At 67.9% G+C, this 57,671-nt stretch carries 30 protein-coding genes and 2 pseudogenes (1 of these 32 cut by a window edge); 11 read left to right on the top strand and 21 right to left on the bottom strand.

Annotated features, from left to right (window positions below; all coding sequences use genetic code 11):
- The 4 genes from DTA22_RS15505 to DTA22_RS15490 all read right to left on the bottom strand — a co-directional run.
- On the bottom strand, positions 1-468 hold the 5' portion of the coding sequence (locus tag DTA22_RS15505) for a flavin monoamine oxidase family protein (protein ID WP_112300005.1). It extends 1,221 nt beyond the left edge of the window; 468 of the gene's 1,689 nt are visible here — the first part of the coding sequence; its start codon is at positions 466-468; its stop codon lies off the left edge, out of view.
- Complete coding sequence (locus DTA22_RS15500; RefSeq protein ID WP_112300004.1) at positions 465-1,265, bottom strand: carbon-nitrogen hydrolase family protein; 801 nt, start codon at positions 1,263-1,265, stop codon at positions 465-467. The genes DTA22_RS15505 and DTA22_RS15500 overlap by 4 nt, the downstream gene beginning before the upstream one ends.
- Positions 1,262-2,719 carry an amino acid permease gene (locus DTA22_RS15495; RefSeq protein ID WP_037230301.1) on the bottom strand — a complete coding sequence of 486 codons (1,458 nt, stop codon included), beginning with the start codon at positions 2,717-2,719 and terminating at the stop codon, positions 1,262-1,264. Before DTA22_RS15495 ends, DTA22_RS15500 begins: the two co-directional genes overlap by 4 nt.
- A gap of 93 nt (positions 2,720-2,812) precedes the next feature.
- The gene (locus tag DTA22_RS15490; RefSeq protein ID WP_037230300.1) at positions 2,813-3,433 is read right to left on the bottom strand and encodes a helix-turn-helix domain-containing protein; all 621 of its coding nucleotides are present in this window, start codon (positions 3,431-3,433) and stop codon (positions 2,813-2,815) included.
- Positions 3,434-3,541: 108 nt separating this feature from the next.
- On the opposite strand from DTA22_RS15490, the gene speB reads away from it, so the two are divergent.
- Positions 3,542-4,579 carry an agmatinase gene (gene speB / locus DTA22_RS15485; protein ID WP_037230299.1) on the top strand — a complete coding sequence of 346 codons (1,038 nt, stop codon included), beginning with the start codon at positions 3,542-3,544 and terminating at the stop codon, positions 4,577-4,579.
- Between the two features lie 19 nt (positions 4,580-4,598).
- On the opposite strand, the gene DTA22_RS15480 is transcribed toward speB, so the two are convergent.
- Both DTA22_RS15480 and DTA22_RS15475 read right to left on the bottom strand, forming a co-directional pair.
- Positions 4,599-5,612: an alpha/beta hydrolase gene (locus DTA22_RS15480; RefSeq protein WP_174233808.1), complete on the bottom strand. Its 1,014-nt coding sequence runs from the start codon at positions 5,610-5,612 to the stop codon at positions 4,599-4,601.
- On the bottom strand, positions 5,609-31,273 hold the full coding sequence (locus tag DTA22_RS15475) for a non-ribosomal peptide synthetase (RefSeq protein ID WP_112300003.1): 25,665 nt from the start codon (positions 31,271-31,273) through the stop codon (positions 5,609-5,611). Before DTA22_RS15475 ends, DTA22_RS15480 begins: the two co-directional genes overlap by 4 nt.
- 241 nt (positions 31,274-31,514) lie before the next feature.
- Between DTA22_RS15475 and DTA22_RS15470 the strand changes: the two genes are divergently transcribed.
- Positions 31,515-32,261, top strand: coding sequence for a glycoside hydrolase family 25 protein (locus DTA22_RS15470; protein ID WP_037230296.1), 747 nt, complete (start codon positions 31,515-31,517; stop codon positions 32,259-32,261).
- 16 nt (positions 32,262-32,277) lie between these two features.
- Here the strand turns inward: DTA22_RS15470 and DTA22_RS15465 are convergent, their stop codons facing one another.
- From DTA22_RS15465 to DTA22_RS15450, 4 genes and pseudogenes are all read right to left on the bottom strand, one after another.
- On the bottom strand, positions 32,278-33,543 hold the full coding sequence (locus DTA22_RS15465) for a hypothetical protein (RefSeq protein ID WP_037230294.1): 1,266 nt from the start codon (positions 33,541-33,543) through the stop codon (positions 32,278-32,280).
- Between the two features lie 112 nt (positions 33,544-33,655).
- The gene (locus DTA22_RS15460) at positions 33,656-34,180 is read right to left on the bottom strand and encodes a bile acid:sodium symporter (protein ID WP_160118520.1); all 525 of its coding nucleotides are present in this window, start codon (positions 34,178-34,180) and stop codon (positions 33,656-33,658) included.
- The gene (locus tag DTA22_RS15455; RefSeq protein WP_112300001.1) at positions 34,177-34,827 is read right to left on the bottom strand and encodes a DUF1345 domain-containing protein; all 651 of its coding nucleotides are present in this window, start codon (positions 34,825-34,827) and stop codon (positions 34,177-34,179) included. The genes DTA22_RS15460 and DTA22_RS15455 overlap by 4 nt, the downstream gene beginning before the upstream one ends.
- A 51-nt stretch (positions 34,828-34,878) precedes the next feature.
- Positions 34,879-35,130: pseudogene (locus DTA22_RS15450) on the bottom strand (AAA family ATPase); the annotation flags it as partial.
- A 592-nt stretch (positions 35,131-35,722) separates the two neighbouring features.
- Here DTA22_RS15450 and DTA22_RS15440 point away from each other — a divergent pair.
- The 4 genes from DTA22_RS15440 to DTA22_RS15425 all read left to right on the top strand — a co-directional run bounded on the left by DTA22_RS15440 (position 35,723) and on the right by DTA22_RS15425 (position 39,509).
- Complete coding sequence (locus DTA22_RS15440) at positions 35,723-35,893, top strand: hypothetical protein (protein ID WP_281272496.1); 171 nt, start codon at positions 35,723-35,725, stop codon at positions 35,891-35,893.
- Positions 35,894-35,897: 4 nt separating this feature from the next.
- Complete coding sequence (helR, locus tag DTA22_RS15435; protein ID WP_112299999.1) at positions 35,898-38,042, top strand: RNA polymerase recycling motor ATPase HelR; 2,145 nt, start codon at positions 35,898-35,900, stop codon at positions 38,040-38,042.
- A gap of 123 nt (positions 38,043-38,165) precedes the next feature.
- Positions 38,166-38,582, top strand: a complete 417-nt coding sequence (locus tag DTA22_RS15430; RefSeq protein WP_112299998.1) for a hypothetical protein — start codon at positions 38,166-38,168, stop codon at positions 38,580-38,582.
- Positions 38,583-38,729: 147 nt separating this feature from the next.
- Positions 38,730-39,509, top strand: coding sequence for a DUF899 domain-containing protein (locus tag DTA22_RS15425; protein ID WP_112299997.1), 780 nt, complete (start codon positions 38,730-38,732; stop codon positions 39,507-39,509).
- A 23-nt stretch (positions 39,510-39,532) separates the two neighbouring features.
- On the opposite strand, the gene DTA22_RS15420 is transcribed toward DTA22_RS15425, so the two are convergent.
- A complete protein-coding gene (locus DTA22_RS15420; protein WP_112299996.1) occupies positions 39,533-39,955 on the bottom strand; it encodes a hypothetical protein in 423 nt (140 codons plus the stop codon).
- Between the two features lie 117 nt (positions 39,956-40,072).
- Entirely contained in the window at positions 40,073-40,558 is a 486-nt protein-coding gene (locus tag DTA22_RS15415) for a carboxymuconolactone decarboxylase family protein (RefSeq protein ID WP_037230274.1), read from the bottom strand.
- 207 nt (positions 40,559-40,765) lie between these two features.
- Between DTA22_RS15415 and DTA22_RS15410 the strand changes: the two genes are divergently transcribed.
- Positions 40,766-41,701: an RNA polymerase sigma-70 factor gene (locus DTA22_RS15410; RefSeq protein WP_112299995.1), complete on the top strand. Its 936-nt coding sequence runs from the start codon at positions 40,766-40,768 to the stop codon at positions 41,699-41,701.
- Between the two features lie 14 nt (positions 41,702-41,715).
- Here the strand turns inward: DTA22_RS15410 and DTA22_RS15405 are convergent, their stop codons facing one another.
- Complete coding sequence (locus tag DTA22_RS15405) at positions 41,716-42,312, bottom strand: DUF2867 domain-containing protein (RefSeq protein WP_112299994.1); 597 nt, start codon at positions 42,310-42,312, stop codon at positions 41,716-41,718.
- Between the two features lie 31 nt (positions 42,313-42,343).
- Here DTA22_RS15405 and DTA22_RS15400 point away from each other — a divergent pair, with 31 nt between their 5' ends.
- A complete protein-coding gene (locus DTA22_RS15400) occupies positions 42,344-42,946 on the top strand; it encodes a TetR/AcrR family transcriptional regulator (RefSeq protein ID WP_174233807.1) in 603 nt (200 codons plus the stop codon).
- Position 42,947: 1 nt separating this feature from the next.
- On the opposite strand, the gene DTA22_RS15395 is transcribed toward DTA22_RS15400, so the two are convergent.
- Positions 42,948-43,610, bottom strand: coding sequence for a class I SAM-dependent methyltransferase (locus DTA22_RS15395; protein WP_112299993.1), 663 nt, complete (start codon positions 43,608-43,610; stop codon positions 42,948-42,950).
- A 34-nt stretch (positions 43,611-43,644) separates the two neighbouring features.
- Here DTA22_RS15395 and DTA22_RS15390 point away from each other — a divergent pair.
- A pseudogene (locus DTA22_RS15390) lies at positions 43,645-44,111 on the top strand (maleylpyruvate isomerase N-terminal domain-containing protein).
- A 69-nt stretch (positions 44,112-44,180) separates the two neighbouring features.
- On the opposite strand, the gene DTA22_RS15385 reads toward DTA22_RS15390, so the two are convergent.
- From DTA22_RS15385 to DTA22_RS15370, 3 genes are all read right to left on the bottom strand, one after another.
- Complete coding sequence (locus DTA22_RS15385) at positions 44,181-45,563, bottom strand: purine-cytosine permease family protein (protein WP_063748216.1); 1,383 nt, start codon at positions 45,561-45,563, stop codon at positions 44,181-44,183.
- Positions 45,564-45,863: 300 nt separating this feature from the next.
- The gene (locus DTA22_RS15375) at positions 45,864-47,834 is read right to left on the bottom strand and encodes a hydantoinase B/oxoprolinase family protein (RefSeq protein WP_112299990.1); all 1,971 of its coding nucleotides are present in this window, start codon (positions 47,832-47,834) and stop codon (positions 45,864-45,866) included.
- Complete coding sequence (locus DTA22_RS15370; protein ID WP_112299989.1) at positions 47,831-49,897, bottom strand: hydantoinase/oxoprolinase family protein; 2,067 nt, start codon at positions 49,895-49,897, stop codon at positions 47,831-47,833. The genes DTA22_RS15375 and DTA22_RS15370 overlap by 4 nt, the downstream gene beginning before the upstream one ends.
- Positions 49,898-50,018: 121 nt before the next feature.
- Here DTA22_RS15370 and DTA22_RS15365 point away from each other — a divergent pair, with 121 nt between their 5' ends.
- Positions 50,019-51,560, top strand: a complete 1,542-nt coding sequence (locus DTA22_RS15365) for a PucR family transcriptional regulator (protein ID WP_112299988.1) — start codon at positions 50,019-50,021, stop codon at positions 51,558-51,560.
- 173 nt (positions 51,561-51,733) lie between these two features.
- Complete coding sequence (locus DTA22_RS15360; protein ID WP_112299987.1) at positions 51,734-53,290, top strand: PucR family transcriptional regulator; 1,557 nt, start codon at positions 51,734-51,736, stop codon at positions 53,288-53,290.
- A gap of 45 nt (positions 53,291-53,335) precedes the next feature.
- Here the strand turns inward: DTA22_RS15360 and DTA22_RS15355 are convergent, their stop codons facing one another.
- From DTA22_RS15355 to DTA22_RS15340, 4 genes are read right to left on the bottom strand one after another with little or no spacing between them, the layout of a single operon-like run.
- Positions 53,336-54,841 carry an aldehyde dehydrogenase gene (locus DTA22_RS15355; protein ID WP_112299986.1) on the bottom strand — a complete coding sequence of 502 codons (1,506 nt, stop codon included), beginning with the start codon at positions 54,839-54,841 and terminating at the stop codon, positions 53,336-53,338.
- 1 nt (position 54,842) lies between these two features.
- Positions 54,843-55,601, bottom strand: a complete 759-nt coding sequence (locus DTA22_RS15350) for a gamma-glutamyl-gamma-aminobutyrate hydrolase family protein (RefSeq protein WP_112299985.1) — start codon at positions 55,599-55,601, stop codon at positions 54,843-54,845.
- Positions 55,594-56,301, bottom strand: a complete 708-nt coding sequence (locus DTA22_RS15345; RefSeq protein ID WP_037230257.1) for an ABC transporter substrate-binding protein — start codon at positions 56,299-56,301, stop codon at positions 55,594-55,596. Before DTA22_RS15345 ends, DTA22_RS15350 begins: the two co-directional genes overlap by 8 nt.
- Positions 56,298-57,665 (bottom strand): glutamine synthetase family protein, encoded by a 1,368-nt coding sequence (locus DTA22_RS15340; protein WP_037230255.1) that lies wholly within the window; start codon positions 57,663-57,665, stop codon positions 56,298-56,300. The genes DTA22_RS15345 and DTA22_RS15340 overlap by 4 nt, the downstream gene beginning before the upstream one ends.
- Positions 57,666-57,671 lie beyond the last annotated feature (6 nt).

Genomic DNA, 57,671 nt, shown 5'->3' with positions numbered 1-57,671 from the left:
CAGGTCGTCGAGGTGCTGCGCGTAGTAGCTTTCGCCCTTGAGGTCGATGACCGTGCTGGGGGTGCTGTCGGCGAGCGGGTTCGGGAACGCCTCGGTCCGCAGTCCCATGGCGTCGAGGTAGTGGAACAGGGTGGTCGACGACGGTGGGAACCGCATCGCGCCCATCTCGGCGACCACGTCCGGGTGCCCGTCGAACGGCTGCGACCGCATCCGGCCACCGATCTGATCGGCTTCGTAGACAATCGGTTTGAGGCCGAGCTTCATCAGCTCGTACGCCGTGACCATTCCCGACAGTCCGCCGCCGATGACTGCCACCTCGGTGCCGTGGCGGTCGGCGGGCACCGCGCCGAGGCCCGAGTGGTGCGCGATGAAGTCGTCGTAGGCGAACGGGAAGTCGGGGCCGAACATGGTGAGCGGCTTGGGATCGGTGTCCGCGGCGGTGCTGTCCGGAGTGACGGGGATCGTCATGAAGTCTTCTCCTGCATGAAGGGGTAGAGGTCGACGCGTCGGTCGTCGAGATGGGTGTTTTCACGGCGGGATCGGTGGAGGACGTCGAGTTCGAGGTCGACGATCGCGACCTCCTCGTGGCGGCCGGCGCGGGCGAGTTCGGTGCCGTCGGGCGCGATCGCGCAACTGGATCCGCAGTAGTCGAGGTCGGCTTCGGTGCCGCACCGGTTGACGTACGTGACGAACAGCTGACTCTCGTACGCCCGGGTCGGGACTACGCTCTCCGCGATGAATTCGTACGGGCTCATCAGACCGGTGGGGACGACGAGCCACTGGGTTCCCCGGTCGGCGTGCGCGCGAACGGTTTCGGGGAACTCGACGTCGTAGCAGATCAGGAGTCCGCACCGGATTCCGGCGTGGTCGAACTGGACCACCAGTTCGTCGCCGGCGGCGAAGTGCGAGCGGTCGAGCTCACCGAACAGGTGCGTCTTCCGGTAGTTCGCGAGTGACGTCCCGGACGGGTCGAACACCTGCACGCTGTTGTAGACGACCCCGGCGTCCGCCTCGGGGTATCCGTAGACGACGGCGATTCCGGATTCGCGCGCGATCTCCGCGATCCGTGCCGCAATCGGTCCGTCGGCGGGTTCGGCCCGTTCCGCGATGAGGGATCCGATGTTGTAGCCGGTGGCCGCCATCTCCGGGCAGACGAGGATGGACGCCCCGGAAGCCGCCGCCGTCTGCGCGGCGGACGCGATGGCGGAAAGGTTCGCCGCGACGTCGAAGGAGAGTTCGGGGCCTTGGAACAGTGCTGCCCTCATGGTGCCGTCACCCTTTCCGGGCTGTTGCGGAGTTCGGACTTGCGGACGCCGTACGCGAAGTAGATCGCGAGCCCGACTGCCATCCACAGAGCGAACGCCACCCAGGTCGAGACGCCGAGACCGAACAGCAGCAGCGCGCAGAACACGACGCCGAGGACCGGCATCAGCGGGAACAGCGGGGTCCGGAAGCTGCGGTGCAGGTCGGGGTGACGCCGGCGCAGGATGATCACGGCGATGTTGACGAGCATGAACGCGAACAGCGAGCCGATGCTCGTCGCGTCGGCCAGTTCGCCCAGCGGCACGAACCCCGCGAGCGCGGAGACGACACCGCCGACGACCACGATGTTGACGACGGGCACCCGGGTGCGCGGGTTGACGCGGGAGAAGACCCGCGGCACGAGACCGTCGAGCGACATCGCATACAGGATCCGGGTCTGCCCGTACATCACCGCGAGGACGACGCTGGCGATGGCGATCACCGCGCCGGCCGACAGGAGGATGGCGGGCCAGGTGCTGGTGGTGGCGGCATTCAGGATGGTCGCGAGTGCGGCGCCCTCGCCCGCGATGTCCTGCCAGGGCATCGCGCCGACAGCCGCGATCGCGACCAGGCAGTAGAGGATCGTGACGATCAGGAGCGAGAGGATGATGGCGCGGGGAAGGTCGCGCTTCGCGTTCTTCGCTTCGTCGCCCGCGGTCGAGGCGGCGTCGAACCCGATGTAGGCGAAGAACACCTGGGAGGCCGCGGCCGTCACGCCTGCCGCACCGAGGGGGATGAACGGTGTGAAGTTTCCGGCGCGGAACGCGGTGAACGCGACAGCGCAGAAGAACACGAGCACGAGGATCTTCAGTGCGACCATGACCGTGTTCACCAGGGCGCTCTCGGACGCTCCCCGGGTCAGCAGTGCCACCGCGACGAGCACGATGACGATGGCGGGCACGTTGACGATGCCGCCCGCTCCCGGTGATTCGCTGATCGCGGCGGGTAGCGCGATGCCGAACATGCCGTGGAGCAGTTCGTTGATGTACTCGCCCCAGCCGACGGCGACGGCCGCGACCGAGACGCCGTACTCGAGCATCAGGCACCAGCCGCAGATCCATGCGAAGAGTTCGCCCATCGTCGCGTAGGTGTACGAGTACGAGCTACCGGAGACGGGGATGCTGCCTGCGAGTTCCGCGTAGGAGAGGGCGGAGAAGAGGGCGGTGAACGCCGCGAGCACGAAGGCGAGGACGACGGCGGGGCCGGCCTTGGGCGTTGCCTCGCCGAGGATGACGAAGATGCCCGTTCCCAGCGACGCACCGATGCTCAGTGCGGTGAGGTGCACCAGGCCCATCGACCGCTTGAGGCCGTGACCGGGTTCCTGGTCGTTGCGCGCCACGATCGCGTCGACCGATTTGCGGGCGCGGAGTGCGCCTGCCAGTCCCGGCGGGCGCGGAGAAATCTTGGTGATATCCAACGTTGAGCTCCTGAGCGGTGGAGTGATGTGGACAACAATGAACGGGCGAGCCGTGACTGTCAACACATGTTTCCTAAACCGCTTGACGGTTTCCTAGCGGGAGGTGGGCCGGACGTCGTCCGGTAGTGCGGGGGCCAGAATCCACAGAACGGTCGTGGTGTCGTCGCCGAGTGCGCGGAAGCTGTGCGGCAACTGGGGAGAGAAGGTGAACGCGTCCCCGGTCGCGAGCGTCACGTCCTCCCCGGCCCCCGGACCGTTGAAGGAAATGCAGATCCGGCCCGAGACGACGTAGACGAAGGCGACGTCGACCGGTAGTTCGTACGTTTCCGAGCCACTCCCGCCGCCGGGCTCGATCCGGCTCAGGAGCGACTGGATGCGGCGCTCGCCGAACGGTGTCAGCAGGAACTCGGCCATGCGCTCGCCGCCGAAGCTGATCGGCGGGTAGTTGTCGGCGCGTACCACCTCACCTGCGGCGGAGCTCTCGAACAGGGACCCGACGGGAATGTTCAGGGCGGCGCAGATGCGCACCAACGTGGCGACGGATGCGCTCGCGTGGTCCCGTTCGATCTTCGACAGGTAGCCCTTGGTGATGCCGCAGCTCGCGGCCAGTTCGTCGAGGGTCAGGCGCTGGGCCTGCCGGGCGGCCTTGAGCCGGGGTCCGATCCGGGGCGCGTCGACGCCCGACGCACCTTCGGTTGCGAGCTCGTTCGCCATGCATTGATCCTTCGTTGTGTCTCGTATAGGAAACAAGTGTTGACAAGAATGCGTTCCAAGGAAACGATACGACGACGCCACGTCTCCGGCACACACCGAAGGATTCCGATGAGTACAGACGACATCCAGGGCCCAATCGACGCGACCCGCATCCAGGGCCCCGTCGACGCGACCCGCACCCCGCGCTACGCCGAGCCCAGCACGTTCGCCCGCCTCCCCCGGCTCGACGAGGTGTCCCGCGCCGACGTCACGGTGATGGGCGTCCCGTTCGACTCCGGCGTGAGCTACCGTCCCGGCGCACGCTTCGGCCCCGGCCACATCCGCGCCTCGTCGAAGCTCCTGCGTCCGTACAACCCCGCACTCGACGTGCACCCCTTCGCGGCGCAGCAGGTCGCCGACTTCGGCGACATCGGCGTCAACCCGTTCGACATCCAGGAAGCCCTGGCCACGGTCGACGGCGCCGTCACCGACCTGCGCAAGGACGGCTCGACCGTGCTGACGCTCGGCGGCGACCACACCATCGCCCTGCCGATCCTGCGTTCCCTCGCCCGCGACCACGGTCCCATCGCCGTGCTGCACTTCGACGCGCACCTGGACACGTGGGACACCTACTTCGGCGCCCCCTACACGCATGGCACCCCGTTCCGGCGGGCCAGCGAGGAGGGGCTGATCGACCTGGAGCGTTCGCAGCACATCGGCATCCGCGGCCCGCTGTACAGCAAGAAGGACCTCGAGGACGACGCCGTTCTCGGCTTCCAGGTCATCCGCTCCGACGACTACGAGGTGGACGGCGTTGCCAGCATCGTCGAACGGATGCGTCGACGGCTCGACGGCGGTCCGGTCTACGTGTCCGTGGACATCGACGTCCTCGATCCCGCGCACGCGCCGGGCACCGGAACACCCGAGGCCGGCGGCATGACGTCCCGCGAGTTGTTGAACACGCTGCGCGGACTCGTCGGCCTGAACGTGGTCGGCGCCGACATCGTGGAGGTCGCGCCCGCATACGACCACGCCGAGATCACCGGCATCGCGGCAGCGCACGTCGCCTACGAGCTGCTGTCGGTGCTCGCGATCAACGCGTCGACGGCCCCGGGACGGGCTGCGCGCGGCGAGGCCCGTCGGCAGGCGGCGTTCGTCACGAAGTGACGTCCGCCTGCGCCCGAGCTCACATATCGAGGGCTCGGGCGAGCACGGGCCACGATTCATGCAGGGCGTCCTGCCAGTACCCCCACGAATGTGTGCCGGTGTCCCGGAAGTCGACGGTCGCGGGGATGCCGAGCGTGTCGAGCCGGTCCACCAGCCGGTGCGTGCAGTAGTTCGTCGCCGCCTCGATGACGCCGCCGATCACGATCTGGTCCGGGAGCGGCGGCGCCCCGGCGGGACGGACGGCGCCGAGGGATTCGTACGGTCCGGGCAGTCCACTCGCGTTGGAGATGTACAGCTCGAGCCCGCGGAGCTTGTCCGCGTTGACGTAGGGGTCGTGTGCCGCCCAGGCCGGGTCGTCGGTGGGACCCCACATGTTCTCGGTGTCGCCGCCGCCCACCACCTCGACCACCAGCCGGACGAGGTTCTGCCCGATCGGATCACTGGTCATCGCGCAACCGCTGTACGACGCGACACCCCGGTACAGGCCCGGCGCCTGGACCGCGAGGTCGATCACCGAACCGGCCGACATCGACAGCCCGCCGATCGCGTTCACCCCGTTGGCGCCGAGCGCGGTGTCCAGCACCGGCGGCAGTTCCTCGGTGAGGAACGTCTGCCATTTGTTCCGTCCGAGGACGGGATCGTCGCTGCGCCAGTCGGTGTAATAGCTGATGTAGCCGCCGACGGGGATCACGACGTTGGCGTTCTTGTCGGCGAAGAAGTCGACGATGTCGGTCTGCCGAATCCAGTTGGCGCCGTCCTCACCGGCACCCGCTCCGTTCAGCAGATACAGCGTGGGACGCGGGACGCTGGTGTCGGCGGGGCGCAGCACCTGCAGTTCCACGACCTCGTTCATCGACGGCGAGTACACGAAGACGTTCCAGCGGCGGTCGTCGACCTTCTCGATCCGGCCGAGGCTGCCGGACGTGCTCGGCGCCACCACCGCACCGCCGTCGGCGGGCTCGGCCGTCGCCACGGGCCCGGGCAGGCCGAGCAACGCGGCGACGGTGGCCACCCCCGCGGTGAACAGTCTCATCGGTCGATCTCCATTCTCGAAGCGTGATGCACGCCGTGGGTGAGGTATTCGGCGAGCAGTGGGCCGATCACCCGGACCGCGGCGGGTTCGGTGATCTGCCAATGGTTCGATTCCACAGGGTGATTCGTGATCCGTCCGTTCACCCAGGGACGCCAGGTGCCGACCGCGCGCCGCAGCGTCGGATCGTCGTGCGCCGCCGTGAAGAACAGCACGTCGCCGTCGAACAATCCGGGCCGGTAGTCGCGCATGAGGCCGGCGTTGTGGTGCGCGGCCGCGGTCAGGCGGTGCACGTGCTCGGGGCTCAGGGCCGACAACGCGGCCACCGTGTCCGCACCCTCCGCGGGCACCGTCGCCTCACCGGTGTCCTGCGGTTGCTGCCTTTCCGCGAAGCTGTCGAGCATCACCAGTGAACCGACCGAATCCCCCGCCTGCTGCAGTTGCACCGCCATCGCGTGGGCGACGACGCCGCCGATCGACCAGCCGGCCAGGTCGTAGGGACCGTCCGGCTGGATCCTCCGCACCTCGGCGATGTACCGGGCGGCGAGTTCCTCGATCGAGCCGGGCAGCTCTTCCCCGGTGACGGCCGGAGTCTGGATGCCGAAGACGGGCCGGTTTTCGTCGATGTGTTCGGCGAATCCCGTGTAACACCAGGACAGTCCGCTGATCGGGTGGATCCAGAACATCGGCATACCGGCACCGCCCGTGCGGATCGGGAAGACCACGTCGAGGGCGGTGTCCCCGGTGTCGCCGTCGGCCGCGTCCATGCGCGCGGCGATCGCGGCGGGTGTCGGCTCGGTCATCAGCCACTGCAGCGACACGGTCACGTCGCTGCTCGCCCGCAGACGGCTCACCGCCCGCATCGCCGACAGCGACGTGCCACCGAGGTCGAAGAAGTTGTCGTCGGCGCCGACCCGGTCGACGCCGAGGACTTCGGCGAAGACCGACGCGACCGTGTTCTCGTTCCCCTCGGCCGGCCGACGGTATTCGGCGGCAACGAAATCGGGGCGCGGCAGCGCATCGGCGTCGAGCTTCCCGGTGGGGGTGAGCGGGACGGAATCGATGCACACCACCGCCGACGGCACCATGTGCGTCGGCAGGAACTCCGACACGAACGCGCGCACCCGCGCGGGGTCCGGGGCAGATCCCGCGGCGGGCACCACGTACGACACGAGCACGGTGTCGCCGGACGGGCCGCGGCGGCCGAGCGTGATCACGTAGTCGACGTCGGGGTGTTCCAGCACAGCGGCGTCGATCTCACCGAGTTCGATGCGGTAGCCGCGGATCTTGACCTGATGATCCGAGCGGCCGCTGTATTCGAGCTCTCCCGTTCCGGTCCAGCGGACGACATCGCCGGTGCGGTACATGCGGTCGCCGGGTGCGCCGTAGGGGTTGGCGACGAATCGTTCGGCGGTGAGGCCGTGCCGGGAGTGGTAGCCGCGGGCGAGTGCCGGTCCCGCGACGTACAGTTCGCCGGGGACTCCGGCGGGGACGGGGCGCAGGCGGGTGTCGAGGACCATGATCTCGAAGCCGCGGACCGGGTGCCCGATGGTGACGGGCGCTCCGGCGGTGAGATCGCCGACGGTGGAGATGTCGGTGGCCTCGGTGGGGCCGTACCCGTTGAGCATGGTGCGTCCGGGTTGCCAGCGGGCCACCAGTTCGGGGGTGCACGCCTCGCCGCCGACACCGAGGACGCGCAGATCCTCCAGCCCCGCAGGGTCGATCGACGACAGCATCGCCGGGGTGATCAACGCATGCGTCACGCGCTCGCCGCGGACGAAGGCCGCCAGTTCCTCCCCGCCGATCACGCTCGGTGGGGTGATCACCAGAGTCGCTGCGGCGGAAAGGGCGGACATCATCTCGCCCACCGCCATGTCGAAGCTGGGCGACGTGTTGTGCAGGAACCGGGACGACGCGTCGATGCGGTAGTGCTCGCGCCGTTCGGCTGCGAGGTTCGCCAGCCCGCCGTGGGTGACGACAACACCCTTGGGCCGCCCGGTGGAGCCGGACGTGTAGATCATGTACGCCGGGTTCTCGACGCGCACGGGACGCGCGCGTTCCGCATCGGTCACCGGGGTGGCAGGGGCGGCATCGAGTGCGTCCGCGAGTTCGTCGAGAACGAGCCAGGACACGCTGTCCGGCAGGGCATCCCGATCGCCGGCGGCGGTGATGCCGATGTGGGCGCCCGAGTCGAACAGCATGTGGTCGATGCGGTCCGTCGGGTAGGTCGGGTCGACAGGGAGATACGCGGCTCCCGTCTTGGCCACTGCCCACACCGACAGCACCGATTCCACCGACCGCGACAACGCCACGGCGACGAACGCCTCGGGTCCCACGCCCTGCGCGAGCAGCAGCCGGGCCAGACGGTTCGACCAGGCGTCGGCCTCGCGGTACGTCCAGTCGCGACCCTTCCAGGACAGCGCGACCCGGTCCGGGGCGGTACTCGCGGCGGCGTCGATGATCCCGGCGAGCGTGGCCGGCGCCGCGGTCGGCAGACCACGGACGGGAGCGAGTGCCGCGCGTTCGTCGGGATCGAGGATCTCGATGCGACCGATCGGTGCGGCGGGGTCGGCCACCAGCGCAGCGAGAACCTTCAGCAGCCGTGCGCGGAGCGCGGTCACGGAGGTCGCGTCGAACGCGTCGGTTCGATACCTCAGCGTGAACCGCAATCCGTCGTCGGCGAACACCGTGAGGGTGAGCGGGTAATGGGTGGCTTCCTCGCCGGACACACCGAGGACGGTCATGCCGTCGATCGACGTCACCTCGGCCAGCGCGGCGGCATCCACGGGATACGACTCGAACACCGTCAGCGTGTCGAACAGGGCGCCGCTGCCGGCGGTCTGCTGCACGTCGCTCAGGCCGAGGTAATGATGATCGAGCAGAGTCGCCTGTTCGCGCTGCACGCGGATCAGGAGGCCGGCCGCGGACTCGTCCGGGTCGACACGTACCCGCACGGGCAGGGTGTTGATGAACAGGCCGACCATCGACTCGACGCCCTCGAGTTCCGACGGGCGGCCCGATACCGTCGCCCCGAACACGATGTCGTCGCGGCCGAGCATGCGGGACAGCAGGATTCCCCACGCCGTCTGGACGAGCGTGTTGAGCGTGACACCCAGTTCCGCGCCGAGCGCGGTGAGCTGCGCGGACAGGCCGGGTCCGGCATCCGCATCCACCGCCGCCACCGTTGCGGGCCCAGGTAGTCCGGGACCGTCGGAGGCGACGAGGGTCGGCTGCTCGACGCCGGCGAGCGCCTCGGCCCACACTTCCCGGGAGGCTGCCCGGTTGCGCGACGCCAGCCACGACAGGAACGCGCGGTACGACGGCACCCGCGGCAGGACGGACACGTCACCCCGGGTGGCGTACAGGACGAGGAGTTCCTTCAGCAGCAGCGGCATGGACCAGCCGTCGACGAGGATGTGGTGCAGGGTCACGGCGAGGGCGTGGTGGCCGTCGCCGTGGTCGATCAGCGTGAACCGCAGGAGCGGGGGCGACGCGAGGTCGAATCGGCGTTCGCGGTCGGCGGCGAGCGCCTCGTCCCGCGCCGCCACTCGGGCGGACTCGTCCATTGCCCCGAGATCGACGGCGCTCCAGGGAATCTCCACGCTGTCGAGCACCACCTGCACGAGCTCACCCGTGGTCGCGCCGACGAACGCGGTGCGCAGGTTCGCGTGCCGGTCGAGCAACGCGGAGATCGCCGCACGCATCCGATCGGCGTCCACGACGCCGCCGAGTTCGAGCACCGTCTGCGTCGTGTAGACGTCCACCGTGTCCTGAGCGAGCTGCGCGTGGAACGCGAGTCCGTGCTGCAACGGCGACAGCGACCAGACGTCGGACAGTGCCGTGTACTGCTCTTCCCACAGTTCGAGGTCCCGCTGCCCCACCAGGACGAGGGGCACGTCCGACGGGGTGAGCCCGCCCGCTGGCCCGCTGTCCACGTGCGCCGCGACTGCGGTGAGCGCGCTCGTCCACAGGTCCGCCAGTTCCCGGACGTCCGCAGCCGACAGCAGTTCCCGGGGATACGAGAACGTGGCCGCCAGCCGGGATTCGCCGTCGATGCCGGTGACGATCGCGTTGACGTCGAGAACGGCGGCAGCGGGCATGTCGTCGTTGCCGACGCCCCGGAGGTCGTCGATGTCGGTGGCGGGCGTCCAGCCCAGGTGCGCGAACTCCTCCGGAATGTCCGCCTCGGATACCCGGCCCAGGTAGTTGAAGCTGACCTGGGGGGTCGGGAGTTCCTGCAGCGCCGCGGCGGTCTCGGAATTGAGATGGCGCAGCAGTCCGTAGCCCAGCCCGCGGGCGGGCACCGCGAGCAGTTCTTCCTTGACGGCCTTGACGGCGCGGGAGGTGTCGGCCGTCCCCGCGAGGGCAGCGTCGACGTCGATTCCGCCGAGGTCGAGACGAACCGGATACACGCTGGTGAACCATCCGACCGTGCGGGAGAGGTCGGCGCCGGGCGCCGCCTGCTCCTCGCGTCCGTGGCCCTCCAGTTGGAGGAGCAGCGAAGGCTCGTCGATCCCCCGGCGACGCCGCCAGGCGCTCACGGCCAGGGTGAACGCGGCGATCAGCCCGTCGCCAACGCCGCCCCGGAAGGCAGCCGGAACGGACGTCACGAGCGATCGCGTCACTGACGCGTCGAGTTCGACGCGCACGTGGTCGACCGTGGCCAGGACGTCGACGGCGGGGTCGAACGGCCGGGACCCGAGCGTCGGGTCCGGACCGTCGAGAACCCTCTGCCACAGCGGCAGTTCCGCAACCCGTTCCGGGGTGTGCGCGTCCTCGGTGAGGGCGTGCGCCCACCGGCGCATCGACGTGCCGACCGGCGGGAGGGTCGCGGCCCCACCGGACGAGATCTGCGCCCACGCGGCGATCAGATCCGGGATCAGGATGCGCCAGGACACGCCGTCGACCACGAGGTGATGGGCGGCGACGATCAGACGGCCGGTGCGTCCGGGTGCGCCCACCGGATCGAGCCAGACGCATTGCAGCATGACACCGGCCCGCGGGTCGAGGCGGTCGAGTGCCGAATCGAGTTCCCGCCGTGCCGGTTCGGTCGGATCGGTCCGCGGATCCCAGTCGATCCGGTGCACGAGGGAGGCGACGTCGACGGCGCCTGCCGGTGCCACCTCGAGGGTGTCGTCGCCGACGAGGCGGGCACGCAGGATGTCGTGGTGATCGATCACGGCAGACAGGGTCGCGAGCAGACCTGACCGGTCGATGCCCGCCGGCAACTCCAGTGCGACCGACTGCGAGTAGCGGTCGAGAGTGCCGCCGCGTTCGGTGACCAGACGCATCACGGGGGTGAGCGGCAGCGTGCCGACTCCGCCGCCCGGGAGTTCCTCCAGCACGACGGGTTCGGTGTCGGTGGCCCTGGCCGCGACCTGTGCGAGACCGGCAACGGTCTTGTGCTCGAACACGTCCCGCGGCGAGATGATCAGGCCGTGCGCCTTCGCCCTCGACGCCAGCTGGATCGACGCGATGCTGTCGCCACCCAGGCCGAAGAACGAATCGTCCACGCCGACCGTCGGGGCGCCGAGAAGTTCCGCGAACACGGCCGCCAGGACCTTCTCGGTGTCGGTGACCGGTGCCCGGAACCGTGCGGATACGGCGACGAATACAGGTTCGGGCAGTGCTCCTCGGTCGAGCTTCCCGTTCACCGTCACCGGTAGCGACTCGATCACCACGTAGGCGTCCGGGATCATCGGCGGCGGCAGAGTGTCCTCGAGGTGGCGGCGGATCGTGTCCGTGTCGAGTGCGTGACCGGGAGCAGGCACGAGGTAGGCCGCGAGGCGCTGACCCGACGGGGTGTCGTGGACGACGACGGCGGCCTGACCCACCGTGTCGTGCCGGGTCGCCGCCGACTCGATCTCCCCCAGCTCGATCCGGTTGCCCCGGATCTTGACCTGGCTGTCGCCGCGACCGAAGTATTCGAGTCCGTGCGTTCCGGTCCAGCGGACGACGTCGCCGGTGCGGTACATGCGGTCGCCGGGTGCGCCGTAGGGGTTGGCGACGAATCGTTCGGCGGTGAGGCCGTGCCGGGAGTGGTAGCCGCGGGCGAGTGCCGGTCCCGCGACGTACAGTTCGCCGGGGACTCCGGCGGGGACGGGGTGCAGGCGGGTGTCGAGGACCATGATGCCGAAGCCGCGGACCGGGTGTCCGATGGTGACGGGTGCGCCTGCGGTGAGGTCGCCGACGGTGGAGATGTCGGTGGCCTCGGTGGGGCCGTAGCCGTTGAGCATGGTGCGTCCGGGTTGCCAGCGGGCCACCAGTTCGGGGGTGCAGGCCTCGCCGCCGACACCGAGCACCCGCAACTGCGGGTGTCCGCCGGGATCCATCGTGGCCAGCACCGCCGGGGTGATCAGCGCGTGGGTGACCCGCTGACGGTCCAGGAGGTCGGACAGTTCGTCGCCGCCCACGACCTCGGTCGGTGTGATCACTAAGGTGGCGGCGGCGCTCAGCGCCGACACCATCTCGCCGACGGCCATGTCGAAGCTCGGCGACGCCTTGTGCAGGAACCGGGACGACGCGTCGATGCGGTAGTGCTCGCGACGCTCGGCCGCGAGGTTCGCCAGCCCGCCGTGGGTGACCACGACACCCTTGGGCAGACCTGTCGAACCGGACGTGTAGATCATGTACGCCGGATTCTCGACGCGGACGGGACGGATCCGGTCCGCGTCGGTGATCGGGTCGGCGCTCGCGGACGCATGCCGGGCGGTGACGTCGGCGGTGTCGAGGGTCAGCCAGGCGACGGTGTCCGGCAACGCCGCCCGCTCACCGGACAGCGTGACACCGAGAGCGGCGCCCGAGTCGGCGAGGATGTGCGCGATGCGATCTGTCGGGTACGTCGGATCCACCGGCACGTACGCGGCACCGGTCTTGGCGACCGCCCACACCGCCAGCACGGATTCGAGCGAACGCGGCAGAGCCAGGGCCACGAACGTTTCCGGCCCCACACCGTGCTCGAGCAGCACCCGCGCCAGCCGCGTGGACCACTCGTCAGCCTCGCGGTACGTGTACTCCCGGCCGCTCCAGTACAGCGCGGACGCATTCGGATCGGTCCGGACGGCGGCGTCGATCAGGCCCGCGAGGGTGGCCGGGGGCGCCGACGGCACACCCCGCACGCGGGCCGCCGCCCACTCGGCCGGGTCCAGGAGGTCGATGTCGCCGACGATCGCACCCGAGTCGGCCACCGCGGCGTCCAGGACGCGGACGAATCGCCGGGCGAAATCCTCCGCGGTCCCGCGGTCGAAGAGGTCGGTGGCGAAGCGCAGCGCACCCGACAACCCGGCAGGCGAATCGCCTTCGGAGAGGACCAACGCGAGGTCGAACTGAGCGGTGTCCGTCTCGAACGGAACGGGTTCCACGGTCACGCCCGGCAATTCGAAGCGCGTGACGCCCCGATACTCGAATGACAGCGCCACCTGGAACAGGGGTGTGTGGGCCTGCGTGCGGGTGGGGGCGAGGACGTCGACGAGCCGCTCGAACGGAATGTCCGCGTGACCGTACGCGCCGAGGTCGGTGTCCCGGACCCGCGTCAACAGTTCGGTGAAGCTCTCGTGCGCCGCGACGTGGGTACGCAGAACCAGGGTGTTGACGAACATCCCGACCAGGTCGTCCAGGTGTTGCTCACCGCGTCCACCGACCGGTGTGCCGACGGCGATGTCGGACGTCGACGACAACCGCGACAGCACGACGGCGAGCGCCGAGTGCAGCACCATGAACACGGAGGCGCCGTGATCGCGGGCAGTCTGCTCGAGTGCCACGGCGGTCGCCGCAGGAATATCGAAGCGCACGGTGTCGCCGCGCTGCGACGACACGGCCGGGCGCGGCCGATCGGTGGGCAGCTCCAACAGGTCCGGAAGCCCGGACAGCGTCTCGGTCCAGTACCGGATCTGCTGTGCGGACAGGGATTCGGGGTCGGTCTCGGAGCCGAGTGCCGCATGTTGCCAGATCGCGTAATCGGCGTACTGCATCGGCAGCGGAGACCAGTCCGGGGTACGGCCCGCACTCCGGGCGGTGTAGGCGACCATGACATCGCGGGCGAGCGGGCCCATGGACACGGCGTCGCCGCTGATGTGGTGCACCACGATGACGAGGACGTACTCGTCGACGGCGGTGCGCAGAAGCCTTCCCCGGATGGGGATTCCCGCGGTCACGTCGAAGCCACCGTGCAGGGTGCGGCGAACCTCGTCGGGAAGTTCGTCGGTGGTCACGTCGACCGGGGTGAGATCGAGGTCGACTCGGTCTGCGGGCAGGATCACCTGCACGGGGCCGTCCTCGTTGTCCGGGAACACGGTACGCAGCGACTCGTGACGCTCCAGCACGTCGTGGACGGCGGTGTGGAGGGCCGCGACGTTCAGGGTTCCGGTCAGCCGGATCGCGAGCGGAAGGTTGTATGCGGCCGACTCGGGATCGAAGCGGTTCAGGAACCACATCCGGTTCTGCGCCGGCGACAGCGGGATTCGCTCGGGTCGCGGTGCGGCCACGAGTGCCGTCCCGCCACCCGTGCCGGCGAGGACGGCGACACGTGCTGCGAGTGCTTCGACGGTGGTGGCTTCGAAGAGTTCGCGGACGGGGATGCGGGTGTCGAGGGCGCGGCCGAGGCGGGCGGCGACCTGGGTGGCGATGAGGGAGTTGCCGCCGAGTGCGAAGAAGTCGTCGTCGAGGCCGATGCGGTCGAGGCGGAGGACGTCGGCGAAGATCTGGGCGACGGTGGTTTCGGTGTCGGTCGAGGGTGCCCGGAAGGTGCGGGTTTCGAATGTGGGTGCGGGGAGGGCTTTGCGGTCGAGCTTGCCGGAGGTGCCGAGGGGGAAGGTGTCGAGGACGAGGAGGGTTTCGGGGAGCATGTAGGTGGGCAGTGCCTGTGCGAGGTGTGCCCTGATGTGCGTGGTGTCGAGGTTCGCGCCGGTGGTGGGGACGAGGTAGCCGACGAGGTGGTCGCCGGTGGTGGTGGGGACGACGAGTACCGCGGCCTGCGACACCTGGGTGTGGGTGAGGAGGGCGGTTTCGATTTCGCCGAGTTCGATGCGTTGGCCGCGGAATTTGACCTGGAAGTCGGTGCGGCCGATGTAGTCGAGTTGGCCGGTGGTGGTCCAGCGGACGAGGTCGCCGGTGCGGTACATGCGCTCGCCCGTATTCGAATACGGGTCGGCGACGAAGCGGTCGGCGGTGAGGTCGACGCGGCCGTGGTAGCCGCGGGCCAGTTGGATGCCGGCGAGGTAGAGCTCGCCGGGGACTCCGGTGGGGACGGGGTGCAGGCGGGAGTCGAGGACGTAGACGCGGCTGTTCCATTCGGGTGTGCCGATGGTGACGGCGCCGCCCTGGGGGGTGTCGGTGACGTCGGCGTGGGTGATGGAGACGGCGGCTTCGGTGGGTCCGTAGAGGTTGTGGATCCGGGCCGGGGAGATCCGGGCGAAGTCGTGGACCGTGGCGGCGGGCAGGGCCTCACCGATCACGAACACGTGCTGCAGGGAAGCGATCTGCTGTGGATCCACGGACCCCGCGAACACGGACAGCATGGACGGGACGAAGTCGGTTGCGGTGACGCCGTATTCATCGATCAACCCGGCGAGGTACTGCGGGTCGCGGTGCCCGTCGGGTGCCGCGACCACCAGCGTCGCGCCGGCGGCCAGGGGCAGGAAGTAGCCCCACAGCGACACGTCGAACGTCGTCGCCGTCTTCTGCAGATACACATCCGACGCGTCGAGTGCATATTCGGAACGCATCCAGACGATCTGGTTCACGATGGCGCGGTGGGTGACGGCGACGCCCTTGGGCTTGCCGGTGGAACCGGACGTGAAGATCACGTAGGCGACACCATCCGGGTGCACTCTCGACTTCGTCAGCGGTGCTGCGGAAACGCCATCGACATCGAGGGTGTCGAGAAGGATGACGGACCTGTCGCTCGTGAAGGCGTCCCGGGATGTGGTCAGGACACAGGTCGGGTCGGCGGCGTCGAGGATGTAGCCGATGCGGTCGGCGGGATGGTCCGGGTCGACGGGCACGTAGCCGCCGCCGGCGGTCAGGACGGCGTACATGCCGACGACCAGGTCGAGGGAGCGGCGCATGGCCAACGCCACCAACGACTCCGGACCGACGCCTTCGGAGGTCAGGACCCGGGCCAGCCGGTTCACCCGGTTCGCGAACTCCCGGTAGGTCAGCGATTCGCCCTCGAAGACGACGGCCGTCGCGTCCGGGGTGCGGCGAACCTGATCCGCGAAGGCGTCGAGCAGCAGGGCCTCGGGCAGCGGATGTGCGGTCCGGTTGCGAATATCGAGCAGCTCGTCGTACTGCCCCGAATCGAGCAACGCCACATCCCCGACCGCCGTGGACGGGTCGGCGGCCACGGCCCGCAGGATGCGCGTGAACTGTTCGGCGAACGTGGCAACGGTCGAGGCGTCGAAGAGGTCGGTGGAGTAGGTGAACGACGCGTGGATACCGCCCTCAGCCTGTTCGGTGAGGGTCAGATGCAGATCGAATTCGGCTGTCTGCAGCTCGGCCGGGACGGTCGAGACCTCGAGTCCCGGCAGGTCGAACGTGGCGGGGGCGAGATTGTGGAAGGACAGCGCCACCTGGAACAGCGGGTGCCGCCCCTGGGAGCGGACCGGATCGAGTACTTCCACCAGCCGCTCGAACGGCACGTCGGCGTGCGAGAACGCACCCAGGTCGGCTTCGCGGGTGCGCTCCACCAGCTCCCCGAACGTGGCGTTCGCGTCGACGTGGGTCCGCAGGACCAGGGTGTTGACGAACATGCCCACGAGCTCGTCGAGGGCCTGCTCGCCGCGACCGGCGACCGGAGTCCCGACTGCGATGTCCGCAGTGTTCGACAACCGGCTCAGGAACAGTGCGTAGGCGGCGTGCACGGTCATGAACAGGCTGGCGTCGCGGGCGGCCGCGAGTTCACGCAGCAACCCGTGGGTGTGGGCGTCGACGGCGAACACCAGTTCCGTGCCGCGGTGCGACTGTCGCCGCGGGCGCGGCCGGTCGGTGGGCAGCGTGAGTTCGTCCGGCAGATCGGCGAGAGTGCGCACCCAGTAGTCGGTTTGGCGGGACACGAGCGACGTGGGGTCGTCCTCGTTGCCGAGCAGTTCGCGGTGCCAGAGGCTGTAGTCGGCGTACTGGACCGGGAGCGGCGACCACGCGGGCTCGTCCTGCTGCGCGCGTGCGGTGTACGCGACCATCACGTCGCGGGCCAGCGGCGCGAGCGAGAATCCGTCGGCGGCGATGTGATGGATCACGACGACGAGAAAATGTTCGTTCTCGGACACGGCGAACAGTCCGGCGCGCAGGGGGGTTTCCACGGTGAGGTCGAATCCCGTGCTCGCGAATTCCACGGCTCGCTGCAGCGCCTCGCTCTCGCTCACCTCGAGCACGGTCAGGTCCGGGAGCGCCTTTTCGGTGCAGAGCAGGACCTGATGCGGGCCGGTGGGTGAGTCGGGATAGATCGTGCGCAGCGCCTCGTGCCGTTCGAGGACGTCGCCGAGCGCTGACCGCAGAGCGGAGACATCGAGCGACCCGGCCAGACGCAGACCGAGCGGCAGGTTGTCGACGGCGGACGCCGGGTCGAAACGGTTGAGGAACCACACCCGCGCCTGCGCCGGGGACAGCGGAATCCGATCCGGTCTCGGGCGTGCCTCGAGCACCGGACGGTCGGACTGCCCGGCGGTGTCCACGGCGGCGGCCAGCGCGGCGACGGTGGGTGCGTCGAACAGAGACCGCACGGACAGGGACGTGCCCGTGGCCGCGCGCAGGCGGGCGATCACCTGCGTGGCGGACAGGGAATTGCCGCCGATCTCGAAGAAGCTGTCGTCGGCCCCCATCCGTTCGACGTCGAGGATATCCGTGAAGACCTGCGCGACAACCAGTTCGGACGCGGTCGCAGGCGCTCGGAACACCGTCCGCGCCGTGAACGTCGGGGCGGGTAGCGCCAGGCGGTCGATCTTCCCGGCCGGGGTGACCGGAATGGCGTCGAGCAGTGTGACGGTTGCCGGCACGAGCGCGCGGGGCAGGAGTTCGGCCGCCGCCGCCAGGATGACGGAGACGTCGGGGCTGGTCCCCGGCGCGGGCACGACGTAGCCGACGAGGTGATCGCCGAGCCGAGGGTGGTGGTGGACGGAGGCTGCCGCGGCCACCACGTCGCCGTGCCGGGACAGGGCGGCCTCGACCTCGCCGAGTTCGAGGCGCAGACCCCGCAGCTTCACCTGGGAGTCGGCGCGGCCCACATAGGTGAGCTGCCCGTCGGACCGCAGCCGCACCAGGTCCCCGGTCCGGTACATCCGGGACCCCTGGGGTCCATGAGGATTGGCGACGAACCGTTCCGACGTCAGGCCGAGCCGGGCGTGGTAACCGCGGGCGAGCCCGGGGCCGGACAGATACAGCTCACCCGTGACACCGCGCGGCACGGGCCGCAGCCGGGAGTCGAGGACGAGTGCCTGCGCGCCGTCGAGCGAGCTGCCGATGGTGACGTCGGCGCCCGGGGTGAGCGGTTCCCCGATGGTGACGACGATGGTGGTTTCGGTGGGTCCGTAGCTGTTGAAGAAGCGGCGCCCCGGGGAGAACTGTTCGACCAGTTGCGGCGGGCACACCTCACCTCCGACGACGACGGTGCGCAGGTCGTCGAGTGCATTGGCATCGACGGTGCTCAGTGCGGCCGGGGCGGTGATCACGTGGGTGACGCGCTGGTCGCGGAGCAGGGCGGTGAGGTCTTCGCCGCCCAGCACGGACGGCGGTGCGATCACGAGGGTGGCCCCGGCGCTGAACGCCTGGATCATCTCGAAGACGGAGGCGTCGAAACTCGCGGACGACAACCGGAGCACGCGGGACCGCGGGGTGGTGGCCAGTTCCGGGCGTGCCTCCGCGGTGAAAGCGCTCAGCCCCGTGTGGGTGACCGTGACACCCTTGGGTGTTCCGGTGGAGCCGGACGTGTAGATCAGGTACGCCGGGTGTGCCAGGCGCAGCGGCGTGACGCGGTCGCGGTCGGTGACCGGTGCGGCCGACGTGACGAGTGCGGCGTCGTCCAGCACCAGCCATTCTGTGGCGGCCGGCAGCACCGCAGCGGTGGCGGTGTCGGTCAACCCCAGCGTCGCACCGGAGTCGAAGAGCATGTGCTCGATGCGTTCGCGCGGGTAACTCGGATCGACGGGCACGAACGCGGCGCCCGTTTTGGTCACGGCCCATACGGCGAGGACGGCCCGCGCCGTCCGCGGAAGTGCCAGCGCGACCACTGTTTCCGGTCCGACGCCGTGCGAGATGAGTACGCGCGCCAACTGGTTCGACTGCGCGTCGAGGTCCGCGTAGGAGAGTTCACCCTCCTCCGAGACGAGTGCGATCCCGCCCTGTCCGGCTCCGCTCGTGAAGATGTCGGGCAACGTGCGCGCGACCACGGCAGACGGCTCGGGCCGCGCGATCAGTCCGGCGCGTTCGGTGGCGTCCAGCAGATCGAGATCGCCGACCGCGCGACCCGGTTCGGTGATCGCGTTCCGCAGGATCCGTTCGAAACGGAGGGAGACCGAGTCGATCGTGTCGCGGTCGAAGAGATCGGTGGCGAAAATCCACGTCGCCGCCATTCCGTCGCTGTCGGCGCGGAGGGTCAACTGCAGATCGAACTTCGCGGGCACCACACCGAGATCCATCGCCGACACCGACAACCCGGGCAGTGCGAGCTGGTCCACGGTCTGGTCCTCGAGCGACAACGCCACCTGGAAGATCGGCGAATACGCCTGGGAACGAGCCGGTTGCAGAAGATCGATCAACCGCTCGAACGGCAGATCCGCGTAGCCGTACGCCGCGAGATCGGTCTCCCGGACATGCCCCAGCACCTCCGCGAACGACGACGCCGGATCGATGTGGGTCCGCAGCGCGAGAGTCCCCACGAACATGCCCACCAGGTCGTCGAGCGCCTGCTCGCCGCGGCCGGCGACGGGAGTGCCCACCACCACGTCCGTGGTCGCGGCAAGGCGTGCGAGGAGGGTGGCGAGGGCCGCGTGCACCACCATGAACAGGGTGGCGCCGTGGCTGCGTCCGAATGCGTTGGCCTGCTCGACGAGTGCGCTGTCCAGGCGGAACGTCGCGACCTCCCCGCGCAGCGATGCCACGGCCGGCCGTCGCCGGTCGGTGGGAAGTTCGAGCAACTCCGGGGCCCCGCGCAACTGTTGACGCCAGTATGCGGCCTGACGCGCTGCGACACTGTGGGTTTCGGACTCGACGCCGAGAAGCTGCCGCTGCCAGACACTGTAGTCGGCGTACTGGACGGCGAGCGGTGTCCAATCCGGCTCCCGGTGACCGGCGCGGGCGGTGTACGCCAGCATCAGGTCGCGGGCGAGCGGCCCCATCGACGCGCCGTCCGCGCTGATGTGGTGCACCACCACGACGAGGACGTGTTCGTCCGGCGACAGTCGGAAGACGTGGCTGCGCAACGGAACCGCCGCTGTGACGTCGAAGCCGGTGGACAGCTCGGCGGTCAGCAGTGCGAACAGCTGGTCTTCGTCGTCCAACCGGCGCGGTTCGAGGTCCACCGCGAGGTCGTCGAGGGGAACGATCCGCTGGTACGGGCCGTCGGCCGACTCGGGATACACGGTCCGCAGCGCCTCGTGGCGCTCCAGGACGTCGCGCAGTGCCGCGCCGAGGGCGGCGGTGTCGAGGTCGCCGGACAGCCGGAGCACGAGGGGGATGTTGTAGGCCACCGACGCGGGGTCGTAGCGGTTGAGGATCCACATCCGGGACTGCGCCGCGGACAGGGGAATACGTTCCGGTCGTTCGATGTCTGCCAGCACCGGACGGTCCGCGCGCTCGGCCGCTTCGACCACCGCGGCGAGGTCCGCGACGCCGGGTGCGTCGAAGATCACCCTTACTGCCAGTGACGTGCCTGCCGACTCGTTGACCCGGCCGATCACCCGGGTGGCACTCAGCGAGTTGCCGCCGAGGTCGAAGAAGTCGTCCTCGGCTCCCACCGTCTCGGCGCCGAGCACGTCGGTGTAGGCGGCCGCGACGAGCCGTTCGGTGTCGGTGCGCGGGGCCACGTACTCGCGGACCGCGAAGACGGGTTCGGGCAGGGCCTTGCGATCCACCTTGCCTGCCGGAGTCAGCGGAACCCGGTCGAGCACCATCACGGTGGACGGCACCATGTGTCCGGGCAGGAGGCGGGCGGCGTGGGCGGTCACCTCGGCCCGGTCGACGGCGCATTCACCGGCGGGAAGCACGTAGGCCACCAGAGCGGTCGCGTCGCCCCGGACGGGAAGCGCGGCCGTGACGGCGAACTCGACGCTCGGGTGCGACGAGAGGGCGGCGTCGATTTCGCCGAGTTCGATGCGGAAGCCGCGAATCTTCACCTGGAAGTCGGCGCGGCCGAGGTACTCCAGTTCACCTCTCGGGGTGTACCGCACCAGATCGCCGGTGCGGTAGAGGCGCCCGGGGGCGTACGGGTTCGCGACGAAACGTTCGGCGGTGAGCGCGGGACGGTCGTGGTAGCCGCGGGCCAGCGCGGGCCCCGCCAGATACAGTTCACCCACGACGCCGTCGGGCACCGGATGCAGCCGCGAATCCATCACCAGGGCAGTGGTTCCCCGGATCGGAGCACCGATCCGCACCGGCTCGCCCGCCGTCATCGGTCCCGACAGCGTCGCCATGATCGTCGACTCGGTGGGCCCGTACGCGTTGAACATCCGCCGGCCCGGTGCCCACCTCGCGACCAGCGCCGAATCGCAGGCGTCGCCGCCCACCACCACGGTGCCGAGTTCCGGCAGCGACTTCGGGTCGAGGGTCGCGAGCGCGGCCGGGGTGACGAAGGCGTGGGTCACCCGCCGGTCGCGGATCCGGGATCCGAGGTCCTCCCCGCCGTACACGCCGGGCGGCACGATCACGAGCGTTGCGCCGGCCGCGAATGCCATCAGCAATTCGAGAATGGATGCGTCGAAACTGGGTGACGCGAAATGCAGTGTCCGGCTCCGATTGTCGAGCGCGTACCGTTCCACCTGCTCGGCGGCGAATGCGTCGAGACCGGCGTGGGTGACGGTGACGCCCTTGGGGATTCCCGTCGAACCCGACGTGTAGATCAGGTAGGCGGGGTGTTCGGCGCGGAGCGGCAAGGCCCGGTCGGCGTCGGTGACCGGATCGGCGGACGCGCCCGCACCCAGTTCCGGGTCGTCGAGGAGCAGCCAGTCGGTGGTTCCGGGCAGGGTCGCCGCGAACCGGGAGTCGGTCAGGCCGAGGACCGCGCGCGAATCGGTCAGCAGGTGTTCGATGCGGTCCGCGGGGTAGTCCGGATCGACGGGCACGAACGCGGCGCCGGTTTTGGCCACCGCCCAGACCGCGGTCACGGACCGTGCGGAGCGGGACAGCGCCACCGCGACCACCGTTTCGGGTCCGGCTCCCCGCGCGAGAAGAGCCCGGGCGAGCCGGTTCGAGCGGGCGTCCAGTTCCGCGTAGGACAGTTCGCCGTCGTCCGTGACCAGCGCCGTGCCGCCTGCCGCAGCCGCGTGGTCGAGGATCTCCGGGAGCGTGCGACGTCCGGAGTGCCGCAGGCCGGTCCGCGTGGTGAGGGCGGCGCGTTCGGTGTCGTCGAGCAGTGCGACGTCACCGACGGCGAGTGCGGGGTCCGACACCGCGGCGGCGAGGATCCGGACGAACCTGCGCCCGAACGCCTCGACGGTCGTGCGGTCGAACAGATCGGTGGCGAACGTCCACCTGCCCTGGGCGCCCGACCCGCCCGGCTTCTCCGTCACCGACAGGTGCAGGTCGAACTTGGCGACGGCCTCGTCGAGCGGGAGTGCCGCGACGGTCAGTCCGGGGAGGTCGATGCGCGGCGGCGCGACGTCGTCGATCGACAGCACCACCTGGAACAGCGGGTGATGGGCGGTCGAGCGGACCGGGTTCGCGATCTCCACCAGACGCTCGAACGGGATGTCGGCGTGCGCGTAGGCGGCGAGGTCGGTGTCGCGGGTCTGTTCGACGAGCGAGCGGAACGTCCGCGCCGGGTCGACCTGTGTGCGCAGGACCAGGGTGTTGACGAACATGCCGACCACGTCGTCGAGCGCCGCCTCCCCGCGACCGCTCACCGGGGTGCCGACGGCGACGTCGGCGCTGCCGGACAGCCGGGACAACAGCACGGACAGGGCGGTGTGCAGCACCATGAACGGGGTCGCGCGAACGGAGCGGGCGAGTGCGGTGACCGCGCCGTAGGTCTCGGGGTCGAGGGCGAAATCGACGGTTGCGCCGCGATGCGATGCGACCTGCGGTCGGGGACGGTCGGTGGGGAGTTCGATCCGCTCCGGCAACCCGGCGAGAGTGTGCGTCCAGTAGTCGATCTGCCGGGCGGCGAGCGATCCGGCGTCGGCCTCGTCGCCGAGGACGTCGAGTTTCCACAGGGCGTAGTCGGCGTACTGGACGGGCAGTGGTGGCTGCTCGGGTGCGGCTCCCGCCGCGCGGGCGACGTACGCGGACATGACGTCCCGCGCCAATGGTCCCATCGACCAGCCGTCGGCGCTGATGTGGTGGGTGACCAGAACCAGCACGTGCTCGTCCGGTGCGACCCCGAGCAGGGCTACGCGCAGCGGGACGTTCGTCGTCACGTCGAAGCCACGGGTCACGAGGTCTTCGACGGCGGCGGGAAGGTGCTGCTCCGTGGTGGGGACGGGTGCGAGGTCGACGGTGGTCGCGTCGAGCATCACCTGGTGCGGTCCGTCGGCGGAGTCGGGGTAGACGGTCCGCAGAACCTCGTGACGCGCGATCACGTCGTCGACGGCCGCGGCGAGCGCGCCGACCTCGAGTTGTCCGGTCAGCCGCAGCGCGGCGGCGATGTTGTAGGCGCCGGACGTGGTGTCGAACCGGTTGAGGAACCACATCCGGTACTGCGCCGGCGACAACGGCAGCCGCGACGGGCGGCGGCCGGCGACGAGGGCGGGGTGGGTGCGCCCGGCGGGGTCCGCGGTCTGCGCCGCGGCGAGAGCGCGGACGGTGGGGGCGTCGAACAACTCCCGAACACCGAGCGCGGAGCCCAGTTCGGCGTTGATCCGGGCGACGGCCCGCGTCGCGGTCAGCGAGTTGCCGCCGAGGTCGAAGTAGTTGTCGGTCGCGCCGACCTCCGCGACGCCGAGGACGTCGGCGAAGATCCGGGCGACGGCGATCTCCGCGGCGGTCGCCGGCGCCTCGAACGCGGCGGTCGCGAGCGCGGGCTCGGGCAGTGCCCGGCGATCGAGCTTGCCGTTGGGCCCCAGCGGCAGCGCGTCGAGAAGGACGAACGCCGACGGCACCATGTAGGAGGGCAACTCCGCGGCCGCGTGAGCGGACAGCCGCGCGGGGTCCGCGGTGCTTCCGGGCCGGAGAGCGACGTAGCCGACGAGGCGTTCGGCCGGCCCGTCCCCGCGCACCAGCACGGCCACCTGGGCCACGTCGGGATGGTTCAGGAGCACGGCCTCGATCTCGCCGAGTTCGAGTCGCTGCCCGCGCAGCTTCACCTGGAAGTCGGTGCGGCCCAGATATTCCAGCTCCCCGCCGTCCGTCCAGCGCACCAGGTCGCCGGTCCGGTACAGGCGGCCGCCGTCGGCCGAGAGCGGGTCGGCGACGAACCGGTCGGACGTCAGGTCGGGGCGTCCCACGTATCCTCGGGCGAGCTGGATGCCGGCCAGATACAGCTCGCCGGGAACACCGACGGGCACCGGGCGGAGCCGGGAGTCGAGGACGTACACGCGGGTGTTCCACACGGGCGCGCCGATCGGCACCGGACCGGTCGCCGACGCCTCGGTGCGGTGGAACGTCACGTCCACCGCGGCCTCGGTGGGCCCGTACAGGTTGTGCAGGGCGGCACCGAGTTGCCGGTGGAAGCGCGTGACGGTGGTCCGCGGGAGTGCCTCACCGCTGGCGAAGACCTGCCGCACGCTGGTGCAGCGCGCGGTGTCGGCGTGTTCGAGGAACACGTCGAGCATGGAGGGGACGAAGTGCAGCGTCGTGACACCCTCGTCGTGGATCAGCCGGGACAGGTAGTGCGGGTCCCGGTGCCCGCCGTGTTCGGCGATCACCGTCCGCGCGCCGGTCGTCAACGGCCAGAACAGTTCCCACACGGACACGTCGAACGTGGCCGGGGTCTTGTGGAGCACCACGTCCCGCGCGTCGAGGGGGTAGCTGTCCTGCATCCACAGCAGACGGTTGACGATCGCGGCGTGCGACACCGCCACGCCCTTCGGGCGTCCCGTCGAACCCGACGTGTAGATCACGTAGGCGGGATGGTCGGCGCGCAGCGGGGTGAGACGCTCCGCGTCGGACAGCGGTGCCGTCGCGACGGTGGACAGGTCGAGCCGGTCCACGCGCACCGGGCGCAGGCCGTCGGGGACGACCCGTGTGTCGGCGGCGGTCGCGAGCACCAGTGCGGGGCGGGCGTTGCCGAGTACGTGGGCGATGCGGGCCTGCGGATGGTCAGGGTCGACGGGGAGGTAGGCCCCGCCCGCGCGGACGACGGCGTGGAGGGCGACGAGCTGATCGAGCGACCGGCGCAGCGTGACGGCCACGATGGATTCGGGGCCCACCCCCTGCGAGATCAGGTGGCGAGCAAGGGAGTTCGCCCGGGCCTCGAACTCGGCGTACGACAGCGATTCCCGTTCGAACGTCACCGCCACCGCGTCGGGTGTGCGGAGCGCGGCGGCGACGAGGAGATCGACGAGAGTGACGGCGTCGACCGCATGATCGGTCGCATTCCACGCCTGCAGGGTGAGGGTGCGTTCGGCGTCCCCGAGCAGGTCGACGGCACCGACCGGGGTGTGCGTCCGGGTCATCGCCGTCAGCACCCGCGCGAATCGATCCGAGATCCGACGGGCGTCGTCCTCGCCGAACGTGTCGGCCGAATACTCCAGCGTGAGGTGCAGATCCGGTTCGAGCACCGTGACGAGCGCGAGTGGGTAGTGGGTGGCGTCGGTGACGTCGATACCGCGGACCCGCAGGCCGGCGATGTCGGTGTCCGGGTCGAGGGCCGCGCGGTCGACGGGATACGACTCGAACACGGTGAGCGTGTCGAACGCACTGCCCGGCCCGGCGACCGACTGGATCTCCGTGAGCCCGACGTGGTGCCGGTCGAGCAGACGCACCTGTTCGTCCTGCAGCCGCAGGAGGAGGGACGACACGGGTTCGTCCGCATCGAGGCGCACGCGGACGGGAACGGTGTTGATGAACAGCCCGAGCGTCTCCTCGACACCGGGCAGATCGGCCGGACGTCCGGACACGGTGGCGCCGAACACCACGTCGTCACGGGACAGCAAGCCGCACAGCAGGAGTCCCCACGCGGCCTGGATCACCGTGTTGACGGTGACGCCGTGCTCACGGGCGATCCGGGTGAGCTGTCCGGCCAGCTCCGCCGTGACCGGGACGTCGACGTCCCGGGGAGCCGAGCCGCGGCCGGTGTGCTGCGGGGCGAGGACGGTCGGTTCGGTGGAGCCGTCGAGGGCGGCCGCCCAGTCGTCGAGCGCGCCGGCGCGGTCCTGTTGGGCGAGCCACACCAGGTATCGGCGGTAGGGGCGCGCGGGCGCCGCGATCGGTGCGTCCGACGCGTACAGCAGCAGGAAATCCTTGACGAACAGCGGCATCGACCATCCGTCGAACAGGATGTGGTGGTTGGTGATCACCAGCGACGTCCGGTCGCCGGCGTGTGCCAGCACGAAGCGCAGGAGCGGCGGTGCCGACATGTCGAACCGCGTCGCGCGCTCGGCGGCGACGAGTTCGTCCAGCCCGCCGGACTCCCCCTGCAGGTGGATCTCGCGCCACGGCACAGTCACCGAATCGAGGACGAGCTGCGCGGGGACACCGTCGGTGTCGTCGACGAACGCGGTCCGCAGAGCCGCGTGCCGCTCCAGCAGGCGTTGCGCTGCGCGGTGCAACCGGCCCGCGTCGACGTCGCCACCGAGATCCAGCAGGATCTGCGACGTGTACACGTCCACCGCGCCGGCGGAGAGGCCGGCGTGGAACAGCAGACCCGACTGCAGCGGCGACAGCGACCAGATGTCGTCGAGCCGTCCGTAGCTGTTCTCCCACAGCTCGATCCGGTCCTGGCCCACGGACACCAGCGGAACGTCGGACGGAGTCAGCCCGGCCGGGCCCGCGCCCCGCACGTGCGAGGCGAGGCCCTCGAGCGCCGTCCGCCACAGGTCCGCCAACCGCTCGACCTCGGGCGCGGTCAGCACTCCGGACGGGAAGTCGAACGTGGCGGTCAGCCGGCCGTCGTCGCCGACCACGGCATTGATGTCGAGGACGAAGGCGGCCGACAGTCCCGCGCCGCTGAACGCATTGAGGTCGACGCGGGTGGCTGCGGGAATCCAGCCGTTCTCCCGCACCGCGTCCGGGAGGTCGCCGGCGCCGACGCGTCCGAGATAGTTGAAGCTGACCTGCGGAGAGGGCAGCGCATTCAGGATCACGCCGCTGTCGTCGCGGAGATGACGCAGCAGTCCGAAACCGGTGCCGTTCCCTGGAATACGACGCAGCTGCTCCTTGACGACCTTCACGGCCCGCCCGGCCTCGGGTCCGCCTGCCAGTGCGTCCGCGACGTCGAGCGCGTCCAGTGTGATCCGGGCCGGGTAGGCGGTGGTGAACCAGCCGACGGTGCGCGACAGGTCGGCGCCGGGCACGAGGGACTCGTCGCGGCCGTGGCCCTCGAGGGACAACAGCAGTGTGCGGTCGCCGCGCCACGCGGCGAAGGCGAGACCGAGCGCCGTCACCAGGCCGTCGGTGGCGCCCCCGCGGAACGCGGTCGGCAGAGTCGTGAGGAGGTCGGCGGTGACGTCGGGTCCGATCTCGGCGGACACCCGCCCGGTGGTCGCGCCCGTGTCGACGGCAGGATCGAGCGAACGTGAAGCGAGTGCCGGAACCGGGCCGTCGAGGATGGACCGCCAGACGTCGAGTTCGGCCGTCACCGAGTCGGTGCCCGCCGTCTCGGCGAGGGCGTGCGCCCAGCGGCGAGCGGACGTCGCGACCGGCGGAAGTTCGAGGGCGCGCCCGGCGGCCACCTGCGCCCAGGCGGTGGCGAAGTCGGGCACGAGGATCCGCCACGACACTCCGTCGACCACCAGGTGATGGGCCATCACCAGGAGTGTTCCGGGAGCGTCGGCCGGGTCGACCCACACCAGCTGCAGCATCGTGCCGGCGGCCGTGTCGAGGCGGCCCGCAGCGGCCCGGCATTCGGTGTCGAGGAGGGCGTCGAATTGTTCGGTTGCGGGAACGCAATCGGTACGTACGTATGTGACGACATCGTCGGCACGCACGGACCCGGCGGGCTCGACCACCAGTTCCAGGCCGTCTGCCGAGAGGCGGGAGCGCAACGCGTCGTGGTGGTCGAGGATCGCCGCGACGGTCCGGTGCAGCCGCGGCAGGTCGACGTCGGCGGGCGCCGTCAGCGTCACGGCCTGGTAGAAGGTGTCGAGGCGGGCGCGGTCCCCGTGGCTGCGACCGAGGACGTCACGACCGATCGGTGTGAGCGGCAGGGCGCCCACTCCCCCGCCGGGCAGTTCGGACAGGCGCAGCTCCTGCGCCGCGGCCAGCTCGACCGCGACCTCGGCGAGCCCGGCAACGGTCTTGCGCTCGAACACGTCCCGCGGGGTGAACGCCACGCCGGCGGCCTTCGCCCGGGACACCAGCTGGATCGCGACGATGCTGTCGCCGCCGAGAGCGAAGAAGGAGTCGTCGACGCCGACCGCGCCGACGTGCAGCACCTCGGCCACCGCGTCGGCGACGATCTGCTCGATCGGCGTCGACGGCGCGCGGAACGGCGTTGCGGTGGTGCCGAACTCGGGGGTGGGCAGTGCACCGCGATCCACCTTGCCCGCGGGCGTCAGCGGGATCGTCTCGAGCGGCACCGTCAGCGACGGCACCATGTGCGCCGGGAGGAACTCACCGGCGAACGCGGCCAGCGCGACGGGATCGAAACGGTGATCCGGCCGGATCCGCACGTACGACACCAGCACCGAGGTGCCGCCCTCACGTTCGTGCACGGCGGACACCGCGAAGTCCACCGACTCGTGCGCCGACAGCACCGCATCGATCTCACCGAGTTCGATCCGCAGTCCGTGCAGTTGCACCTGGAAGTCGCTGCGCCCCACGTACTCGAGGACGGGGCTCTCGCCGCGGCCCCACCGCACGAGGTCGCCGGTGCGGTACAAGCGGTCGCCCGTGGCCGCGGCGAACGGATCGGCGACGAATCGCGACGCCGTCAGACCCGACCGGCCGTGATATCCCTCGGCGAGCCCGGGGCCGCCGAGATACAGCTCCCCCGTCACTCCGCGCGGCACCGGCCGCAGCCAGCGGTCCAGGACCAGTGCGCGTGCGCCCTGCATCGGACCGCCGATGGTGATCGCCGCGGGGTCGGTCTGCGGACCCGTCATGGTGATGACGATCGTCGATTCGGTGGGACCGTAGCTGTTGTAGAGGCGGCAGCGGCTGCCGAAGCGCTCGACGAGATCCGGCGGGCACACGTCGCCGCCGACGACCACGGCCTCGAGCGAGTCGAGGCCGGCGGCATCCACCGTTCCCAGCACCGCGGGTGCACTGATGATGTGGGTGACCCGCTGAGAACGGAGCAGGGCCGCGAGGTCGTCGCCGCCGTAGACGTCGGGAGGTGCGATCACCATCGCCGCGCCCGCGCTGAACGCCTGCACCATTTCGAACACGGACGCGTCGAAACTCGACGACGAGAAGCGCAGCACCCGCGAGTGGCGGGTCACGCCGAGCTCGGGCCGGGCCGGCGCGGCGAACGTGGCCAGGCCGGTGTGCGTCACCACCACGCCCTTCGGCGTGCCCGTCGAACCGGACGTGTAGATCACGTACGCCGGATGGTGGGGCGTCAGCCGGGCCGGCCGATCGGCGTCCGTCACCGGCGTGACTGACAGTTCCGCGCACGCCGACGCGAGCGCAGGGTCGTCGAGGGCGAGCCATTCGACGGCGGTACCCGGAAGCAGGTCACGGTGGGCGGTTGCCGTCAGTCCGAGGGTGACTCCGGAATCGGACAGCATGTGGGCGATGCGCTCGGCCGGGTAGGCCGGGTCGACGGGGACGAAGGCCGCACCCGACTTCGCCGCGGCCCACACCGCCACGACGGAGTCGACGGACCGGGTGAACGACACCGCCACGAAATCCCCGGGGCCCACGCCGCGGGTCAGCAGCAGTCGTGCGAGCGCGGTGCTGCGCTCGTCGAGTTCGCGGTAGCCGATCGTGGTGCCGTCGAGGATCAGTGCCGTGCCGTCCGGATTCGCCCGGACACCCGAGTCGAACAGCTCGGCCAGCAGCATCGGGGCGGGGGCCACCGGGCCGGCGGCAGGCACGAGTTGTGCGTGCTCGTCCGCCGTCAGCACGTCCAGGGCGGCGACCCGAGCGTCCGGGTCCGCGCCGGCGAACCGGGCGAGCAGGTCGAGGAAACGTGCGTGGTGTTCGGCGAGCTCCCCCTCCCCGTACAGGGCGGGGTTCACCTCGAAATCGATGCGCGACGAGCTTCCCGCCACACTCGGGTAGAGGTTGACGGAGAGGTCCTCGACCGGTCCGGTCGACAGCACGTGGAACTGTCCGGTGAGCTCGCCGAGGGTGATCTCGGAGTGGAAGTTCATGATGTTGATCGCGGGCCCGAAGAAGCCCCGCTGATCCCGGGCGGCACCGGCGTCGCGCCGGATGTCCTCGCTGCGGTAGCGCTGGTGGCGCAGCGCGCCGGTGAGCTCGAGCTGGACGGCGGAGACCAGCGCGCCGACCGTCGTGCCGGGGGTGATCGACACCCGCAGCGGCACCACGTTGGACACCATGCCGCCCGATCGGCGCAGGACGGCGTTGGTGCGGGCCGACACGGGCAGGCTGAGAACGACGTCGTCGGAACCCGTCATCCGGGCGACGAACGCGGCGGTCGCGGCGACGGCGACAGCGGCGAAGGCGGAGTCGAGGCGCTCGACCGCCCGGTCCACGGACCGGGCGATGTCGGTGGGCACCGGGCCGCCGTGCCACCGCGACCGGGCCCGCGCCGGGGCGCTGCGGCCCGCGAGGCCGGTCGGGGCGGGAAGGTCCCGGGAGCGGTTCGCCCAGTAGTCGCGGTCGGTGCGGAACCGGGAGGAACCGCGGTACACGTCCTCGGCGGCCGAGACGTCCCGGAGGTCGCCCGCCACCGATGCCGTCGGCTCCACGCCCCGGACCTCGGCCGTGTACAACTCGGCGGCGCGGTTCATGAACTTCATCGCGCCGTAACCGTCGAGCGCGATGTGGTGGATGCGGCAGTACCAGAGGTGGTGGTTCTCGCCGATCTGCAGCGTGGCGCCCCGGATCAGCCGGTCCGAGAGCAGGTCGAGCGGTGCGGCGTAGTCGGCGCGCATCCAGTGCAGGGCGGCGGCGTGGGGGTTCGGCTCGGCCCGGAAGTCGTGATGCTCCACCCCGTCGTCGAGGGTGAAGTCGACCATCTGGAGCGGTGCGCCGTCGATCTCGACGATGCGGAGCATGCCGCTACCGATCTCGCGGGCAGCGGCCTGACCGGCCCGGCGAAGGGCGTCGACGTCCAGTTCGCCCTCGATGTCGACGTACTGCGCGATCGTGATCGGCACGTCGCCCATGAGGTGCTGGGCAAACCAGATACCGCGCTGAGCGGCGGTCAGCGCGAAGGGTCGCGAATCGTGGTCGCTGACACTCGTGTCGATGCGGGCGGGGCTACCAGCCGCGAATTCTGCCGGTTCCAAGGGTCGTTCTCTTATCTGCTGGGAGCAGCGGGTGACGACTCGTGCTCCGGGGACCGACTACGGGAAAACTCAAGTTAGGTTTGGGTAACCTATGGATCTGACTAGGGAAGAGTGGCATAACCTACTGCGATGGTCAAATTTTTGGACAAAACAGACCGAGAAGCTGGTTTTGTGGTCGCGCAAGCCGGCAACCCCCGCGGTTGACCAGAACTCGCCCGAAGTAGGCACTACTGTCGGGCGCATGGCTATCGGGGTGAAGGTCCGAAGGTTCTCCAAGATCGCACCACTACTGCTCGCCGGTGCACTCGCGGCCGCGGTGCCGGGGCATGCCGCCGCCGAACCGGTCAGAGGTCCGGACGTGGCCTCGTGGCAACACCCGGGCGGGTCACCGATCGACTGGTTCGCCGTCCGCAACGCCGGCCACGACTTCGCGATGGTCAAGGCCACCGAGAGTCTCAACTACGTCAACCCGTTCTTCGTCCAGGACTGCCTCGCCATGCGGGTGGCCGGCGTCGCCCGGGGCGCCTACCACTACGCAGACCCCACCCAGTCGCCGGAAGCGCAGGCCGCGTTCTACTCGACGGTGGTGCTGGGCATCAACGGTCCGGGTGACATGCCCCCGGTCCTCGACATCGAGCATTCCGGTGGGCTTCCGCCCGCGGCCTTGATCGACTGGACGCATCGCTACCTCAACACGGTCCAATCGCTCACCGGACGTCAGCCGATCATCTACACGTACCCGAACTTCTGGCGGACGGCGATGGCGAACACGAACGAGTTCGCCGGCTACCCGCTGTGGATCGCCGACTACAACGGTCAGAACACGCCCGGACCCCTCCCGGGCGGCTGGAGCAACTGGACGTTCTGGCAGTACACCAGCACCGGTCGCATCGCCGGCGTCAACGGCGACGTCGACCTCAACGTCTACAGCGGGGCGCAGGGCGACTTCGCGCGGTACTCCAACAGCGCATCCCCCTTCGGCAGCTGACTGCAGGCGGGCGCGATCAATCGCGGCACGCCGGATTTCCGGGGAACGCGGGAACGCCGACTCGGCAGCCGACGTCGGTGACGGCGTTCAACCGCTCGACCGGCTCCCGGATCTCGAGCGCCGGTACGAGGCCGTCGGCCAGGAGAGCACTCTTGGTCGCCGGCGTCGTGGCGCGCTCGTCGAGGGTTCCCCGCACCCGCGCGAAGGCGACGAGTTCGTCGTACACCATCGACAGGGCCGCCTCGGTCGTTCGGTCCTCCGGGGCCAGTCCGGCGAAATCCACACCCGTCTCGTATTCGTGGCGGACTGCATGGGGGCCCTGGTCGCAGGTGGGCTGGTTCAGATCGATCCCGAAATCCGGCCCGGCCGGTCCCGGCGGCGTGATCGTGCCGGCGTCGGTGCAGACATGGTGCGAGATGCGATCACCGAGCGCGTGAATGTAGATGCCGGTCCGCGCATTCCAGGAGTTGTCACCGACCCAGGAGTCGAATTGTGACGACAGGACCGTGTCGGAGATGACCTGCTGCCCGGTCATGTTCGTGAACGGGATGGCGGCCGGGGTCTCCAGGCTGTACGTGCCGTTGATCTGCACGGGATTCGCGTCTCCGTAACATGTTGCACCCGTAGCATAGTCGCCGTTCTCCGAGAGGTTTGTGAACCCTCCCGTGCACAGCGGCGCGTCGCTTCCCGGACCGGCCATGGCCCAATTCCGCAGGTGCGTGAGCATGATTTCGTGCCGGGGATCGTCGACGTCGGGGCGCAACCCGTTGGGCAGGGGATCCGCCGGCCCGCGCAACGTGGGCAGGAAGTGGAAGAGGAACCCGCCGGTGGCGAAGTGGGTGCGGACCAGTCCGCTGATGTCCTTGGTGGTCAGCGCACCGGCGTCGGGGACGAGTCGGCCGAAGATGTCGCGTGGGGCGAACGTGCCGAGGTCGGTCGCTTCGTCGTACGCCGCGATCCAGTACGCATCCTGCTCGGAGAAGCCGACGGTGCGGGCGATGATGTACGTCGAGTCCGAGTGCACGAGACTGCGTCCGCCGAGCGGGCGGCGCAACGTGAACCCGTAGCGGAGGAACGCCTCGGCGCCGCAGATCGGCGAGTTGGGATCGTCGAGTAGACATTCGGGGGGCAGCGGAGCGCAGTTGTGCGGTGGGGCACCGTCCTCGGTGTAGCAAATATCCTCGGCGAATCCGTACACCGGTGGCGGTGACACGACGAATGCGGCAGCGGTAAGCGTCAGCGCCACGATGGTTCCACCGACTTTTCGAGTGAATCTTCTCATCGAGGTGCACCTTTCGGTGTGGCCGAGTAGATCAACATTAACACCGGGGAACACGCTGGATGCGCGGTTCTCTCGAGCCCCGAAATCTGCGTCCGTGGCCAGAGCGCAGGCATCACGCGACATGTTGCCGATATCGATTCGCCAGCCAAGCGCACATCGTGAGCTGGACCTGATGAAACACCATCAGCGGCAGGATGATCTGCCCGACGGGCTGCCCGGCGAACAGGACCGCCGCCATCGGCAGCCCGGTCACGAGCGCCTTCTTCATTCCACAGAACTGGATGGCCCGCACGTCTGCACGTTCGAACCGCAGCAGGTCTGCGGTGAATCGCGTGAGCCAGAGCATGGCCGTCACGAGCATCATGGACGGCAACACCAGTTGCAGTAACGCGGTGGACGGGACCGAGTGCCGCACTCCGTCACGTTCGCCCGCCGAGAATGCCGAATACACGACGAGCACGACCGATTCGCGGCCGACGTACCTCGATGCGGATCCATGTCGTGCCACCCAGTCGCCGACCAGTCTGCGGACGATTTGTCCCAGCACGAACGGCAGGAACAGTTGCAGTGCGAGTCCCAGTGCGGCGGCCCTACTCGTGCGGCCTTGCGGGCAGTCGGATCCGGACAGGATCCTCACCTGGTGAGGATTCCGGCAACCAGGTTGATCGTCGTCGCGAGGATGACTGCACCGAAAACGTAGGACAACAGGCAGTGCCGGAGCGCCACCGCCCGAATCTCCGAACTCGAGACGCCGGTATCGGATACCTGGTAGGTCATCCCGAGGTTGTAACTGAAGTAGAAGAAGTCGCGAAACGCGGGCGGGGAAGTGGAGTTGAAATCGATACCACCCGTCGACTTTTCATGACCTGATCCCTCGTAGTACAGAAAGGCGTATCGGGCCGCATACATCAGGTGCAGGGAAGCCCACGCCAGGAATACCCCGATCAGGGCCACGGCGGCGTGCGCGGTTCCCGCCGACGATCCACCCGCCACCTGCAGTGCGATGATTCCTCCGAGACCTCCTGAAGCCGCTGTCACCACGACCAGTTCGTCGACTATCGGACGAAAATCCTCGCGTCCCACGTTGCGGCGAGTCGCTGCCGCATCCATCGGCCACAACACCGCCCAACCGGATACGACGAACACGGCGGCAGCGGCGGCGATGCCGACGAGAGCCCCCAACGCGGCTGTGATCACCAGGCCGCCGACGAAGCCCGCCGCGATACCGACCACCACCGCGGCGGCCACCCTCGGGATTGCGGAGGTCGGGAGAGGAACGTGCAATGTCTACCCCTCCACAGGAGGTGACGAGCCGTCACCTGCGGCGCTCCCGACACCGAACTCGGGCTCGTACCCTTCCTCGGCGAGGTGGTCCTCGGCCGCGGTGGTCACGTCCAACCCGATGTCCTGCGCCTTCAGCAGCCGGCGGGTGCCGTCGAGGATCAGGTCGGAGCCGATGTTGCTGGTGAGGATCACGATCGTGTTCTCGAAGTCGACGGTGCGGCCCTGCGCATCGGTGACGCGGCCGTCGTCGAGGAGCTGCAGCAGAATGTTGAACACGTCCGGGTGCGCCTTCTCGATCCCGTCGCGTTCGTCTTCTTGTTCTCTCGTTCCACGCTCATGATCCCGACGCTCCTGTCGCACAGTGTTGGGAAACAACACGATTCGCGCGCCGCACCACGGCGCGCCCGGCGGGGGCTGCGCCCGAATGGGCAGACGTCAGGCCAGGGCGTACCAGCGGCGTGTGCCGAGAAGTCTATCCCGCCAACTGCCGTGGCCGGTCGGCGTTTCCGCGATCAGTGAGCCCGATGGTGTGCGAACGTATTCGATCTACGACGCGCCGACGATGTCTGGGACGTGTCCGAATCGGGCGAGGAAGCGGAGAGGGTACCAACCCCTTTCCACTTTCAATTTATAGCGCACCGGGGGGCTTGCGGCAAGGGCCGGGTGGTGCCGCACAATTACCGGCCGAAGCCAGAACCTGCGGAAATGGGAGTCGCGAATTGCGTGTGTTGTTGTCGACGTATGGGTCGCGTGGGGATGTCGAACCGTTGGTGGGACTCGTGGTGCAGTTGAAGGCACTCGGCGCGGAGGTGCGAGTGTGCGATGCGCTGTTCGATGAGGCGCTCGACACCAACCGACCCTCGACCCGTGGCAGGAGCCGCCGGACCGCGTCGTCGTGCACGCCGGCGCGTGGCTGGGCAGACCTGGCCCTGCGCTCACGGCGGCCCTGACCCCCGAGACCGGAGCACGCGCGGCCGCCGTGGCGGGCACGATCCGCACCGACGGTGCAGCGGTCGCCGCGACGCTGCTGCTCGACACGATCGTCCGAACCTCAGATCGGAGCTGATGACATGACCCCATTGACTACCAGCGCGTTCGACCTTCCCGACCACCTCGCGCCCAAGGCCGACCCGACGCTGATCGCCGACGACGAGCAACACTTCGCGGCCATCGCGGAAAGCCTCGAGCAGTCGATCGCCGACCTGTCCCACCGGATCGACGTCGAGCGCAAGGCACCTCGCCGGCTGGGCCAGGAGGCGATGGAGCGGGACATGATGGTCCACCGGCTGAACGCCGAACTGCGTGCCCTGCGCCGCTACGGGTTGGACCTGTGCCTCGGACACTTCGTCAGCGCAGACAACCCCGAGCCCGTGTACGTGGGACGACTCGGCCTCATGGACCGTGCGGGCAATCAGCTGCTCGTCGACTGGCGCTCCCCCGTGGCCGAGCCGTTCTTCGGTGCGACCCACGGCAATCCGATGGGTCTGGAACGCCGCCGCCGGTACCGCTGGACCCGCGGCCGGGTCAGCGACTACTGGGACGAGGTGTTCACCCCGGACGGGTTCGCAGACAACGCCGCCCTCGACGACCAGTCCGCGTTCATCGCCAGCCTGGGCAGCAACCGGTCGGCCCGGATGCGGGACGTGCTCGGCACCATCCAGGCCGACCAGGACGCCATCATCCGCGCAGGATCGCGTGGCGCCCTCGTCGTCGACGGCGGCCCGGGTACGGGCAAAACCGTCGTCGCGCTGCACCGCGCCGCGTACCTGCTCTACTCCGACCCCCGACTCCGTCACGGCGTGCTGTTCGTCGGTCCGCACGAGCCCTACCTGGCCTACGTCGCCGATGTCCTGCCCAGCCTCGGCGAGGAGGGCGTGCAGCTCTGCACCCTGCGGGACCTCGTCGCCGAGGGCGCCACCGCGAACGTCGAAACCGACCCGGACGTGGCCCGCCTGAAGTCGTCCGCGGATTTGGTGAAGGCGATCGACGCGGCCGTCAGGTTCTACGAGGAGCCGCCCACCGAGGGCATGACGGTCGCGACCGAGTGGTCCGACATCTGGCTGAGCGCCGACGACTGGGCCGAGGCTTTCGAAGCGCCGGAACCCGGTACCCCGCACAACGAGGCGCGCGAGCAGATCTGGGAACTGCTGCTCACGATCCTGATCGACAAGTACGACGGTGACGTTCCGGCAGTTCAGCTCCGGAAGTCGTTGCAGCAGAATGACGATTTGCGCACGATCCTCGACAACGCGTGGACCCTGATCGAGGCGGCCGACCTCGTAGCAGACCTGTGGTCGGTACCCGCCTACCTGCGCAAGTGCGCGCCCTGGCTCAGCCCCGACGACGTTCGGAAGCTGCAACGCCCGGACGCCCAGCGCTGGACGGTGTCCGACCTGCCGCTCCTGGACGCGGCACGGCAGCGACTCGGCGACCCGGACGAATCACGACGCCGGCGTCGCCACCACGCCGCCGTCGCCGCCGAACGCGAGCAGCGGTCCAAGGTCATCGACGACCTGATCGCGTCCGACGCCTACGACGACGGTGAGAGTTTGATGACGCAGCTGCGGCAGAAGGACCTGCAGGAGATGCTGGTCGACGAAGCCTCGCTGTCCAGCAACGACCCCGACCTGCTCGACCGCACGTTCGCGCACATCGTCGTCGACGAAGCACAGGAGCTGACCGACGCCGAGTGGCAGATGTTGTTGCTGCGCTGCCCGTCCCGGAGCTTCACGATCGTCGGTGACCGCGCCCAGGCCCGGCACGGGTTCACGGAGTCGTGGCGGGAACGGCTCGAGCGTGTCGGGCTCGACCGGATCGAACTGGCCTCTCTGACCGTCAACTACCGGACCCCGGAGGAGGTCATGGCAGAAGCCGAGCCGGTCATCCGCGCCGTGCTCCCGGACGCCAACGTGCCGACCTCCATCCGCAGCAACGACATTCCCGTCGTACACGGATCCGCGTCGAATCTGGCCTCGATCATCGACACCTGGCTCGAATCGAACTCCGACGGAATCGCCTGCGTCATCGGCGATCCGACGTTCCGCGCCACGTCCCGAGTCCGGTCGCTGACCCCGGAACTGTCGAAAGGGCTAGAATTCGACCTGGTCGTCCTCGTCGACCCGGACACCTTCGGCACGGGGATCGAAGGAGCCGTCGACCGCTACGTCGCCATGACCCGGGCGACCCGGCAACTCGTCATCCTCACGAGCTCCTGACGTGGCCGCGGTTTCGTTTAGAGAAGCGAACCACCAGTGACATTCCCGGGGCCGCCGAGAAGGATCAGAACCAACCGGTCTTGTTGAACAGGGGGCCGATGTCTGGGAAGTGGGAGTGAAGAAATGGCTGACTACAACAGCGTTGTTTCGTTGTCCCGTGAGGAATTCGAGCGTTCGGGGCCGAGTCGGGCGGAACTCGACGATGAAACCAAGTCGACGAAATCGGATGAAGTCGATATCGCAAAGATGGAGCGGCTCCTGGACCTGAGACCGGGCATGCTGGCCGGCGACGAGTACTACCTCGAAAGATTGTCCTGTCAATGTTGTGGACGGCTGCTGACCATGTACGACTTCGTATTCACCGGCCTGGTGGACGCGAGCCACTCGAAGTCGCTCATCGTGCACACGTTTGTCGGAAACAAACTGGTTGTGAACGAGCCGCGGCGCATCAGGTGTTCGGCGTGTGGTGAAATCGCCCGGCACAGTCCTTGGTATCGGATGCCGCAAAGCTATGGATGTAGGCCGGCGCACTTCGAATAGGGCCTACTCGTTGGCGGCAGGCCAGTGCAACCGAAAGGCGACCAGCGGGGTCTTGTGTGAAGGTCCGCGAATCGACCCTCTCGAACACCGTGGCTGGACGAGAGTCGCCTGAGACGATTACACGTGCCCTTCGAGAGGAGACGAACGATGACAGCGCCCGATCCACAGGTCACTACCCGCGAGGAATGGCTCGTCGCGCGGCGCGACCTACTCGCACAGGAGAAGGAGTTGACCCGCCACCGCGACCGGGTCAACGCCGCCAGGCGCGCGCTACCGATGGTCGAAATCACCGAGAACTACGTATTCGACGGCCCCAGTGGCAGGGCCGGATTCGTGGACCTGTTCGGCGGCCGCAGCCAACTCCTGATCTACCACTTCATGTTCGAACCCGACGCCGACGAAGGTTGCCCGTCCTGCTCGTTCACGATGGACAACGTGGGCCCCCTCGATCACCTCTACGCCCGGGACACCTCGTTCGCGGCTGTGTCGCGCGCACCGCTGCACAAACTGGAGCAGTACCGCCGGCGCATGGGCTGGACCTTCCCCTGGTACTCCTCGCACGGCAGCAACTTCAACTACGACTTCCACGTCACTCTCGACGCGTCGGTCGCACCGGTCGAATACAACTACAAGGATCTGGCAGAGCTCGAGCGGATGGATCCCGCCTGGAAGGACTGGTGCGGCGAAGAGCACGGTGTCAGTGCTTTCCTCCGTCAGGGTGAGCGCATCTTCCACACCTACTCCGGCTACGCGCGCTCCACCGACATTCTCCTCGGCACCTACCACTGGCTCGATCTCACCGCCCGCGGCCGCCAGGAGGACTGGGAACCACAACCCCGCCGCGGCGACGACCCCTTCATGAGTTGGCTTCGCCGTCACGACGCCTACGAACCGGACATGATTGCAGGTAAGGAAATCCCAGACTGACCGCGCGATATTCCCGCCTGCGGCTACATCAGTTCGAGTCCCGTTGCCTGCAATTCGAGATAGTCGCGCACCAACAGGTGAGAACACGGAGTGGACACCGCGGTCCACGGCGTGTGTTTGGGTAGTTGCAGTGTCAATGATTCGGGTACCGCTTCGCGGCACCGGATGACCGCCCGGAGTTGCGGCGTCAAAGAGATCCACCACGCGTCCAGCACACACCTGCACTGGGAGAGGTATTCGGAGAGTGGTCCTTGGAGTACCGCCATTTGCGGTATCGAATCAGCTCCACCACTGATCCCTGCGACGCACTCCTGCCCGCATACGGTCATCACCTGCCCGATGAACTGCGGCGGCATGATGCCTTCGGGGTTTCGCAGCAGGGCGAGGCGCGCGCCGGCGGAAAGGGCTTCATATGCCACTTCGGGGTCGATTGCCTCGTCACCCATGCCACGAACGTACTCGGCTCTGGTCGTCTCCTATCAGGAACAGCGATAGTTGGTCGGCTCGTCCGGTCGAGGATCGCCGATCGGTCGGCGATCCTGCACCGGGCCGTTGTGTGCCGGTCAGCTCGTCATACTGGCGAACATGCCGGGCTCGTAGGAACCTGCCGGGTTGCGCACGATCACGTTGATCCGGTTGGCGGCGTTGATGAGGGCGACCAGGGAAACCAGTGCGGCGATCTGGTCGTCGTCGTAGTGCTTACGCACCTGGGCCCACGTCTCGTCGGACACCCCGTGGTGGGCGTCCGCGAGCCGGGTACCTTCCTCGCTGAGCGCCAGCGCGGCCCGCTCGGGCTCGGTGAACACGGTGGCCTCGCGCCAGGCTGCGACGAGGTTGAGCCGGACCTGGGTCTCGCCGGCAGCCGTGGCGTCCTTGGTGTGCATGTCGGTGCAGAAGCCGCAGCCGTTGATCTGGCTGGCCCGGATCTCGACCAGGTGCTGGGTGGCCTTCGGCAGCGACGATTGGTCGATCACCAGGGCAGCGTTGGCGAACCTCTTGCCGAACTTCAGGGCGATCTCGTTGTCGAACAGGTTGAATCGGGGGTCCATGACTTCGTCCTCACTCGTGGTGTTGTGTGTTGCTGGACGAACATGAGATGCCGGAGACCCGATCCTTGTGACAAACGCTCACGCTGCTGCCTCGAAGTCACGTAATTTGGCAGCGGGCAACACCGGTCGGCTGCGGTTCGGGTGTCACAAAACGGCGGGGCCCGGTGTCTGGTGTGTGACACCGTCGAGAGTGAAGAGGAGCCACCCATGGCCGGCACGTCGCAGACCACGCCCGCAGATCGCGGCGGGAGCCAGGACGACCGTTCGGACCCCGCGACCGAGGCGTTCGTCGCCCACCGCAACCTGCTGTTCACCGTCGCCTACGAGATGCTCGGCTCGGCCGCCGATGCCGAAGACATCCTCCAGGAGACCTGGCTGCGGTGGGCGGGCGTCGATCTCGACACGGTGCGCAATCAGCGTGCGTACCTGGTCCGGATCACCACCCGCCAGGCGCTCGTCCGGCTGCGGACACTCAGCAGGCGCAAGGAGTCCTACGTCGGCCCCTGGTTGCCCGAGCCGCTGCTGACCGCGCCCGATGTTGCCGAGGATGTCGAGTTGGCCGACAGCGTCTCGATGGCGATGCTGCTGGTGCTGGAGACGCTCGCGCCGACCGAGCGGGCGGTGTTCGTGCTGCGTGAGGTGTTCGCTCTGGAGTACGGCGAGATCGCGGACGCCGTCGGCAAGAGCCCGGACGCAGTCCGTCAGATCGCGCATCGGGCGCGGGCGCATGTCGCGGCCCGCCGACCGCGCGGCGTCGTATCCCCAGCCGAGTCCCGAGACGCACTCGAGGCGTTCCAACGGGCGCTCGAGACGGGCGATCTGCAGAGCCTGCTCGACCTGCTCGCACCGGACGTCGTCCTCTTGGGTGACGGTGGCGGCGTCAAGCAGGCTGTGCTGCGACCCATCGTGGGAGCCGACAAGGTTGGTCGCCTCCTGGCGGCCGGCCTGCCCCGTATCGACGGCGAGGTGTCGGTCGAGCCGGTGCAGATGAATGGCTGCCCGGCTCTGATCGTCCGGCTCGACGGGGAGATCGACGACGTCGTGGCGGTGCGGATGGACGACGGCATGATCACCGGCCTCTACATCGTGCGCAATCCCGAGAAGCTGTCGCGCGTCGAGCGCGAAACCGCGGTGAGCCGCTGAGGCCGAATGTCTCCCTACTTCGCCTCCGCACGGCGGTCGCGCCAGGCTCGTTCCCATTGCCGGGTCAGGGCCGGGTAGACGATGAGGTACCGGAAGGGCGCGATGGCGGTCATGTAGAGCCGCCCGAACCATCCGTTGGGCTTGACGAGGACGGTCATCTGCAGCTCGTAGTCGCCGTTCGCTCCGCTCGCCCAGCCGAGATGCATGACGGTGTGCACGGTCTTGTTCGCCAGCTCGCGGGCGGCCTCCGTGTCGAGTTCGTACACCGATGTGAGGGGCATGCCTTCGTCGTCCGGGCCGCGCGGAGCGGCGCGGAGATCGCTGGGCAGGCGGTCGCGGAGCGAGGCAACCCGCTCACCGACACCGGTCGAGGGATTGTCCCAGCCGAAGAGTGCCCCGAGCTTCCATCGAACGGCGAACAAGAACCTCACCAGCCGGGGCTGCTTCGCGGGTCCGCCCGCGGCTCGCATCGCTGCGAGCATCGTCGGGAAGTTGTCGGGCCCGGCTCCGGGAGTGCGGAACGACCACACGTCCTCGACATCGAAGTCACTCGTGAATTCGTGGATGCGCCAGGGCTGCTCGATGTAGGTGGCCTCTGCTATTCGTGGCACTGTCGTCCCCGATCTATACGGCACCGTATATTTGATCTATACGGTACCGTACAAATCGAACGCGATCAATGGAGGTTGCCCGATTCCCGCCGTCGCCCGCACGACACGAACCCGCTGGATAGAGGCGGGCCTCGACGCCCTCGCACGAGGAGGGCCCGACGCCGTCCGCGTCGAAACACTCGCCGCCGAGCTCGGCGTGACGAAGGGCGGTTTCTACGGCTACTTCGACGGCCGTCCCGCGTTGCTCACCGAGATGCTCGACGAGTGGGAACGCCGCTGCACCAAAGCCGTCATCGCCCAAGCCGATGCCGAAGGCGGCACCCCCGCCGACAGAATCCGGCGCGTAGGGCAACTGACCTACTCGGAGGACTTTCAACGGATCGACCTCGCGATCCGGGCCTGGGCCCACCACGACCGGTCCGTCGCGACGCGCCTGCAGCGCATCGACAACGAGCGGATGGACTTCCTGCGGAAGATGTTCGGCACCTTCGTCACCGACCCCGACGAGATCGAGGCGCGCAGCACCCTGATGTTCGGGCTCGCGATCGGCCGCCACTTCATCGTCGCGGACCATCCCGGGTACAGCACACGCGAAGCCATCCGACTCGCCGGAGAATTCCTCCTACGTCCGTAACTCAGTCGCGGTGAGCCGACAACAGCCACGCCGGCAGCATGGCCCGGCCCTTCTCGTCGTGCTCCCAGCTCGCGGCCTGCTCCGGGCCGAGCAGCGCGTGGATGAAGGCCGGGCGAATCTCGTCGATGGTCCAGTACTCGGCGACGGCTTCGCGCAGCTCGTCGTCGGTCACCGGGTTCGGTCCTTCCCCCTCGGGGAAGGCGCCCTTCGCGAACACCAGGATGTAGTAGGACGCGCCGGGCGCCGCCGCCCGGGCGACGGCGTGCAGGTAGTCGCGCCGCCGGTCGACGGGAAGGGAGTGGAACAGGGTGCTGTCGACGATCGTGGAGAACCGGCCGTCGAAACCCGTGAACGAACTGATGTCCGCCACCTGATACGTCGCCGTCGTCAGTCCGCGATCGGCGACCGCGGCCTGGGCCACCGCAATGGCCGTCGGCGACAGGTCCAGGCCGACCACCGTGTACCCCTGCGCCGCCAGGTGGAGGGACGTCTCGGCATGTCCGCAGCCCGCGTCCAACACGTCGCTGCGGAACTTGCCCTCCGCGATCAGCCCGGCGATCTCGGGCTGCGGCTCGCCGATGTTCCACGGCACCGGTCCCGTAAATTCCTGCGCGTCGCCTCGGTAGATGTCATCCCACGGCGCAACCTGGTTGTCCTCGGTCATGACATCGACGGTACGCCCGCACTACCGTGCGGATGTGGATCTTTTCTCACGCTCGTGGTCGGCGTTGCGCACGGCGGTCGCCGAACTCCGGGACGAGGACTTCGCACAGCCGTCCGGCTGCACCGGGTGGCTCGTGCGGGATCTGGTGTGCCACCTGATCATCGACGCGCAGGACGTCCTGATCACCCTCGTGACCCCGCCGACACGGAACCGACCCGCGACGAGGTCCTCACCGCAGGCGACTACCTCTCCGCGTACGTCTTGGAGTCGACGCTGCACCACCTCGACCTGATCGCCCACCTCCCAGGCGCCGCGGAACCACCCGCAGAGGGCCTCGCCCGTTCCCGCGACATGCTGGAGCAAATCGCCGGGATCGCGTTCCCCGCCTCGTTCTCCGACAAGGACGTAATGCTCGTCGGCACCGGGAGGCGGTCCCCGACCGACGCGGAAAAGGCCGAACTGGGCGAGTTGGCGACGAAACTCCCGCTCGTCGTCGGATGACTCGGATTACGCCTACCCGTGTATCCCTACCCCACGTAGGGATACACGGACCGCGCCGCGGATCGTGGATCAGACGGTCTGCGCTTCTTCAGGAGTAGGGTGGTTGCGGTCGTTCGTTGTGACTCCTTCCGCCCGTCGAATCGGCGTTCGGACCAGCCGGGAACACGACAACCAATACAAACTCGCCGCGAATGCCACCGTGATTATCGGTGCAAGCTGGGCAAGTACCGGGTACGTGGTTTGCACCGTCGCGGCGATGCCGATCGCGGAGGCAACTAGCCATGCCAGAGCTCCCGCCCCGACCCCGTTGCCAGTTGTCGCCTTACCGCCAGGACGGTGAAGCGCGATGTGCACCAGGGCTATCGCCACCCAGGCGGTGACCAATACACCCTGCCATGCAAGAGCTTTCAGCAGATAGCTGAGGACATCGGTGAGCATGAACAGGTAGGCGAGTATCCCGGCTGCGATAACCCATACGGCCCTCGGCGAGGCTATTCCCAGAGCGCGGTCGGCGAGGACTTGGAGGTTGCTCGAAGCGAGGTAGTAATTGGCGGTATTGATGCGGGTCTGTGAGATGAGAATCAGAACTACGCCGGCGAACCCGAGAGAGTTGATGACGGCCTGGACAACGCCGCTTTCACTGCCTGCGATTCCCCAGCAATCGAGGATGTAGATGCCGATCAGCCCGTTCACGCCGAAGGTGAAGAGGTAGAAGACCCAGCCGAAGGTGACCGTGCCATGAAACTTCGCGTCTCGAGGTTTGGCGAGGCGCGCGTAGTCGAAGGTGTACATCATCATGACCCAGACACCCATGTAGATCAGATACGAGGTCAGCCACCCTGGCAGCGGCCCGGTTGTCGGTGCGGAGTCGAGCCATCCGTGGGGGTAGCCCTGTTTGATGGTCGCCGCGGCGATCACCGCAATCAGCCCGATAACGTAGAAGGGCAGAAGGATACCGTTGATCTTGTCCAGCCAGGTCGCAACTCCGCCGAGGACGAGTGGAATCATGTAGATGACGCACACGAGGTACCAGATGCGTAGGTCGCCGCCGAAATAGTCCTGCAGTGCTACGGCGACGATCGATCCTTCGAACACGCCGTAATACAGAGCGGTTGCCGCAAACACCAAGGGGGCGAGGATAGATCCGATGGAACCAAACATTCGGCGGGAGAGCGACTCTACCGAGAGCCCCGTTCGAGCCGCGTACCGGGACAGGATTCTGTTGACTATTCCGTAGGTGGCGATCGTCAGGGCCATTCCGGCAAGGGTGTTCGGCACTCCCACGGCGTCGGATGATGCGGACGCGATGTAGAGCCAGAACATCGCGCTGAACATCGCCCACCACGCCATGGTCAGCGACCATCGGGGCGCGCGTTGGGATTCGGGGATTGCGGATTCGTCGGCGGTGGGACTGCAGTCAGGGGTCGGGGTGGCGATGTCGCGTTCGGACATGGTGATTCTCTCTGTGAGAGCGAGTGGTCAGGCGATGCAGGGGCGGTGCGACTCGAGGTTGAGGGGAGGCACGTGGGACCGACGCGATGGCCTTCTGATCGCGCACCGGCCGGACACGTAGTTGAGAGCGCTTGTTCTTGCCTCCCCGTACGGGTCCGATTCCGTTGGATAGAAACGCTATCTGTCGACGATGGGCCCGAAAACATAGTGGTCTGGGTCGGCTGATGCAGTGGTAAGCGGGGGCTGCCCGGTGGGATCGCAACCTTGGCGAGGTGCGGAAGACCTCGCCAAGGTTGCGGTTCAGGTCCAGTGCTGCGCTGCGCGAGTCTGGAGGAGGGAACGGAACTGGGTTGTGGTGGTGGGGAGGAGTTCACCCGTTCCCCAGTCGACGATGACGCCGTATCTGCGGACGAGATCGAGCATGTCGAGTTCGCCGTTACGGTAGCGCTCGGCAACTTCTTCGGGGTCGGTGGTGAGCCACCCGCGGCGCGATTCGCGAATGCTCTGACGAAGCTGTCTCGTCTTTCCGTCGTTCACGACGAAGTGGTCGATCTCCGGGTCGATCGCATCGATGACGACTCCGTAGTCGAGTGCGGCACGCTCGAGGGAGACATAGCCGTCGATGACGTCCTCGACAACTTCGGCGGGATCTCTGTCGAGTGGGTCGCCGTATCCGCCGCCGCCCGCGGAGGGACGTTCGAACGAGTCACCGGACTGGATTGTGACATTGGAGAAGACGGAGCCGAGGAACTGTTCGTCCGGTGTGCCCCGGTTGAGCCAGACGCCGTGTGGAATGGAGGGGAGTCCGCCCTCGATTCCCCATGTCAGCGATCGGGCGCGGTCGCAGCAGTACGACATCACCGTGTTGTCACAGTCCGTCAGGACGCCGCCCTTGGTGAGCCCGCACCCTCCGCGGTGGGTGCCCGGACCGCCGGAATCGGTGATAATGGCGTGTTCGCTGGTCAGGACCGGCGTGAGCCGTTCCTGACCTTCGCAGGGCTGCACAGCCAACCCGACGCCGAAGACCGGGGCCGTCGCGGTCGCACCATCTTTGGTGCTCCGTCCTCCCCACCCACCGGCCATCCAGTCGTACCACATGAAGAACGGATGTTGAGCGTCCCGGGCATCCCGTCCGCCGATAAGCAGGTATTCGAGGTTGAACGAGCAGGCGATGGCCCGCTCGGGAACGATTTTCGACCACAGCTCGAAGATGGCGTTCATGATCTTCTCGTAAGGCCCGGAACAGAATCCGGTCACCGCATGCGGCCACCCTGCGTTGACCACGGTGCCTTCCGGGCCCAGCTCTGTGGTGACGGCATTGTAGAGACCCGAGTTGAGTGGGACATCGGGGAAGAATGTCTTGGTTCCTGCGACGATCCCGGAGAAGGCCGTGCCGTATCCGCAGTTGAGGAAGCTGGCGACCGCGGGGGCGCTGCCGCTCAGGTCGTAGCTGAGTTGATCACCCTTGATGGTCAACGATACCCGGATCGGCACCAGGCCTTCCGGTTTGGCGGGATCGGAGTCGAGGTAGTCCTCGGTGGTCCAGGTGCCGTCGGGTAGGGCCGCGACGCGTTGACGCACAATGCGTTCGACGTAGTCCTGAACCTCTTGCATGGCGGCGGTGACGGTTTCGCGACCGTACTTGTCGACCAGTCGGTGGAGCTCGCGTTCGCAGACTCCCGTGGCTTCTGCCTGGGCGTGCAGGTCGCCCATGCTGATCTCCGGCGACCTGGTGTTCGCGACGAGCAGTTTCGCGACGTCGGCGAGGAACCGGCCTTCGTGCCACAGCCGTACCGGCGTAATGCGCAGCCCCTCGGCGAAGTGTTCGGTGGCTGTCACGTCGAATGATCCGGGTACGCTCCCGCCGATGTCGGCCCAGTGACCCTTGTTCTGTGCGAAGGCGATCAGCGTGCCGTCGGCGAAGATGGGCCTGATGAAGCTGACGTCGTTGAGGTGGGTTCCGCCGCGGTACGGGTCGTTGATCGCGAAGACATCGCCCGGGTTGATGTCTTCGCCGAACTCCTCGATGACTGCCTTGCATTGGAAGTGCAGCGTGCCCACGTGGACGGCGATGTCCTGGCTGCCCTGCATCACGGTGTTGCCGTCGGCGTCGCACAGCGCGGAGGAGAAGTCGCGGGAGTAGATGACGAACGAGTAGCACGTGCGGAGGATCTGCTCGGACATCAAGTCGACGGACGTGACGAAGGCGTTCTTGAGTACCTCGAATGTCACGGGGTCGAGCGTGCGGTCGAGCGTCGATGAGGTGGTCACTTGGTCTCCTGCAGGATGTTGATGCGAATGTTGGCCCACTCGTCGATCACGGCGGTCGTTCCCGGCGGCACTACGGTGGTGGAATCCAGCTGTGAGATGATCGCGGGCCCCTCGATCTCGGTGCCGAAACGCAGATCGTCGCGGTTGTACACCGGAGCCGCGACTCGCCGGCCGAGTTCGTCGAAGTAGACAGACCGGTGGCCGGTGGCGGCAGGCATTTCAGTGGACGGCACGCTCGCCTGGGGGAACTGCGGCTTCGGTGTGGTGCCGATCGCGCGGAGTCCGATCTGGTAGATCTCGACGGGCGTGTCGTCCCGCCGGAACGAGTAGTCCCGCTCATGCTCCTCGTGGAACCGTTCGACAGCCTCGGTCAGGAATCCTGCGCCGGTACCTGCCGAGACGGTCAACGATCGCCACTGCCCGGAGTAGCGCATGCTGATGCTCCGGTCGAGCACCATCCTGTCGGCGGGTACACCTTCGTGCTCGAGCCGCTCGAGTCCTTCACGTTCGAGTCGGACGAACTCGCGCTCGAGCGCCGCCGTGTCGATGTCGGCGACGAGTCCCTGGAACATCGCGGACAGGTCGTGGCGGATGTCGACGAGCAGACAACCCTGCGCTGAGGTGATTCCCGGGTGTGGGGGCACGACGACGGTGGGGATGTTCAGTTCCTTGGCCAGGGCCGCTCCGTGCAGGGCACCGGCACCGCCGCAGACGACGAGGACGAAGTCGCGGGGGTCGTAGCCGCGGCGGATCGACAACAGTCGCACCGCGTCGGCCATGTTGGCGTTGGCAACTTGGATGATGTTGCTGGCGGCAGTGTCGGTGTCGAGTTCGAGCCGGTCGGCGATGACGCGGCGAATTGCCTTCTCGGCGGCATCGACATCGAGGTTCAGCCCGCCGCCGATCAACGACGAGCCGAGGCGGCCGAGCGCGAGATTGGCGTCGGTGTTGGTCGGTTCGACACCGCCCCACCCGTAGCAGGCAGGTCCGGGGTCCGCACCGGCGGAGGTCGGACCGTTGCGCAGCGAGCCGGCTTCGTCGATCCAGGCGAGTGACCCGCCGCCTGCACCGATGGTCAGCACTTCGATGCTCGGGAACGAGATCGGGAAGCCGTACTCGACCTGCCACTGCTTCGTCGTCCGGATCTCACCGTCGTAGACGAGAGAGATATCGGTGCTGGTTCCGCCCATGTCGAGGCCGATGGCATTGGGGTATCCACATCGGTTGGCGATGTCCGCGACAGCGATGGCCCCGGCCGCGATGCCCGACGCAGCCAGTCGGACGGGATAACGCTCAACCATCGCCGGCGTCATCGAGCCCCCGCCGGAGTGTAGGAGCAGCAGGTCGCCGTCGTATCCGTCGGCCCGGAGTTGTTCCTCGAGCCGGTTGACATAGCCGCTGACCAAGGGGGCGAGCACGGCGTTGGCGACAGTCGTCGAGGCACGGTCGTACTCGAAGATCTCTGGGAGGATTTCGCTGGAGGTGGAGACACTGACGCCGGGAAGTTCCTCTTCGAGGATTTCCCGCATGCGCAGCTCATGGGCGGAGTTGACGTATGAGTTCAGAAAGCAGATCGCAACGGTCTGGATCTGCTTGCGGCGCAGCAGTCGCGCAACTTCGCGCGCGCCGGCTTCGTCGAGCGGGGTGATGATCTCGCCCGCATAGTCGATCCGTTCGGTGACCTCGTACCGGTCGCGACGACGGATGTAAGGGGTACCCACATCGGAGTAGGCGTCCCACAGTTCGTCCTTCGTCCCGTCTCGAATCTCGAGGACGTCTCGGAACCCGCGGGTCGTGACCAGTGCTGCTTGTGGGAAGTTCCTGGTGATGAGCGCATTGGTCGCGACCGTCGTTCCGTGGGAGAACAGGGCGACGTCAGCCAGGTCGATTCCGGCGCTGCGGACACCCTCGACTACGGCCTCCATGGGGTCGTGCGGTGTCGACGGGACCTTGGCCACGCGGGTGGTCGACGCTCGTGAGTCGAAGATGCAGACGTCGGTGAAGGTACCGCCGACGTCGACGGCGACTCGAAGATTGCGTTCGGGGGGTGTGATCACGGTCATACTCCTGCGTTCGGGTTCGCCCAGTATCTGCCCAGGCAAACAGCGCGAACAATTGGAGAAAACGAAATCTTGCTCCCCGTTCTTTGGACTTGTTAACATCTCCGGGTGAGGTGTTTCGAACGTGGAAACTGAGTATTTCCGCCTGGTCGACCTGCTGCTCGAACAGGACCTCGGCTTGACTCTCGAGAGCGACGGCGACCCGAACGTGCAGCTCGTCAGCGCGCACCCCATCGAGATCGAGGCGCCGGCCCGGTGGTTGGAACCCCGCACCCTGATGCTCACGACCGGGACTCGCTTCGCTGGGCAGGAGAAGGCGTCCCTCGCCCAGCGTCAACTTGTCCGCGAACTGGTCGATGCCGGCGTCTCTGCTCTCGGCTACGGCGTGGGAGTAGTCACCGACACCGTGCCGCGCGCCCTCATCGACGAAGCGAATCGACACCACTTCGCGGTGATCTCCGTACCCGCCCAGGTGCGGTTCATGGACGTCGTGTCCCGAGTGGCGGCAGCGGCGAAGACAACGGACTCGATGCTGCTCCGACGGACCCTGCAAATGCAGAATCATCTGCTCGAAGCGATGGCATCTCCCGCCCCCGAAGCAGACCTCGTCGCGCGCCTGGCTGCACTACTGCGCAGCAGCGTCGTGCTCTACAGCGAGGTAGGAGACGTTGTCGCATCTGCAGGCGAGGCACCTCTGCATCTGATCCGCGCTCAGTTGAGAGGACGTACCGGCCGATTACGATTCCGGGTAGGTCGATGGGCCGTCAGTGCCTACTCGATCGCCCCCGGCGGCCAGAACTACTGGTTCGCAGTTGCCTCCAAACGCCACGAAGTACCCGACCCATTGGCCGCTCCCGCAGTCGAGGTGGCGCTGCGATTGCTCAATACGATCGAACGCTCGCGATACCGCGCCACCACCGAGAACCGGGCCATACGAGCCGCTCTCGTTCGGACCCTCGCTTCCGGCGAGATACCCGATCTCGACTCCGTCATCGACCGACTGGAAATGCTGCGGTTCGGCAGGCAAGCAGACCTGCGCATGGTGTCATTGACCGCAGCGAATACCTACGACGACGGCCGATGGACACTCCGCTCGGATACCCTGCTCGACGCTCTCGAACAGGATGTAGTGGACCTTGCCCACGACTCGCGCCTGCCGCTGCTCCTGGCGCAGGTCGACCGCGAACTGCTCGGGATCGTGCCGGCCACCAGCAGCTCAGTCGACACGTGGATCCAAAACCTCCAAGACGGAGTGGCCTGCGGGTTCAGCGGACCCTTCACCGACCTTCGCACCGGTCGAGAACGGGTCCGTGATGCACAGTGCGCACGGCGGGCAGCGACCCGCAGCGGCTCCACCGCCACGCGATTCGAGGATGTCGGAATCAGCGACTGGCTGTTAGCGGGCCGCGCCACCGCACCCACCTCACGTAAAGCGGCCCACCAGTTGGCACCCCTCATCGACGAACATCCAGACCTTCTGGACTTCCTACGCCAGTACTTCGCGAACGACCTCGACGTCTCCGCGACGGCCACGCAGTGCGCCCTCCACCCGAACACCGTGCGCTACCGGATCAAGAAAATCGAGGACATCCTGCGGACATCGCTTCGCTCGCCGGCGGTGATCACAGAGATCCACCTCAGCCTCGAATGTCTGACACCGGACTAGCGGCAGCGTGGGAACACCGACACCCAACACCGGCTGTGATCGCCCGAGCCGCCTGGGCGAGTTCACCGCTCGCCCGTGAATCCGCCTGAGTCCGCCACATTCCCAGCGCATAGAATGACGGCGAGCAGGGGGCCGGGTATTGCTCGTTTCCTGGTAGGCGGGAGAGTGTCACCGTGGCGATCACCGTTCGCAGACTGACTCAGCGCCGTGACCTCGGCCTTTCGATCGTCGCGGGCCTCGAGGGCGCCGATCGTGTGATCGACTGGGCCCACGCCATCGAACTCGCCGACCCGACGCCGTGGCTCGCCGGCGGCGAACTGGTCATGACGACCGGACTCCAAATCGGAACCGAAGCAGACGAACAGTTCGAGTACGTCGCCGGGCTCGTGCAAGCGGGTACCGTCGCGCTCGCGTTCGACACCGGCACCACCTTCGATCGAGTCCCCGACGGCATCCGAAGCGCGGGCGACGAATTGGGTCTACCGATTCTTGCAGTACCCGCGTCGACGCCGTTCATTGCCATCACCCGCGCGGTCATCGACGAACTGACAGCCGACCAGGTCCGCGGCGTTCAGCGCGTCGTCGACCAACAGGAGAACTTCGCCCGAGCAACACTGCGTGGCGGAATTCCCGCAGTGATCTCGGCGCTCGGCCGGGCCCTCTCGTCGACCGTTGCCGTGATCGACACCGACGACCGCGTCCTCGCCGTCCACGGACCGGACTCGGCGCGCGTCATTCGCCTTGCCCGTCGGATGGCGGAGTCGGCTCGCTCGCGGTCAGGTCGGCGCCAGACCAGCAAGGTCGTCGCCGACGACGAAGGGTACTGCACGATTCAGAGCGTCTCGGCGGCCCAGGAACAACACGGTTACCTCGCAGTCAGCTCGACTGAGCCCCTCCCGTCCTCGGATCGCCTGTTGGTCGCTCACGCGGTGTCGCTGGTCTCGATCGAATTGGGCAAACCTGCCAAAGTGGTTGATACGGAGCAACGCCTGCGTGCAGCCGTGACCCAGGCACTACTCAGCCTCGGCGACGATCTCGATGTGAGCTTGCTCAGGTACTTCGGTTTCGACGCCGACTCTCGCATCGCCGCAATCGTGCTCACGAATGTCGGGCCCCTCCTGGCCGCCGAGCGGCAGACCGCGGCGGCACTCGCCGGGCATGCAACTCCGTACCTCATGACCCCAACAGCGAACGAGCTCACGATCATCGTCCCAGCCGAACGCTCCTTGGAGCTCGGATCGCAACTACAACAACAGGTTAGCGCTCAACTACAGCGGACGCTCGGAGGCGGCCTCGGTTTGCCCGCTCCGATCGTTGCTGCCGCGCTCAGTGTCAGGCAGGCGACCGCAGCGATGCGAGCCGGCCGGTCACGGACGGGGCAGCTCGTCAACTTCGCGGACCTCGGAACCTTCTCCCTCCTGCTCGGCAGCCAAAGCGCTGAGGAACTACACACGTTGGAGCAATCGATGCTCGGCGCGTTGGATGTATACGACGCGACCCATCCTGCATCAAGCAGTTTGGTTGCCACACTGACCGCATTTCTCGAACACAACGGGCAGACGGAAGTTGCAGCAGCGACGCTCGGCATTCATCGCCACACCATGCGTAACCGTCTGAACAAAGTGGTGGAGCTGACGGGCCGAGACATCAACTCCGCCCATGTCCGCGCCGAGCTGTGGATCGCGGTCAAGGCACGGGAATTGCTCGGCACGATCCAGGAGGCGCCCTGAGTCCGAGTTCGCAAGGGACCCTTCCCACTACCGGAAGGTGTCCCTTTACAGCGTCATCCAGGTGCTCTTGAGCGTGGTGTACTTCTCGAGCGCATGGAGCGACTTGTCGTGCGCTCCGAACCCGGACTGCTTGTACCCGCCGAACGGCACGGTGATATCGCTACCGTCGTAGTTGTTGACCCACACCGTTCCCGCGCGCAGGGCACGCGCGACGAGGTGGGCGTTCGACAGACTGTCGGTCCACACCGCTGCGGCGAGACCGTAGTGGGTGCCGTTGGCGATCCGCACGCCCTCGTCGATGTCGTCGAACCTGAGAATGGACAGTACGGGGCCGAAGACCTCCTCCTGGGCGATCGTCATCTCCGGGGTGACGTCGTCGAAGATCGTCGGTTCCACGAAGTACCCGCCAGAGTCGATCCGTGCCTGCGAGCCACCGGCGAGGGTGGTTGCACCTTCGTCGGTTGCCGCTGCGATGTAGCCGAGCACGCGGTGCAAGTGTTTCTCCTCCACGAGCGCGCCGACGGAAGTGTCCGGATCGAGGGGGTCACCGACCTTCATCCTGGCAGTGGCCCGCAGCAGGTGTTCCACGAGTTCATCCTTGCGTGAACGGTGCACAACCAGACGCGAACCGGCCGAACAGACTTCACCCTGGTTGAAGAAGATGCCACTCGCGACGGATGTTGCGATGTTCTCGAGTCCGGTGGCGTCCGCGAGGACGAGCTGAGCGCTCTTCCCGCCGAGCTCGAGCGAGACCTCCTTCAAGTTGGAATCGGCGGAGGCGCGAAGCAGAGTCCGCCCGACCGGGCCCGATCCGGTGAAGGTGATGGCATCGACGTCGTTGTGAAGTCCCAGTGCGGCGCCTGCGGTGGCACCGAAACCCGGAACCACGTTGAGGACACCGGCGGGCAGGCCGGCCTCCGCGGCGAGTTCTGCGAGCTTCAGCGCTGTCAACGAGGACGCCTCCGCCGGCTTGAGAACGACGCTGTTGCCGACCGCGAGGGCGGGGGCGAGTTTCCAGGCCGCAAGCATCAGCGGAAAGTTCCACGGCACAATCGCCGCGACCACACCGTACGGCTCGCGGGTGATGGTCGCGAAGGTGGTGTCGTCGGTCGGCGCCACCTCGTCGTAGCGCTTGTCGATGGCCTCGGCATAGAAGTCGAAGCACTGCACCGTTACTCGCACGTCGACTGCCCGGGCATCCCCGACGGGTTTGCCCATGTCCAAGGCTTCGAGAAGAGCGAGCTCGTCGGCATGCTCCTCGATCAGTCGCGCGAGGGCCTGTAGCACCCGGCGGCGTTCACGGGGATGCTGCTTGGCCCAGCGACCGTCTTCGAAGGCGCGGCGAGCGGACTGGACGGCGCGGTCGATGTCTTCGCGGTCGCCTTCGGCGATGGTGGTCAGTACCCGGCCGTCGCGGGGTGAGATGCAGTCGAAGCGCCTGCCTGCGAGGGCGGGAACGAATGTGCCGTCGATGAAGACATCGTTCCGGGGTGACAGTCGCCGAGCTGTCTCGAGCAGGCGGTCCACCTCGCTGGGCACGGTTGCGGTCATGTCAGTACTCCTTCGTTCGGACGAGGTCCCGCCCGAGTTCGTCGCGTCGCGCCCGGGCGAGCCGAGCGCGCTCGACCGTGGCGTCGAACAGTGCTTGCTGGTGCGGTGCGGTGTCCGCGTCGTCCTCGGGGTGCCACTGCACGCCGAGCATCGGGGAGCTGTCGTGCTCGAGCACCTCGACGCACCCGTCCCCGGCACGGCCGGCCACCCGCAGTCCCGCGCCGAGTCGGTCGACGGCTTGGTGATGGTACGAGGAGACCTCGAACACGCGGCCGCCCATCGCCTGTGCGACCGCGGAGCCGGATTCCATCCGGACGGGGTGCATGCATTCGCGGTGCCGGATGTGGCTGTCGGGTACGTGCTGCACCAGGGTGCCGCCGAGCGCCACGTTGACGACCTGCATGCCGCGGCAGATCGCGAGGAAGGGCAGTCCCAGGTCGATCACCGCCCGCGCCGTAACCAGGTCGAACTCGTCCTGCACGGGGTCCGATGCCTCCGTGCGGGAGTCACGTTCTGCCCCGTAGGTAGCGGGGTCCAGGTCGGCGCCGCCGGGCAGAACGATGCCGTCGAAGATCGTCAGCCGGCGCGCGACGTTGCCCGGTCCGGGCGGCACGATGACGGGTTCTCCCCCGGCCCGGAAGATGGCTTCGAGGATCTTGTCGGCAGCCACGGTTCCGGAGCGTCGCAGACCGCTGATCGAGGCGGCGCGGATGCCGGGTACGGCGATCAGTGGCCGGCCCTGGCCGTCGGTCTCACTCATCGGCGGTGAGGGGGAAGGGCAGGTCCGGCATCCACCGCTTCCACTCGGCCTCGAGGGATCCGTCGGCGATGACCTTGTTCAAGGCTGCGTCCATGCTGATGCGGAGGGTGTCGTTGCCCTTCGCGACCGAGACACCCCACCGGTTCCGGGTGGCAACGGTGAAGGCGACGGCCAGGTCGGACTGCTCCCCGAGCGGCACGATGGCGACGTCATCGTCGACCACGGCGTCAATTTCGCCATCGCGCAGTGCCTGCACCATGTCGCCGAGGACGTCGTCGGTCGCACCGTCGAATGGCACCGTCGTCACGCCGTCGAAGGTCTCCGCGAGTGCGAGGTTCGTGCTGCCGACGATGGCGCCGACCCGCTTGCCCCTCAGGTCGTCCGCAGCGTTGATTCCGCTGTCCGCGAGGACGAGAACCGATTCGTCGAAAATTGCGTAGGGGCGGGTGAAGTCGACCAGTTCGGCGCGCGAAGGGGTGATGCCCTGACCGCACCAGATGGCGTCACCGCGGCCATCCTGCACGGCGGGAACCATGTCGCTCCAGGACGTCACGACCCAGCGGACGGTCTTGCCGAGGACATCGGCAACGAGTTCGGCCGCGGAGGGCTCGTATCCGACCCGCGTTCCGTCGGGGGCCGCCTTGTCGAACAGCGGCGGTGCGGGCAGGTCGACGCAGATCAGTTTCAGTTCGTTGCTCACAGGAACTCCAGGTACATGTCGCGGTCGAAGTCGGTCACGGCGCCGCATGCGCGAGCCCATTCGTCGAATTTCAGAGCCGAGTACTGGTCGGCGAGCTCGGGGGCAAGACTGCCGCGAATGACGGTGTTGTCGTTGAAGGCTTGCACCGCGTCCCCGAGGGTCAGCGGCAACGTCTCGTAGGTGTCGTCGCCGTAGCTGCTGCCGATCTGCGGATCCCCGGGATCGGTGGCGTTGTCGATGCCGTGTTTGATCGCGGCGAGCAGCACGGTGTGGGAGAGGTAGGGGTTGACGCTGGCGTCGGGGATCTTGTACTCGAGACGTCCGACGGCGGAGAGTCGGACAGTGCAGGTCTTGTTGTCCATACCCCAGTTGACGGCGGTGGGGGCGAATTGTCCGCCGTCCCAGAATCGCTTGTAGGAGTTGACTGTCGAGGCCATGATCGCGATCGATCCGGGGGCGTGGTCGAGCATGCCGCCGAGGGCGTGCTGGCCGATCTTGCTCAGGTGGAGTTCGCGGCGGCCCGGCTCTTCGAGGACGTTCTCGTCGCCGTTCCACAGGCTGACGTTGTGGTGGCAGCCGTTGCCCATGGAGCCGGTGACGGGCTTGGGCATGAAGCTGGCGATGACACCGTGCTCCTTGGCGACCTGGTGGCAAATTTGCCGGTAGGTGATCAGGCGATCGGCGGTGGCGGTGCAGCGGTCGAATTGCCAGTTCAGTTCGAGCTGCCCGGGGTCTTCGTAGTCTCCTTCGATCATGTCGAATCCGAGGGCGTGGGCGTAGGTCATGACCTTTTGGTAGATCGGGCGCATCAGCTCGAGGTTCGCGGTCTGGTATGCGGCGCTGCCACCCGGGCGGACCTTGACGTCCATGCTTGCGCCGAGCCAGCTCATCTCGGGTTCGCAGCCGCTCTTGAGTTCGAGGCCGGTGTCGGCCTTGAACTGGCTGTGTGCCCGAATGAGTGTGCTGCGCGTGTCGGTGGCGAGGTATTCGCCACCGATGTCAGGGATGTGGTCGGGCTCGTAGGTGGTGCAGAAGAACCGCGCGACCGTGGTGTCCCAGGGAAGCACCGCGAAGGTGTCCAGGTCGGGGATGGCGGTGAACTCGGCCGCGTCGACACCACCTCCGAGCAGCTGTCCGGTGCGGTCGGTGTGCAGATCGACCATGGCGGTGCGGTGGAACTGCACGCCCTTGACGAGGTTGCGGCGAAGGTGCCGGGCGGGGACGACCTTGGCGACGGTTCGCCCGGTGAGGGTCACGACCTGGTAGTAGATGTATTCGACTCCGGTGGAGTCGATTTGGTTCTGGATGTCTGCGATACGGGCATCCGAAGAATTGAGTTCCCGGTGCTGATCCAATGAGGTCATCGGATG

The sequence above is a fragment of the Rhodococcus wratislaviensis genome (assembly GCF_900455735.1).
GTDB classification, from domain to species: Bacteria; Actinomycetota; Actinomycetes; order Mycobacteriales; family Mycobacteriaceae; genus Rhodococcus_F; species Rhodococcus_F wratislaviensis.
Note: the sequence above shows the minus strand (reverse complement) of the source record. Positions and strands in the feature narration are given on the sequence as shown.

What these genes read in the sequence shown, in the direction of transcription:
- DTA22_RS15500 (WP_112300004.1), bottom strand. Translation starts at nt 1,265, where the DNA reads ATGAGGGCAGCACTGTTCCAAGGCCCCGAACTCTCCTTCGACGTCGCG.
- DTA22_RS15490 (WP_037230300.1), bottom strand. Translation starts at nt 3,433, where the DNA reads ATGGCGAACGAGCTCGCAACCGAAGGTGCGTCGGGCGTCGACGCGCCC.
- speB (WP_037230299.1), top strand. Translation starts at nt 3,542, where the DNA reads ATGAGTACAGACGACATCCAGGGCCCAATCGACGCGACCCGCATCCAG.
- DTA22_RS15480 (WP_174233808.1), bottom strand. Translation starts at nt 5,612, where the DNA reads ATGAGACTGTTCACCGCGGGGGTGGCCACCGTCGCCGCGTTGCTCGGC.
- DTA22_RS15470 (WP_037230296.1), top strand. Translation starts at nt 31,515, where the DNA reads ATGGCTATCGGGGTGAAGGTCCGAAGGTTCTCCAAGATCGCACCACTA.
- DTA22_RS15465 (WP_037230294.1), bottom strand. Translation starts at nt 33,543, where the DNA reads ATGAGAAGATTCACTCGAAAAGTCGGTGGAACCATCGTGGCGCTGACG.
- helR (WP_112299999.1), top strand. Translation starts at nt 35,898, where the DNA reads ATGACCCCATTGACTACCAGCGCGTTCGACCTTCCCGACCACCTCGCG.
- DTA22_RS15430 (WP_112299998.1), top strand. Translation starts at nt 38,166, where the DNA reads ATGGCTGACTACAACAGCGTTGTTTCGTTGTCCCGTGAGGAATTCGAG.
- DTA22_RS15425 (WP_112299997.1), top strand. Translation starts at nt 38,730, where the DNA reads ATGACAGCGCCCGATCCACAGGTCACTACCCGCGAGGAATGGCTCGTC.
- DTA22_RS15420 (WP_112299996.1), bottom strand. Translation starts at nt 39,955, where the DNA reads ATGGGTGACGAGGCAATCGACCCCGAAGTGGCATATGAAGCCCTTTCC.
- DTA22_RS15415 (WP_037230274.1), bottom strand. Translation starts at nt 40,558, where the DNA reads ATGGACCCCCGATTCAACCTGTTCGACAACGAGATCGCCCTGAAGTTC.
- DTA22_RS15410 (WP_112299995.1), top strand. Translation starts at nt 40,766, where the DNA reads ATGGCCGGCACGTCGCAGACCACGCCCGCAGATCGCGGCGGGAGCCAG.
- DTA22_RS15395 (WP_112299993.1), bottom strand. Translation starts at nt 43,610, where the DNA reads ATGACCGAGGACAACCAGGTTGCGCCGTGGGATGACATCTACCGAGGC.
- DTA22_RS15385 (WP_063748216.1), bottom strand. Translation starts at nt 45,563, where the DNA reads ATGTCCGAACGCGACATCGCCACCCCGACCCCTGACTGCAGTCCCACC.
- DTA22_RS15370 (WP_112299989.1), bottom strand. Translation starts at nt 49,897, where the DNA reads ATGACCGTGATCACACCCCCCGAACGCAATCTTCGAGTCGCCGTCGAC.
- DTA22_RS15355 (WP_112299986.1), bottom strand. Translation starts at nt 54,841, where the DNA reads ATGACCGCAACCGTGCCCAGCGAGGTGGACCGCCTGCTCGAGACAGCT.
- DTA22_RS15350 (WP_112299985.1), bottom strand. Translation starts at nt 55,601, where the DNA reads ATGAGTGAGACCGACGGCCAGGGCCGGCCACTGATCGCCGTACCCGGC.
- DTA22_RS15340 (WP_037230255.1), bottom strand. Translation starts at nt 57,665, where the DNA reads ATGACCTCATTGGATCAGCACCGGGAACTCAATTCTTCGGATGCCCGT.